The 57,671-nt window shown below is 37.8% G+C and carries 62 protein-coding genes, 1 pseudogene and 3 riboswitches (1 of these 66 running past the window's edge); of the genes and pseudogenes, 19 read left to right on the top strand and 44 right to left on the bottom strand.

Translation table 11 applies throughout. From position 1 onward, the window contains the following. The 3 genes from N7Z68_RS19980 to N7Z68_RS19970 all read left to right on the top strand — a co-directional run. Positions 1–917, top strand: the 3' portion of a protein-coding gene (locus tag N7Z68_RS19980) for a cation:proton antiporter (protein WP_275120236.1). It extends 250 nt beyond the left edge of the window; only the last 917 of its 1,167 coding nucleotides appear in the window; the start codon falls outside the window, past its left edge; it ends in the stop codon at positions 915–917. A 35-nt stretch (positions 918–952) separates the two neighbouring features. After that, positions 953–1,390 (top strand): CBS domain-containing protein, encoded by a 438-nt coding sequence (locus N7Z68_RS19975; RefSeq protein ID WP_275120235.1) that lies wholly within the window; start codon positions 953–955, stop codon positions 1,388–1,390. A gap of 955 nt (positions 1,391–2,345) precedes the next feature. Then, on the top strand, positions 2,346–3,248 hold the full coding sequence (locus N7Z68_RS19970) for a vanadium-dependent haloperoxidase (RefSeq protein ID WP_275120234.1): 903 nt from the start codon (positions 2,346–2,348) through the stop codon (positions 3,246–3,248). 49 nt (positions 3,249–3,297) lie between these two features. Here the strand turns inward: N7Z68_RS19970 and N7Z68_RS19965 are convergent, their stop codons facing one another. Then, the gene (locus tag N7Z68_RS19965; protein WP_275120233.1) at positions 3,298–4,203 is read right to left on the bottom strand and encodes an ABC transporter substrate-binding protein; all 906 of its coding nucleotides are present in this window, start codon (positions 4,201–4,203) and stop codon (positions 3,298–3,300) included. Between the two features lie 170 nt (positions 4,204–4,373). Here N7Z68_RS19965 and N7Z68_RS19960 point away from each other — a divergent pair, with 170 nt between their 5' ends. Beyond that, the gene (locus tag N7Z68_RS19960) at positions 4,374–4,511 is read left to right on the top strand and encodes a YflJ family protein (protein WP_275120232.1); all 138 of its coding nucleotides are present in this window, start codon (positions 4,374–4,376) and stop codon (positions 4,509–4,511) included. A gap of 115 nt (positions 4,512–4,626) precedes the next feature. Here the strand turns inward: N7Z68_RS19960 and N7Z68_RS19955 are convergent, their stop codons facing one another. The 11 genes from N7Z68_RS19955 to N7Z68_RS19905 all read right to left on the bottom strand — a co-directional run bounded on the left by N7Z68_RS19955 (position 4,627) and on the right by N7Z68_RS19905 (position 12,414). After that, entirely contained in the window at positions 4,627–5,256 is a 630-nt protein-coding gene (locus tag N7Z68_RS19955) for a TetR/AcrR family transcriptional regulator (protein WP_275120231.1), read from the bottom strand. Positions 5,257–5,292: 36 nt separating this feature from the next. Next, on the bottom strand, positions 5,293–5,649 hold the full coding sequence (locus N7Z68_RS19950) for a MaoC/PaaZ C-terminal domain-containing protein (RefSeq protein WP_275120230.1): 357 nt from the start codon (positions 5,647–5,649) through the stop codon (positions 5,293–5,295). After that, positions 5,646–6,098, bottom strand: coding sequence for an FAS1-like dehydratase domain-containing protein (locus N7Z68_RS19945; protein ID WP_275120229.1), 453 nt, complete (start codon positions 6,096–6,098; stop codon positions 5,646–5,648). The genes N7Z68_RS19950 and N7Z68_RS19945 overlap by 4 nt, the downstream gene beginning before the upstream one ends. A gap of 91 nt (positions 6,099–6,189) precedes the next feature. Continuing rightward, the gene (locus N7Z68_RS19940; RefSeq protein ID WP_275120228.1) at positions 6,190–7,461 is read right to left on the bottom strand and encodes an ATP-binding protein; all 1,272 of its coding nucleotides are present in this window, start codon (positions 7,459–7,461) and stop codon (positions 6,190–6,192) included. 228 nt (positions 7,462–7,689) lie between these two features. Continuing rightward, on the bottom strand, positions 7,690–8,445 hold the full coding sequence (locus N7Z68_RS19935) for an HAAS domain-containing protein (protein ID WP_275120227.1): 756 nt from the start codon (positions 8,443–8,445) through the stop codon (positions 7,690–7,692). Positions 8,446–8,449: 4 nt separating this feature from the next. Continuing rightward, positions 8,450–8,779 carry a PadR family transcriptional regulator gene (locus tag N7Z68_RS19930; protein ID WP_275120226.1) on the bottom strand — a complete coding sequence of 110 codons (330 nt, stop codon included), beginning with the start codon at positions 8,777–8,779 and terminating at the stop codon, positions 8,450–8,452. Positions 8,780–9,399: 620 nt separating this feature from the next. Further along, entirely contained in the window at positions 9,400–10,134 is a 735-nt protein-coding gene (queE, locus tag N7Z68_RS19925; protein ID WP_275120225.1) for a 7-carboxy-7-deazaguanine synthase QueE, read from the bottom strand. Continuing rightward, on the bottom strand, positions 10,124–10,570 hold the full coding sequence (queD, locus tag N7Z68_RS19920; RefSeq protein WP_275120224.1) for a 6-carboxytetrahydropterin synthase QueD: 447 nt from the start codon (positions 10,568–10,570) through the stop codon (positions 10,124–10,126). Before queD ends, queE begins: the two co-directional genes overlap by 11 nt. Continuing rightward, positions 10,571–11,233 (bottom strand): 7-cyano-7-deazaguanine synthase QueC, encoded by a 663-nt coding sequence (queC, locus tag N7Z68_RS19915; RefSeq protein ID WP_275120223.1) that lies wholly within the window; start codon positions 11,231–11,233, stop codon positions 10,571–10,573. It lies immediately after the preceding gene. Positions 11,234–11,285: 52 nt separating this feature from the next. Beyond that, positions 11,286–11,330, bottom strand: a riboswitch (PreQ1 riboswitch). A 102-nt stretch (positions 11,331–11,432) separates the two neighbouring features. After that, positions 11,433–11,657, bottom strand: a complete 225-nt coding sequence (locus N7Z68_RS19910; RefSeq protein WP_275120222.1) for a hypothetical protein — start codon at positions 11,655–11,657, stop codon at positions 11,433–11,435. 16 nt (positions 11,658–11,673) lie between these two features. Further along, positions 11,674–12,414 (bottom strand): class I SAM-dependent methyltransferase, encoded by a 741-nt coding sequence (locus N7Z68_RS19905; protein ID WP_275120221.1) that lies wholly within the window; start codon positions 12,412–12,414, stop codon positions 11,674–11,676. A 246-nt stretch (positions 12,415–12,660) separates the two neighbouring features. On the opposite strand from N7Z68_RS19905, the gene N7Z68_RS19900 reads away from it, so the two are divergent. Beyond that, positions 12,661–12,792 carry a hypothetical protein gene (locus N7Z68_RS19900; RefSeq protein ID WP_275120220.1) on the top strand — a complete coding sequence of 44 codons (132 nt, stop codon included), beginning with the start codon at positions 12,661–12,663 and terminating at the stop codon, positions 12,790–12,792. Positions 12,793–13,100: 308 nt separating this feature from the next. Here the strand turns inward: N7Z68_RS19900 and N7Z68_RS19895 are convergent, their stop codons facing one another. Next, entirely contained in the window at positions 13,101–13,982 is an 882-nt protein-coding gene (locus N7Z68_RS19895; RefSeq protein ID WP_275120219.1) for a helix-turn-helix domain-containing protein, read from the bottom strand. 178 nt (positions 13,983–14,160) lie between these two features. Between N7Z68_RS19895 and N7Z68_RS19890 the strand changes: the two genes are divergently transcribed. After that, positions 14,161–15,135: a S8 family peptidase gene (locus N7Z68_RS19890; RefSeq protein ID WP_502550506.1), complete on the top strand. Its 975-nt coding sequence runs from the start codon at positions 14,161–14,163 to the stop codon at positions 15,133–15,135. Between the two features lie 142 nt (positions 15,136–15,277). Here the strand turns inward: N7Z68_RS19890 and N7Z68_RS19885 are convergent, their stop codons facing one another. Then, on the bottom strand, positions 15,278–15,484 hold the full coding sequence (locus N7Z68_RS19885; RefSeq protein ID WP_275120218.1) for a hypothetical protein: 207 nt from the start codon (positions 15,482–15,484) through the stop codon (positions 15,278–15,280). Between the two features lie 216 nt (positions 15,485–15,700). Beyond that, the gene (locus N7Z68_RS19880) at positions 15,701–16,336 is read right to left on the bottom strand and encodes a CAP domain-containing protein (RefSeq protein WP_275120217.1); all 636 of its coding nucleotides are present in this window, start codon (positions 16,334–16,336) and stop codon (positions 15,701–15,703) included. A gap of 152 nt (positions 16,337–16,488) precedes the next feature. On the opposite strand from N7Z68_RS19880, the gene N7Z68_RS19875 reads away from it, so the two are divergent. Then, the gene (locus N7Z68_RS19875) at positions 16,489–16,959 is read left to right on the top strand and encodes a hypothetical protein (RefSeq protein WP_275120216.1); all 471 of its coding nucleotides are present in this window, start codon (positions 16,489–16,491) and stop codon (positions 16,957–16,959) included. A gap of 57 nt (positions 16,960–17,016) precedes the next feature. Here N7Z68_RS19875 and N7Z68_RS19870 read toward each other — a convergent pair whose 3' ends face one another. After that, entirely contained in the window at positions 17,017–17,214 is a 198-nt protein-coding gene (locus N7Z68_RS19870; protein ID WP_275120215.1) for a DUF2187 family protein, read from the bottom strand. Positions 17,215–17,464: 250 nt separating this feature from the next. Between N7Z68_RS19870 and kapB the strand changes: the two genes are divergently transcribed. Further along, positions 17,465–17,848 (top strand): kinase-associated lipoprotein KapB, encoded by a 384-nt coding sequence (gene kapB, locus N7Z68_RS19865; protein WP_275120214.1) that lies wholly within the window; start codon positions 17,465–17,467, stop codon positions 17,846–17,848. A 59-nt stretch (positions 17,849–17,907) separates the two neighbouring features. On the opposite strand, the gene N7Z68_RS19860 is transcribed toward kapB, so the two are convergent. Continuing rightward, on the bottom strand, positions 17,908–19,407 hold the full coding sequence (locus tag N7Z68_RS19860) for an amidase family protein (protein ID WP_275120213.1): 1,500 nt from the start codon (positions 19,405–19,407) through the stop codon (positions 17,908–17,910). A gap of 230 nt (positions 19,408–19,637) precedes the next feature. Further along, positions 19,638–21,185 carry an FAD-dependent oxidoreductase gene (locus N7Z68_RS19855; protein ID WP_275120212.1) on the bottom strand — a complete coding sequence of 516 codons (1,548 nt, stop codon included), beginning with the start codon at positions 21,183–21,185 and terminating at the stop codon, positions 19,638–19,640. 219 nt (positions 21,186–21,404) lie between these two features. Between N7Z68_RS19855 and N7Z68_RS19850 the strand changes: the two genes are divergently transcribed. Beyond that, on the top strand, positions 21,405–21,764 hold the full coding sequence (locus N7Z68_RS19850; RefSeq protein WP_275120211.1) for a hypothetical protein: 360 nt from the start codon (positions 21,405–21,407) through the stop codon (positions 21,762–21,764). A 138-nt stretch (positions 21,765–21,902) separates the two neighbouring features. Here N7Z68_RS19850 and N7Z68_RS19845 read toward each other — a convergent pair whose 3' ends face one another. From N7Z68_RS19845 to N7Z68_RS19815, 7 genes are all read right to left on the bottom strand, one after another. Next, a complete protein-coding gene (locus N7Z68_RS19845; RefSeq protein WP_275120210.1) occupies positions 21,903–22,409 on the bottom strand; it encodes a ferritin in 507 nt (168 codons plus the stop codon). Between the two features lie 208 nt (positions 22,410–22,617). Continuing rightward, entirely contained in the window at positions 22,618–23,832 is a 1,215-nt protein-coding gene (locus N7Z68_RS19840; RefSeq protein ID WP_275120209.1) for a GAF domain-containing SpoIIE family protein phosphatase, read from the bottom strand. A 320-nt stretch (positions 23,833–24,152) separates the two neighbouring features. Further along, on the bottom strand, positions 24,153–24,302 hold the full coding sequence (locus N7Z68_RS19835) for a hypothetical protein (protein ID WP_275120208.1): 150 nt from the start codon (positions 24,300–24,302) through the stop codon (positions 24,153–24,155). A 209-nt stretch (positions 24,303–24,511) separates the two neighbouring features. Next, a complete protein-coding gene (locus N7Z68_RS19830) occupies positions 24,512–24,874 on the bottom strand; it encodes a hypothetical protein (protein ID WP_275120207.1) in 363 nt (120 codons plus the stop codon). Between the two features lie 122 nt (positions 24,875–24,996). Beyond that, complete coding sequence (locus N7Z68_RS19825) at positions 24,997–26,052, bottom strand: DUF4179 domain-containing protein (protein WP_275120206.1); 1,056 nt, start codon at positions 26,050–26,052, stop codon at positions 24,997–24,999. After that, positions 26,045–26,572, bottom strand: coding sequence for an RNA polymerase sigma factor (locus tag N7Z68_RS19820; RefSeq protein WP_275120205.1), 528 nt, complete (start codon positions 26,570–26,572; stop codon positions 26,045–26,047). Before N7Z68_RS19820 ends, N7Z68_RS19825 begins: the two co-directional genes overlap by 8 nt. Positions 26,573–26,781: 209 nt before the next feature. Continuing rightward, positions 26,782–28,008, bottom strand: a complete 1,227-nt coding sequence (locus N7Z68_RS19815; RefSeq protein ID WP_275120204.1) for an MFS transporter — start codon at positions 28,006–28,008, stop codon at positions 26,782–26,784. A gap of 374 nt (positions 28,009–28,382) precedes the next feature. On the opposite strand from N7Z68_RS19815, the gene N7Z68_RS19810 reads away from it, so the two are divergent. Then, positions 28,383–28,961 carry a LysM peptidoglycan-binding domain-containing protein gene (locus N7Z68_RS19810; protein WP_275120203.1) on the top strand — a complete coding sequence of 193 codons (579 nt, stop codon included), beginning with the start codon at positions 28,383–28,385 and terminating at the stop codon, positions 28,959–28,961. Between the two features lie 214 nt (positions 28,962–29,175). Here N7Z68_RS19810 and N7Z68_RS19805 read toward each other — a convergent pair whose 3' ends face one another. From N7Z68_RS19805 to N7Z68_RS19770, 8 genes and pseudogenes are all read right to left on the bottom strand, one after another. Then, positions 29,176–29,481, bottom strand: coding sequence for a hypothetical protein (locus N7Z68_RS19805; protein WP_275120202.1), 306 nt, complete (start codon positions 29,479–29,481; stop codon positions 29,176–29,178). Between the two features lie 15 nt (positions 29,482–29,496). Beyond that, complete coding sequence (locus N7Z68_RS19800; protein WP_275120201.1) at positions 29,497–30,108, bottom strand: alpha/beta hydrolase; 612 nt, start codon at positions 30,106–30,108, stop codon at positions 29,497–29,499. Positions 30,109–30,122: 14 nt separating this feature from the next. Continuing rightward, positions 30,123–31,103: a ring-cleaving dioxygenase gene (locus tag N7Z68_RS19795; protein WP_275120200.1), complete on the bottom strand. Its 981-nt coding sequence runs from the start codon at positions 31,101–31,103 to the stop codon at positions 30,123–30,125. 86 nt (positions 31,104–31,189) lie between these two features. Further along, positions 31,190–31,795, bottom strand: a complete 606-nt coding sequence (locus N7Z68_RS19790; protein WP_275120261.1) for a pentapeptide repeat-containing protein — start codon at positions 31,793–31,795, stop codon at positions 31,190–31,192. Between the two features lie 14 nt (positions 31,796–31,809). After that, positions 31,810–32,712 carry a PhzF family phenazine biosynthesis protein gene (locus tag N7Z68_RS19785; protein ID WP_275120199.1) on the bottom strand — a complete coding sequence of 301 codons (903 nt, stop codon included), beginning with the start codon at positions 32,710–32,712 and terminating at the stop codon, positions 31,810–31,812. Between the two features lie 80 nt (positions 32,713–32,792). Further along, the gene (locus N7Z68_RS19780) at positions 32,793–33,317 is read right to left on the bottom strand and encodes a type 1 glutamine amidotransferase domain-containing protein (RefSeq protein WP_275120198.1); all 525 of its coding nucleotides are present in this window, start codon (positions 33,315–33,317) and stop codon (positions 32,793–32,795) included. A 75-nt stretch (positions 33,318–33,392) separates the two neighbouring features. Next, the gene (locus N7Z68_RS19775; protein WP_275120197.1) at positions 33,393–35,201 is read right to left on the bottom strand and encodes a beta/alpha barrel domain-containing protein; all 1,809 of its coding nucleotides are present in this window, start codon (positions 35,199–35,201) and stop codon (positions 33,393–33,395) included. Positions 35,202–35,258: 57 nt separating this feature from the next. After that, positions 35,259–35,357, bottom strand: a pseudogene (locus N7Z68_RS19770) (GNAT family N-acetyltransferase); the annotation flags it as partial. A gap of 147 nt (positions 35,358–35,504) precedes the next feature. Then, a riboswitch (cobalamin riboswitch) is annotated at positions 35,505–35,690 on the top strand. 153 nt (positions 35,691–35,843) lie between these two features. On the opposite strand from N7Z68_RS19770, the gene N7Z68_RS19765 reads away from it, so the two are divergent. Both N7Z68_RS19765 and N7Z68_RS19760 read left to right on the top strand, forming a co-directional pair. Further along, positions 35,844–37,124, top strand: a complete 1,281-nt coding sequence (locus N7Z68_RS19765) for an acetyl-CoA hydrolase/transferase family protein (RefSeq protein WP_275120196.1) — start codon at positions 35,844–35,846, stop codon at positions 37,122–37,124. A gap of 17 nt (positions 37,125–37,141) precedes the next feature. Then, positions 37,142–37,333 (top strand): hypothetical protein, encoded by a 192-nt coding sequence (locus N7Z68_RS19760; protein ID WP_275120195.1) that lies wholly within the window; start codon positions 37,142–37,144, stop codon positions 37,331–37,333. 111 nt (positions 37,334–37,444) lie between these two features. Here the strand turns inward: N7Z68_RS19760 and N7Z68_RS19755 are convergent, their stop codons facing one another. Continuing rightward, positions 37,445–39,160, bottom strand: a complete 1,716-nt coding sequence (locus N7Z68_RS19755) for a DUF6612 family protein (RefSeq protein WP_275120194.1) — start codon at positions 39,158–39,160, stop codon at positions 37,445–37,447. A 173-nt stretch (positions 39,161–39,333) separates the two neighbouring features. Between N7Z68_RS19755 and N7Z68_RS19750 the strand changes: the two genes are divergently transcribed. The 5 genes from N7Z68_RS19750 to N7Z68_RS19730 all read left to right on the top strand — a co-directional run bounded on the left by N7Z68_RS19750 (position 39,334) and on the right by N7Z68_RS19730 (position 43,328). Further along, positions 39,334–39,531 carry a hypothetical protein gene (locus tag N7Z68_RS19750; protein ID WP_275120193.1) on the top strand — a complete coding sequence of 66 codons (198 nt, stop codon included), beginning with the start codon at positions 39,334–39,336 and terminating at the stop codon, positions 39,529–39,531. Between the two features lie 153 nt (positions 39,532–39,684). After that, a complete protein-coding gene (locus tag N7Z68_RS19745) occupies positions 39,685–40,386 on the top strand; it encodes a YwaF family protein (protein ID WP_275120192.1) in 702 nt (233 codons plus the stop codon). 76 nt (positions 40,387–40,462) lie between these two features. After that, positions 40,463–40,585: a hypothetical protein gene (locus tag N7Z68_RS19740; RefSeq protein ID WP_275120191.1), complete on the top strand. Its 123-nt coding sequence runs from the start codon at positions 40,463–40,465 to the stop codon at positions 40,583–40,585. 396 nt (positions 40,586–40,981) lie between these two features. After that, complete coding sequence (locus N7Z68_RS19735; protein WP_275120190.1) at positions 40,982–42,256, top strand: zinc-dependent alcohol dehydrogenase; 1,275 nt, start codon at positions 40,982–40,984, stop codon at positions 42,254–42,256. Continuing rightward, a complete protein-coding gene (locus tag N7Z68_RS19730; protein WP_275120189.1) occupies positions 42,237–43,328 on the top strand; it encodes a class II aldolase/adducin family protein in 1,092 nt (363 codons plus the stop codon). Before N7Z68_RS19735 ends, N7Z68_RS19730 begins: the two co-directional genes overlap by 20 nt. A 583-nt stretch (positions 43,329–43,911) precedes the next feature. Here N7Z68_RS19730 and N7Z68_RS19725 read toward each other — a convergent pair. The 6 genes from N7Z68_RS19725 to N7Z68_RS19700 all read right to left on the bottom strand — a co-directional run bounded on the left by N7Z68_RS19725 (position 43,912) and on the right by N7Z68_RS19700 (position 51,524). Further along, on the bottom strand, positions 43,912–44,673 hold the full coding sequence (locus tag N7Z68_RS19725; RefSeq protein WP_275120188.1) for a hypothetical protein: 762 nt from the start codon (positions 44,671–44,673) through the stop codon (positions 43,912–43,914). A gap of 169 nt (positions 44,674–44,842) precedes the next feature. Beyond that, positions 44,843–45,001 carry a hypothetical protein gene (locus N7Z68_RS19720; protein WP_275120187.1) on the bottom strand — a complete coding sequence of 53 codons (159 nt, stop codon included), beginning with the start codon at positions 44,999–45,001 and terminating at the stop codon, positions 44,843–44,845. Between the two features lie 277 nt (positions 45,002–45,278). Beyond that, on the bottom strand, positions 45,279–45,662 hold the full coding sequence (locus tag N7Z68_RS19715; RefSeq protein WP_275120186.1) for a hypothetical protein: 384 nt from the start codon (positions 45,660–45,662) through the stop codon (positions 45,279–45,281). Between the two features lie 44 nt (positions 45,663–45,706). Further along, a riboswitch (cyclic di-GMP riboswitch) is annotated at positions 45,707–45,797 on the bottom strand. A gap of 58 nt (positions 45,798–45,855) precedes the next feature. Then, complete coding sequence (gene helD, locus N7Z68_RS19710) at positions 45,856–48,189, bottom strand: RNA polymerase recycling motor HelD (protein ID WP_275120185.1); 2,334 nt, start codon at positions 48,187–48,189, stop codon at positions 45,856–45,858. A 157-nt stretch (positions 48,190–48,346) separates the two neighbouring features. Then, positions 48,347–49,315: a Gfo/Idh/MocA family protein gene (locus tag N7Z68_RS19705; RefSeq protein ID WP_275120260.1), complete on the bottom strand. Its 969-nt coding sequence runs from the start codon at positions 49,313–49,315 to the stop codon at positions 48,347–48,349. A gap of 7 nt (positions 49,316–49,322) precedes the next feature. Beyond that, on the bottom strand, positions 49,323–51,524 hold the full coding sequence (locus N7Z68_RS19700) for a DNA topoisomerase III (RefSeq protein WP_275120184.1): 2,202 nt from the start codon (positions 51,522–51,524) through the stop codon (positions 49,323–49,325). A gap of 362 nt (positions 51,525–51,886) precedes the next feature. Here N7Z68_RS19700 and N7Z68_RS19695 point away from each other — a divergent pair, with 362 nt between their 5' ends. Then, positions 51,887–52,300: a hypothetical protein gene (locus tag N7Z68_RS19695; protein ID WP_275120183.1), complete on the top strand. Its 414-nt coding sequence runs from the start codon at positions 51,887–51,889 to the stop codon at positions 52,298–52,300. A gap of 202 nt (positions 52,301–52,502) precedes the next feature. Here the strand turns inward: N7Z68_RS19695 and N7Z68_RS19690 are convergent, their stop codons facing one another. The 4 genes from N7Z68_RS19690 to N7Z68_RS19675 are packed head-to-tail and all read right to left on the bottom strand — an operon-like array spanning position 52,503 to position 56,320. Then, complete coding sequence (locus tag N7Z68_RS19690) at positions 52,503–53,471, bottom strand: sugar phosphate isomerase/epimerase family protein (RefSeq protein WP_275120182.1); 969 nt, start codon at positions 53,469–53,471, stop codon at positions 52,503–52,505. Positions 53,472–53,480: 9 nt separating this feature from the next. After that, entirely contained in the window at positions 53,481–54,533 is a 1,053-nt protein-coding gene (locus N7Z68_RS19685; protein WP_275120181.1) for a Gfo/Idh/MocA family protein, read from the bottom strand. A gap of 18 nt (positions 54,534–54,551) precedes the next feature. Continuing rightward, the gene (locus N7Z68_RS19680) at positions 54,552–55,577 is read right to left on the bottom strand and encodes a Gfo/Idh/MocA family protein (RefSeq protein ID WP_275120180.1); all 1,026 of its coding nucleotides are present in this window, start codon (positions 55,575–55,577) and stop codon (positions 54,552–54,554) included. A gap of 17 nt (positions 55,578–55,594) precedes the next feature. Beyond that, positions 55,595–56,320: a ThuA domain-containing protein gene (locus tag N7Z68_RS19675; protein ID WP_275120179.1), complete on the bottom strand. Its 726-nt coding sequence runs from the start codon at positions 56,318–56,320 to the stop codon at positions 55,595–55,597. A 122-nt stretch (positions 56,321–56,442) separates the two neighbouring features. Here N7Z68_RS19675 and N7Z68_RS19670 point away from each other — a divergent pair, with 122 nt between their 5' ends. Then, positions 56,443–57,216, top strand: a complete 774-nt coding sequence (locus tag N7Z68_RS19670; RefSeq protein ID WP_275120178.1) for an AraC family transcriptional regulator — start codon at positions 56,443–56,445, stop codon at positions 57,214–57,216. The last annotated feature ends 455 nt before the right edge of the window (positions 57,217–57,671 follow it).

The following is a 57,671-nucleotide window of genomic DNA, read 5'->3' as shown; positions in this document are numbered from 1 at the left end:
CTGCTGGAACTTTAGATGTTGTCTTAAATTTAGGAATAACTACAGGGATTTGTTTATTAATGGGTGTTGATCCACTGATGTCGTTTTTAATAGGAGGAGTTGTTTATGCAACGAGTTCTTCGATTACGGCAAAGCTTCTTGAAAGTTCTAAACGTATGGCCAATCCTGAGTCTGAATTCATGCTTGGTCTGTTAATTTTTGAGGACTTAGTAGCTCCAATATTAGTAGCTATTTTAGTAGGTTTAACAGCTGGTGGAGCAATTACCTTTGGTTCGATGTCGATCCTACTACTTAAAGTTGTTGCCTTAACAGTCGGTGCTATTTTGATTGGACACTTTGTGTTTAGTAAGCTTGGCGGATTTTTTGATCGGTATATGAATAGTGACATTTTTATTTTATTTATTATCGGAATTGCCTTAGCATATGGTGGATTGGCATTGTACTTGGAGTTATCTGAAGTACTTGGTGCATTTTTAGCTGGCATTATTATTGCTGAAGTGAGAAGAACACACGAACTTGAACACCTAATAGTACCAATTCGTGATTTAACATTACCACTATTTTTCTTATATTTCGGAACAACAATCACTTTTGGTGAAGGTGTCCCTATGATTGGATTACTCATTATTTTAATTGTTTGGTCTATCATCGCAAAGGTCGTTGTCGGGATTTATGGTGGAAGATGGTATGGTTTATCTAAGAGAGTTGCACTTCGAGCCGGGTTCTCTTTAACTCAAAGAGGAGAATTCTCAATTATCATTGCGAGTTTAGCAACAAGCTCCGTTAAAGTGTTTAGTAGTGTATTTATATTAGCTTCTTCAATTATTGGAATTATTTTATTTCAATTAGCACCAAAAATATCTAAAAAAATTTATGGGCAACCTAAGAAGAAAGAAAAAGTTAAATTACCTGGTTAAGAGTTCAATTTGCCGTTTTGAAAGGTTGGAAATCTATGCCGCAAATATCAGAGTTCTATCAAAGTATAACTAAAACAGCCAGTACCGTTCTCTTAGATGATTCCATTGATGCGATTATTAAGAAAATTGTCAATCGAGATCCAGTTAACCGCTCCGTATATGTTGTCAACGAACAAGCCAAGTTATTCGGTATCATTACATTAAAGGAACTATTTCAAATTCTCGCTGTTCGCGGTGGGGTTGATCGGTGTAAATCGTACTCTCCTGGTAGATTATTAGAATGGGTATCACCCACCTCGACCGCAAACGATTTAATGCGTTCTCCCGTTAGTGTAAAATTAACTGATAGCCTAGAATATGCACTCGAACTTTTTGTTAAACACGATCTTGAAGAAATTCCAGTAGTTAATGAGAATGGTATCGTAATCGGTGATCTAGATGCATTTGAGATCATTAGAGCTATGAACGATTAGCAAAAATAAACAAGTTGCCTTTCTGTTGTAATCATGATATATTAATTAAGCGATGAGCTCATTGTGTAAGCCGATAAACACGCCTTTTGGTAATGCACTATGTGGAGTGCAGTTTATCGCCTCAATACGCGAAGACGACGTCCTTTGGGCGTCGTCTTCTTTTTATATGTGTTATTAAAACGTATTAATTAATCTTTTTTTATACTTGTCCTTGTTTATTAAGTTTAACTTTCTAACCCCTAATACGACCGGCCCCATCAAAAACTCATTCCGAAATGGCACCTTAAAGTAACGAACTAAGAAAACAAAAGAACAAACAGAAAATCCCCCTACTAGAATTGGGTTTATTAAAATTAAATAGCTTAAACTATACATAAGTACGTACAGCAAAGCTGACCAGCCAAGGTTCCAGCTGTGCAGGAAATATATCGCATTAAACTTTTTTAAACCCAACCACTCTACCACTATTGAAGTTAGGACCCACTTTGTAATGTGTAAAAATTTTTTCACTATTGAATTTGGCATATTGGATAAAAATAAAAGCGTAAGTAACGGCATGATGACAAATAGATGTAAAGCCCTTACACACCTTACACTCATGTAACTGGACTTATAATCCCACAAAATAAAGTGCTTACATGTGTAATAATAAAGCAAATTAAAAAATCCAACATATAGAGCGCTAATATAATGCTTCTTTATGTTCTTCCACGTCTTTCGCTTTATATTTAACACAATTAGAAAAACAGCTAAAAATATATGCATTTTCTCCTCTACCTTTTCGAATGTAATTATTTGTAAATCACTTATAACTTCTCCTTAAATAACCTAAACATACCTAAAAAATGGTGCCTGGCACCGCATAAGGATAGACACCCATTTTTCTTAGATTTATACCCGATTGATTGTTTGTACATATCATAGCTATATATGATTAAGAGGTGAGTTTGTGGAAATGAGGAAACCCAATTATCCCCTATGGACTGACATTCCTTATGCAGGTGAGACACATGCGCCAAACGATCCTGTTGAACGTTATGCGGGATCATGGAATACGCACTTTATCAAGAGATGTAAAGGTGGAGGTTTTGAAACTTTAGATGGTAGAAAAATAAGATTTGCCATCAGACATCCAAATACGATTAATTGGGACGAACAATTAAAAATCGTACAACGTGAAATGGAAAACATTTCAGATGACCGAATAGCCATCGTGAAGTATTGGGGGTCTGGGCCTCCACCGAAACAATGGTTACCCATCGCCGATCGATTGATCGATACGTATAACGTCTCAGCCCCTCGAGCTGCACGAATATTATCAACACTTTTTACTGCACTTAATGATGCCTTTATTGTGACATGGGATATTAAATACAAATTAAATGTAGCTCGTCCAAATCAACTGGACCAAAAGTTAGCGACTGTTATTTGTACGCCAAAACATCCGGCCTACCCGTCAGGACACGCCACTGTTTCAGGTGCAGCTGCAGTCATTTTAAGTTACTTCTTTCCAGCCGAAAGTAGAAAAATTCATGCCTTAGCTGAAGAAGCTGCTTTATCAAGGTTATACGGTGGTATTCACTTCCCTGTCGACAATGAACAAGGACTGCGTCTAGGAAGACAGATCGGTGAAATTATTGTTCAGCAACTAAGAAAAGATTATGACTCCAATAGTCATCCGATTGATACTCCTTACCGTCAATATAAAAACGCAAAACTAATGCCGCCTCCATATCAACAAGTAATTCCTTATAACCATGATACATCTTGCAGCTCTTTAGTTATCGAAACTGAAACGGCTGTTCCAAAGAACATTACAAATACTAGTAATCTAACAAAACCAATCCTATTTTTTTAGAGACAAAAAACCATCAGCGCTCATACGTTCTGATGGTTTTATCCTTTAATTATATATAATAAGAAACAACTTTATCTCTTACGCCGGCTGGAATATCAAAATGCTTCGGATGTAAAAGGGCAGCAAGCAATTCGATGCCTTCTACTAACGTTGTACTCGGGCGGGTGAATAAATCTCCATCCACTATAAAAATCTGTTGATCTCGTACAGCACTTAATTCGCTCCATCCTTGTTTTTGTTCTAATCGGCTTACTTCTTGTATCGCGCGCTCCGGTGTAAAACCGCATGGTGCAATTACAATCACTTCCGGGTTCGAAGCCACGACAGCTTCCCACTCGGTAGGGCGTGAATGTCCTCCTGGATTACCGAGTGGATCATAACCTCCTGCCCTTTCAATTTGATCTGGGATCCAATGACCACAATTAAAGATAGGCTCAATCCATTCGATCAGCATTACTTTTTTAGGGAGAAGATTATTATCTCGAAGCTTCTCCGCAATGTGCATTTCCCGTTTCTTTAACTCTGTTAGCCTGACTTGTCCTTTTGCTTCTTCATTTAGTTCACTAGCAATCAGGAGTAAATTCTCATAAATATCATCTAACCGATGCGGAACGAGAGGAATGATTTTCGGTTTTTTAGGTAACGACTTTACGACCTCTTCTACGTAACTTGTACCAATTTGACAGACATTACAAACGTGCTGAGTAAAAATAATATCAGGTTGTATTTCGTGTAAAAGCTCCAGATCAACATAATACAGATTTTTATCTGCATCCATATATTCTTTTACGGTATCATTGATCTCGACACTTGTTAGTTTTTTTCCTTCTAAATGGTAGCGAACGACCTTAGGCTTATCACTAGGGCATTCGAAAGTGACACCGTATAAATACTCTTCTAAGCCCAACTCATAAATCATACTTGTTGCTGCTGGTAAAAACGAACAAACCTTCATTAAAAAGACACCACCAATTTTATAAATTTATAGTTTGTCTACCTATTTCCCTACAGATTGTTCGAATGTTACAATGGCCTCCAAGTTCATCGTAAAGGGAGAGACTGACTCACTTGAGCAGTTTTTCTCTTTTTTTGTTGATAATTTCCGGACTGAAAGGATGATCGCTCATGCATGTAGGAAGCAAAGGTTGGTATGTACAAAAGTTAAAAGAACAAGGAATCCGTTCTATTGATGGAAGGAAATTGGAGTTGTATAAAACTCACATACTTGCAAACTTATATCATGGTAAGACGAATTTCAAATAATCCTTTTGAGTCATGGCTTTGTCCATGGCTCTCTATTCTTGTTCAATAAAATAATAACAGAGTGTATTCTTGTTGTAAAAACAAAAAGAGCTCAACAGCTGAGCTCCCATCCCATTTATTCAGTTAATGCCAAAATACTGCCGATAATCGTTTTTGATTGGATATCGATATATTTTTCTAATGTATACCTCTTTCTTAATGCCCAGCCTCTAAATGCCCACATATGACCTTGAACAATAATGTTATGAGTTAATAAGTAAATATCATCTTCACTTAGTGAAATCTTTTCTTCTTTCAGCGCCTTTGAGAAAATACTCATGACATATTGAACAAAGTCATTTTCTTTAGACAGGACATATTCTAGATAGGGTTTCGGCAAAGACCGTGACTCACTATACATAATGCTCGTTTCATCCCATATTTCGTTAATGACGTGAAAATATTCTTTCACAAACGACCTAATGCGATCGTGACCTTTAAACTGATCACTTACTCTACTTTTTAGAATCGTATTTAATTGGTCATAAAGGGACTCAAAGAATAAGTATAAAATGTCCTCTTTACTCTCTACATACTCATAAATGGCACCAAAACTCATTCCTGCATTTTCAGCAATTTCCCTCGTGGTCGTACGATGAAATCCTTTTTGTTTAAATGGTTGAATGGAAGCTTCTAATATTTGGTTTCTCCTTTTTTGGATTTTCTGATTGTTTTTTACCATTGATGGAATATGTAACTTCTTCAAACTAATTCCCCCTTTCCTTTGTTAGGAGTGCCCATTTTAATTTAGTTCGACCAAACCTCTAAGCTTCACTTCTTCATTTCGGTTTCTTACAATTACCTCACCTGACGTTTCATCATGAAGAGTACAAATCACTTGAACTTCCTCTCCTGGCAGTGTCATTGCTGTAAACTTCACATCAAACTGTTTCACTTTGTGGATCCCAAACCATTTGCTAAGCTGTGTGCCAGTGAGTCCCATAATGAACATACCTTGGGCAATGACATCAGGAAGACCACTGTCTTTTGCTAAGACCATGTTTGTATGGATAGGATTAAAATCACCAGACGCACCGGCATACCTGACAAGCTGTTCTCGAGTAATTGTAATAAATTCGCTCGTTTTGACTTGACTCATCGCCCCTCACCTCTTTCAATGACTACCGATTTGCACTCTAACAATAACTCTTCTTTGTCATTAAAGAAAACGGTTTCAAATGAGTAGATAGAAAGACCCTTTCGTTGTTTCGTACCAACGAGATAGGTTTTTCCAAATAAATGGTCTCCTGCAAAAATCGATTTATGATACGTGTATGACTGGCTGCCATGTAAAACACGAGTTAACGTGAGGTCTAAATCAGCAATGATATCTTCAAAATCGAGACCCTTCCACATTTCAGGTACTGTTCCAAATGTTAATGGAACAGGTACATCTGGATATCCTGCTTTAATAGCAGCTTCCTTGCTCATATATACATCGATATCTTGAGCACCTGTTGCCATGGCAAATTCAGCAATCTTTCCTCGTTCCACTTCAAAGTCAAATTCTTTTAATAACCTTGGTAAGTTTAATTCTTCTTTGTCCATAAGGGCCCCCTTACTAAAGTATGTGACTTTCCCTTTTTATTTCCTTTTGTTTGTTAAAAAAAAATTCAGATATTTGATCAAACACAGAGTCTCATTCATTACTTACAATAGGAAACACCAATGTGAAACATGTTCCTTCCCCGACCTTACTGTTTACTGATATTTCACCCTGCATTACTTTTATAATACTAAAAACAACCATCGTTCCAAGACCGGTCCCTTTTTCTTTCGTGGTGTAATAAGGTGTTCCTAATCGACTGAGCTGCTCCTCAGTCATACCTACTCCTGAGTCTTGAATTCGAATTATCGCTTTATCTTCTTCCTGTTCAATGTTAACCGTTAAATCTCCACCTTGTGGCATTGCTTCAATTGCATTTTTAGCTAAATTAATTAAGCATTGATGAAACTTTTGCTTTTCCCCTGCAATAAATAGATTTGGAGCAGACTTAAAATGGATGTTGACACTATTCATTGTCGCATAGGGAGAAACGACTTTTAATACGTATTGGAGTTCATCATGGAGTTCTAGCATTTGGACATTTTCTAACGAAGGCTTGGCAAACGTTAAATAATCAGTAATTATTTCTTCGGCCCGATCCAACTCTTCCAGTGATAATCGAATATACATCTCCTTTTTATCGTCTGGAATGTTTGACTCCCTTAATAATTGAATAAATCCTCTTGTGACAGTTAATGGATTACGAACTTCGTGAGAAATACTTGCAGCAATTTCGCTTACAATTTTTAATTTCTCTAGTTTTTTTAGTTCTTCAAATATCATACGTTCCATTCGGGCCCGTTCAATTAAAGTAACAAAAAAGAGAATTAAGAAAAATTGCGTTCCATACAAAACAACTGTAGAAACTAATTTAATTGGACTTGCATTCGGACTAATAAGAAAGATCAAAATGAGAATTAAAACTATTCCAAAACTAGCAGCTATTGCAGCAAGCTTAACCTTGTGTTTGATCTTGATGGCTTTTGTAAATCGAGGAATAAGGTAACATAGAATAATAGTTAAAATGGAATAAATGATGACTGAAGCATAGTACCCTTCATCCATTCCTATGAAGTAACGATAGCTTAACAATGTAATAAATAGAAAGATTAAAACTCTTCGTCCACCATACAAAGCCCCAATAATTAAAGGCAGCTGACGCATGTCAAAAATAAAAGAGGATACAGGTGAAAGCGTAAAGGTCATACATAAAATAATAGACAGACCAGAAATCAAACCTACAAAAATTTCATTTGAAATACGTTGTGTATTTCTCTCAATGAATTTATGGTATAGAAAGTAGAGTAAAAAGACAAAAGATAGGTTAAGTAGAAAAATTTGGATATCTTCTAGTAGTATATTCACCCTAATCCTCCATTCAAGGCAAAACTAGTACTTAATATTTCTCTTTCAACACTTCATATTCCTTTCGTCTTTTTCATATTTTAGAAACAAATTACGATGCAACTGCTCTATTTATTAAGTAAACGGGGTGGACAAGCCTTTACCTGTGAAGCAGTCCGGCTAAGCATTTCTTAGTGGACTGCCCAATAAAAAGCAACAATTCTTGAGAAAAGATCTTTTTCATACTTATTACCTATGTACAACAGACTTCTCTTTTGTTAACAAGATAAAAAAGTAAATTCCTAGTCCGACAAATACGACAATTGATGTAACAATTAACCGCACTTCTTCAGATAGCGGAGCAAACTTTAAAACAACTTCTGGTACATACAAAAAGGTTGGAACGATTATTGGGAGCCAGGTCTTACTCCAAAAAGCGACTATAACTAATGTAAGGATTGCCATACTAGCAACGACAAGTGTTCCCATTGTGTTGACATGAAATAACGGAGTTCCGTAGTGTCTATTTAAAAAGATGATCCCGACAAAAAGGATAACGGATACCATTCCTAATGTTGTTAAAAGCAAATATTGTTTCAACGTCGATCTTTTTCTCTGCGCAATTAACTTATACGTAAAAAGCGTCGCACCAAGTAAAACTAAACTGACGACGGGAAAACCTACTAATTGAATAATAGAATAGTTAAGGTCATTTCTTACTGCATCACCTAATAGAATAAAAGCGAATACACCAACCATAAACATCGGTATTAATTTGAACCATCCTCTATAATCGACGTTCATTTCACTAGCGATTTTTTCCATATACGATTTAGGAGATTGTCCGATAATGTGCTCAATATCTTTCCCGTCTTGTTCAGCTTCTCGCAGATGATCCTCTAATTCTTCAACGACTTCATTAATTTCATCCATGTTCTTTCCCGTTGAAAACAAGTACAACCGTAAATTTTCTAAAAACTGTTGACTGTTCTTTGAAAGTTCCATATTTTCACTCACCTTTGTTTTCATTTAATAAATTGGTAACACTTGATGATAGATCTTTCCATCGAATTTTAAATTTTTCTAGCTCTTGATGACCTTCGGGTGTTAACGTATAGTACTTTCTTTTCGGTCCCGAAGGTGAAGCTTTTAAGCTCGTTGCTACAAGGTTATCTTTTTTCATTCGTAATAATAAAGGATAAATACTTCCTTCGCTTACCATCGTGAACCCATAGGATTCCAGTTTCTCAATCATCTCGTAACCATATGTTTCACCTTTTGAAATGACTTGAAGCAAGCAGCCTTCTAATATGCCTTTTAACATCTGACTCGTCGACAAACGTTCACCCCCAGTGATTTTAGTACCTTGTAATACAAGATACTAAACCAAAAAAATAATTTACATCTTGCATTCTAAAATGAAAAAAAGAACTTCTATGTTGTTTTACAAGGTAGTCAGTAAAAACAAATGTATTGCTACACACTATTTTGCAATACAATATAGTTAAACTTTAACAAATGTTTCCATACTTTTCAAGGGGCATTTTAAAAATCGTCGAGATTAGATCTGGTAGATAACCTACTATTTTTATTTTTTATATGTAATACGATTGTTTTATAAAAATAGCTAAGTTCCACTACTAAAATGGTTTTACTTAAGAGAAAAAGTTTTTATACAGGGATTTTCTACATGTTTGTTTAAATCAGTTTAGATTTAATTTCGAATTCCCCTATCTTATTGTCGGATTTCACTAATTTATTATCCGGTTTTTAAATTTATTGTCCGTTTTCTAATTATATTGTCCGATTTACAATTATATTGTCCGTTTTGCTCCATTTATTTGCGAAAGTGTGAACTCCTGGAAAAGAATTTCGTACAAATAGAAATAAGTTGCAGGTCTCCTTTTTACACTCAAAAATAAAACGCACAAGAGTAAAACAATACTCTCATGCGTTAGATTAAACCCCGCGTTTATTCCCCCATAATAAGGTATGGAGCTGCGGTAACACTTTTACTTCGTTTAACTCTCTCGAAGCAATTACTTTTTCAATTAAATGCTCGTAACTTCCAATAAGCTTTTTCATTAGTTCGGTTGGTTCGATATCTTGTAAGTCTTCATTCCCGACTTGTAAAAAGAATGGAATTTCTTTATATCGTAAATGAACGTCCTTTGCGTAGTTAAAATCATCATCGTTAAATACGACTACTTTCAAGCTTACATGATCTTCCAGTCTATGATCTTTCTTTAACTGATCAATAATCTCATCAAGAACTTCAAAGTTCGTTTCCATTTCTGAACTTGGCGGTTTCGGGGATATCGTTAAGTCGTCTACTTTCGTAAACCAATCTTGCCATTTACTTCCTTGTGTTTCTAACCCAATTTGAATGTGATTACTTTGAAGAATATCTATTAATTCATCGATAGAAGCATATAAAGCGGGATTTCCACCTGATATCGTAACATGATCAAAACGGTCACCACCGATATTTTTCAGTTCAGCGTATATTTGATCCGCACTCATTTTTTGAATTTGGTCTTTTGCCGACCCATCCCAAGTAAAAGCAGAATCACACCATGAACAGCGGTAATCACACCCTGCTGTTCGAACAAACATCGTTTTACGTCCGACAATCATACCTTCACCTTGGATTGTAGGTCCAAAGATTTCAATTACAGGAATTTTATTGCTCATCGAAATCACCTTTTTTCGGTCGATACACAACATAGCTTGTCGGAGTTTCTCGAACAACGACTTGGATACATTTCGGTTTATTCGACAATTGATCTAGGTAGTTTTGAATGTTCTCCCAAATCGTCCGTGCTACAACTTCAGTTGTCGGAAAATGCTCCGACTGTTGATCGTTAAAGTCTTCTGTGAAGTCATTAAGAACCGTGTGGTCATAACGACCGTGGACTAATTTTTTGATCAATTGAAAGTTCACGAGAAAGCCACTGTCATTTAACGTGTCTCCAGCTACTGTAACATTCACAAAATACGTATGGCCGTGAACGTTTTTACACTTACCAGCTTCATCATGAGGAATAAAATGGGCTGCCGAGAAATTGAAATCTTTATTTAATTCATAGCGGTAATCGTGTGGGACTTGCGGATAAAACTGCTGTATCATCTAAGCTCGCTCCTCTCTCATCTGCAAAAACTCCTCATAACCTTTCAAACGTAATTCACAAGCAGGACATTCACCGCAACCATCACCAATGATCCCGTTATAACACGTTAACGTTTTCGTTCGAACAAACTCAAGTGCACCTAAATCATCAGCAAGCTTCCATGTTTCAGCTTTATTCAACCACATCAGCGGGGTATGAATAACAAATTGTTGGTCCATTGATAGGTTAAGCGAAACATTCAAAGATTTAACGAATGCGTCTCGACAATCTGGGTATCCACTAAAATCGGTTTCGCAAACGCCCGTTATAATATGTTTTGCGTTGACTTGACTAGCTAAAATACCAGCAAATGATAAAAAGATTAAGTTTCTGCCTGGAACAAAAGTAGATGGAAGATCACCATTTTCTCCTGCTTTTACTTCTATATCATCCCGAGTTAATGCACTCGGTGCTAATTGATTTAATAATGACATATCAAGGACATGATGTTTTACGCCTAATTCTTCTGAAATCGCCTTAGCGCATTCTATTTCATCATCATGACGCTGATTATAATCAAAAGTTACAGTTTCTACTTCTTTGAATTGTTTTAATGCCCAAAATAAACAAGTGGTACTATCTTGACCACCACTAAACACAACGATTGCTTTTTCATTTTTCATCAATGTTAAAACTCCTTTACAAACGAAAAAACAGCACCTCTAAGAAGTCCTGTTCTTCTTAGTTTTTTATAGAGGGTTGAGCTAGAACCTCTACCGACCATCAAAGACGTCCGGAATTTCTATTGAACTATTTTTATTATATTATCATAGAAATTACAACATTACTATTATACTCTTTATCCAACAGAAAACAACCTTTTTAATGAGTCATTTTCTTGTGATAAAAATTGCCAACGAAAAAACTGCATATAAGGCCAAGGATAAACGACAATACCGAACCTCCTGCGGTAAAACCAGTGGGTGTCTCCTCGTAAAAGCTGAACATCAATGATTGAATTTCAAACATATATCCTATTCCAATAAAAAAACCACACACAAGAAAAAAAGTTAAGAGAGCTACAAGCACCGTTTTAGCGACCATCATTACACCCCCTTCTAAATTACTTTGTACACACCCACATTACTTTTTGCAGATGAACTTGTTGCCTGTTTATCCAAGTTAAGTTCTCATTGTCGATCAGTTCATAAATTTTCTCCCGATTATCTTCTGATGGTTTGGCACGGTCAATCCACTCATTGACGTCCATTGATGAAGTCCACGTCTTATGACACACTATATCTTTGAACCCAACAGTGTGAAAAAGCTCTTCCCACTTCGTTAAAGAAATACATTCATGATGAGAAGGGTCTCGTAACTTTTCAATTGTATTGATCCTGTTTTCCTTCCCGCTGTTATCTGGAATAAAATTATCTACGATGATAAGTGAACCGTCATTGGCTAGAACTCGGTGCATTTCTTTTATTGCTTGGTTTAAATTCGGAAAATGATGAGCGGCAATGCGACACGTTACAATATCAAAGTCATCATTATCAAAAGGCAGCTTTTCAACATCGCCTATTGCAAACGAAATATTATCGCACCCGTTTTTCTTTGCTTGACTTTCGGCTAATTTAAGCATATTTGGCGTCAAATCAACAGCTACAACTTCCCGAACTAATTTACTTAGTAAAAGTGCCGTATGCCCTGCCCCTGTTGCAACATCTAACGCTTTTTCACGTTTCCTTCTGCTCACAACTTCTCCGATCCACCCTAAATCTTTTCCTTTTGCATGAACATTACTTGTTAAATACCCATCTGATGTTTCATTAAATTGACGAATGACACGGTCTTTTTCCTTCATAAATGCCCTCCCTCAATTATAAATATCCCATTACTTAATAAATGTTCATATAACAAATAGAAGAATGTAGGATTCCGTCTAAAAAAATCAATATATTTATATCTCATTTCATTTCAAAGAGCAAACTCTCGTAAAAGATACATAACTACGGGATAAGCCTAGGAGAATTAAAATGCAGAAAATTCTGAAATACGATATATTGAACATAGAATAGAATACAGCTATCTAAAAAGGAGGGAATGGAAAGTGAAAAAGTTCTTACTTCATTGCATGGCGGGTTTAGCAATTCTAGTCGGATTAACTGGCTTTAGTTACACAGGTGCCGAACTAGATTCTACAGCAATTAAAGTTCAAGAGGATTTACCTCATCGTCACTAAGGCAACTAAGGTCAATGGTTGACTTCAACGCCAAAACAAATTAACGAGTTATCTCAAATCAAAGATTAGCACGTATAGCAGCTAGGAGAAGTCAACCTATACTATAAAAAGGGAGTTATAAAAGGTATGAAAGATGTCGTCTTCAATCCAATGATGAACAGCCAATAATCCCCCGTGGAAAGGGGTGATAACAGTGGATGCAATGACGGTATTTTTAGCAACTGGTGTATTTTTATTAACCCTTGTAAACCTAGTCATTCTTCTAATTGAAAAAATAAAAAAATAATTGTTGCGGGGTGGTTTGCTGTTCATCCAACATTCGTATAAGTGATTATTTCATTGCTCACAATCGTTGCAAATGGTTCGTTTCCTTCTAACTCAAATATCAACATGGCTTTCTCTAAATACTGTATTCCTTTTTGTATAAAGTCTAAGCCAATCAAATTCTTTCCTTTTTGAAAATGTAACTCACCAAATAAACACATGATTTCATGTTCGATGCACAACTTAATTCCTCGGTTGACTTGATCTAAAGAACCCTGGTAGTCACGGGTAGTTGTTAGCGTCTTTGCATAATTGTATAGAATTCTTATTTTTATACTTTTATCTTGGACAACCGGTCGCTTTTTTAGATGAAACAGTGCCATTTCATAATACGAGATGGAATTTTTAAAATCTCCGATTTCACTGTAAATAATTGCAGTACTCGTTAAAATCTCAATTTGCCTCTCCGAAAAGTTCTTAGATGTTGTATCAGTAAGTTCAATCGCTTGTTTTAACAGATCAAGAGACTTACGAGCCTCACCATGAATATAGAACAAACAAATAGCTCGATGCCATAGCATAAACTGTTGATTTACCTTTGTTTGAAATAAGGGGTTTGACATCTCACTCTCAATCATCTTTGAAACCGACCTGTAATTTCGCTTTCTTACTTCTTGGCGGATTTGGAAGAAAACTTCTTGCACATAATCTAATCGTGGACAATCCGTTATATCAAAAAAATAATTAATATCGACTCCAAATCGATTAGCTATCTTATAAAGCACATCTGCAGACGGCGAAACATCGCCACCTTCAATTTGACTGATCAGAGATTGAGTGCAAATTCCTTCAGCTAACTCTTTTTGAGACAGTCGCAAATAATTCCTTAAATCTCTAATGGCTTTTCCAACTTGTATCGTTTCCATATTCACCACCATCAGCTTTATTTTCATTTTACTAACGATACGATGAATAGACAATGAGCCAATGGTAATTTCATTTCATAAAAGTTTAAATATGTAATCTAGACAAAAAAATTCCATGTACTATAAATTGCTTCGTATAAGTATTCGTTTACAAATTTGTATGAAGAGGAGGAGTTCCATGAGCTCTGAAGTCCGATTAATTCCATTTCAAGTAGAAGCGGTATTTAATTATGCGGAAGAAAAAGTTCCAAAAGGAGTCGTTATGGTTGAGGCCCCGCAAATATGGGACAAGGCTCAAGGAGAACACATTGTAATTGCTGTTTTAGATACTGGGTGTCAAATGGACCATCCAGATTTACAAGAGCGTATTATTGATGGCTTTAATTTCACAACCGATTACAGCGGGGATCCGGAAAACTATAGCGATAACAATGGACACGGAACACATGTGGCAGGAACAATAGCTGCCTCTCTAAATGATGGGGGCGTAGTTGGGGTTGCTCCCAAAGCTGACCTCTTAATATTAAAAGTTCTTTCAGGCACTGGTGGTGGAAAATATGATTGGATCATTAACGCTATTCACTATGCCATTCATTGGGAGGGGCTTAACGGTGAAAAAGTAAGAGTCATCTCAATGTCACTAGGCGGTCCTCATGATATTCCATTGCTCCACGAAGCTATCAAGGAAGCGATCCGCCACGAAATTATTGTCGTATGTGCTGCTGGAAATGACGGTGATGGAAAAGAAGATACATTCCAACGAGCTTATCCAGGTTACTATCCAGAGGTAGTACAAGTAGGTGCCGTCGATTTCAGCCGTAATTTAGCTTCCTTTACGAATACAAACGATGAAATTGACTTAGTTGCTCCAGGTGTTAATATCCTTTCAACATACCTTGATAATAACTATGCTCGTTTATCAGGTACTTCCATGGCTACTCCCCATGTGACTGGGGCAATTGCACTGTTAATTAAGATTAGCGAAGAAGATTTTGGGAGAAAACTATCAGAGCCTGAGATCTATGCACAATTAATTCGGCGTACAGTTCCACTCGGATATAATAAATGCGCAGAAGGAAACGGCCTACTTTTACTTTATTCAGCGATCCAATCATTAGATAACGTACTAACATCTGATCCTCAAACCGCCTAATTCAAAAGACAACCACAGGAGTGGTTGTCTTTGTATATTATTTCAATATGAGCTGTTTATAATAGCCTCGCAAACTTTATGAGACACCTTATAACCTAAGTTATATGTCTCTCTTAATACATTAGCTTCATATTCAGATCAATCAAAATTTATAATTACCAGTTTTGTTTTTCTTAAGTTGACCTCGTTCCACTAGCATCTCTAAAACCTTTTTGGTAACGAGTGTATTATTACTTGTATCTTTGAGTTGCGGGTTACTCGCTTTTAACTTCTTAGCAGCTCCTTCGTAAGAAATTGCCCTCTTCGATCCCTTGACCATTTCAAGCAATTGAATAGTATAACTTTTCATTACACATCACCCTTTCAAAGTAAACCTAATTGTAACACAGATTTGGAAGAATAGGAAATTTCGAACTTTTTTTAAAAAAATAAGCCTACCCCCAAAGATTGTTGCTCCTTGTTTGGACAGAAAGCTAACTGAATACTTGTCTCATTTAACATAGTATACGAATGCTCAAATAAATAGAGACTAATCCAAGTTAGGATTAGCCTCTCATCCATTATATTATCTTGCTTGAATAAACATTTGTACCCATGCACCGTGATAGAAGCCTACTCCAATCGTGTCAAAGTTAGGGTTTAAGATATTTTGACGGTGCCCCGGTGAATTCATCCATGCATTCATTACTTCTTGTGGTGTTCTTTGACCTTTTGCGATATTTTCTCCAGCTGAACGATAGCTGACTCCAAATGTTCTTAACATATCAAACGGTGTACCATAGTTCGGACTGTTATGTGCAAAGTAATTCGAGTTGATTAAGTCTTCCGCTTTTTTATGAGCAACATGTTTCACATCCGCGCGGTGCTGAAGCGGTCTTAAACCATTTTTTTGTCTTTCCTGATTAACGAGTGCTGCCACTTGATCTTCAAATGCACTATGATGAGCCGCATCAGGTTTTAAACGAATAACTTCACCAACGTGCATATTTCTTGGCTCTACATCAGGATTGAGTCTCATTAATTCTTGGTAATCTAACCCATAACGTTGGGCGATAAACCAGAATGTATCACCACGTGATACTTTGTAGTGAGAGAAAGGGGGTTCTTTAAACATTTTAATTTGTGCGTCCGCGGAAGGTTGTACAGAAAAAAGTGAAGCCATAAGTACAACTGCAACGAGAACAAACTGTAATCGTTTCATAAATAGTAGTACCTCCAAATAAGTATTTTTCAAAATTAAGTTTCTCTTTTTTGTTGGAAACCATACACCATTTATGGCTTCTTCCTGTTTTTTTATAATAAGGAAATGGATATGCTATAATGGACAAACTACATATAAAACTTGGAGGCACTATGTTAACCTTTGAAGAAAAATTAGCTATTATTGAGTCATTTGATCAATTAAAAAGAAAAGATGTTTCGCTTGGACGAGTGAACTTTCAATACGAGGAAAGCCAGAGCGATAAGAAGAATGTCGTTTATCATCTCCACCCTAATGGAAATGGCTTTGTATATATCGGAAAAGTGAAAGGGTATTCTACTGACCAAAAAGGAATGGTCAATATTCGTGATTTCACATCTGATGAATTGAAGGATATTATTAAGCAATCGATCACTATCCTTAGTAGTGAACCAAATACGGAAGAGGAATTACTTGTTGAAGCTAATGAAGAAACATGGATCAATCGTGATAAGCAAACATTGACCCTTATGTACGAAGATGAGATGTGGAATGTGTATGCCGGTTTAAACTTAGATGGGACATTCAATTCTTATGGTGAGGCAACCGCGTATTTAGATGAAGAAGGATTTAAGCCACTATAGAATACACAATGCAGAAAGCAGCAACGCTATTGTACGTTGCTGCTTTCAGTCGTTGAATTATGATTTCACTTCATATTTACTATGATTAATTACAGTTCGGGCCAAGTTTCCATTCTTTTCTTTTCTGTTTAATTCAACGGCTACAGAATTCGTATAAACAGCAATTACTTTTGCTTGCTCGCCCTTTTCTGTTCCCTTATTAATTTGAATGATATCACCGATATTAACATGTGGTTCTTGTTGTTCCTCTGTCATTTCAATTTCCCCCTTTTTATTAAAGTATTTCCCCTTTACTTGTAAACATTCTGCCCACACGATGAATAAAAAAGCGATAGACTAAAGTACATCCACTATCACTTTTTGTTGTTAAAATATAACATTATCCTTAAGTAACAGCTCGTTCATACTAAGGGTATTATGAGATGATTTAGGTCTGTTATGTATTCTTCGAACAAAGCCCTTAGATATGATATCATTAGTAAAAAAGAAAGAAAAGGTGTTTGTCATGGAAAATCAATTAGAAATGGGTCAAAAGGTCACAGGTATTTATAAAACAGGCAAATACATCGGGGAAATTACGAACATCAGACCCTCACAGTACGTTGTAAGAGTCTTAGCCGTTCTTAAGCATCCTGATCAAGGTGACTTACATAACCCAAAAGAAACAGATGTTGCCTTGTTTCACGAACGCAGAGCATTAGCCCACCGAGAGCAAACAAACATCCCTGCGGTATATGTCAAACCTTATGACGGAGAAGTTCCTGCTTACGAAGAGTCCCTAAAGGAAGCTTTACAAAAGCAATATACAAAGCTTGAAGAAGATGGCAGTGACTGGGCCAAGAAATCGATGGAATTGCTCCATTCATTAGAAAAAGATTATTTTAAATAGGATCTATATCTACACAAAGCTAATTGGATCAACTGACAAACCACGGTCAGTCTGTCCAATTAGCTTTTTTCTTTCATCAACTGTCTTGCATCGATCCATATATCGGTTTGCTCCAATTCTCCTGCTAGTTGATATAGGAGGTCTTCTTTTCCTCTTGCTGCTATAAATTGAACACCACATGGTAACCCGTCCTTCGTCATATGCAATGGTACAGTCATCGCAGGTTGGCCCGTTAAATTGGCAAGTTGAGTAAAAGGCGTTCGCATTAAACTTTGCTCAGCAATCTGATCGACCATGCCTGTCTTCTTAAGCAAACCACCTAAGCCAATTGAACCAATCGCATTAATTAATAACTTTTCCATCGGTTTCGGTTCTAGTTCACCAATTTTTGCAGGAGGAAATGCAGTAGTTGGGGTTATATATAAATCATACGTTTCATGGAACGCTTCCATTGCAAAAGCTGCCTTATCCCATTCTCTTAAGCTTAACACGAACTCTTCTGCAGTCGTTGCTCGACCCAGTAAACCTAATAACCAAGTCTGGGGTTCTACGTCACTACTTTTAGCTTTGCGTCCTAAAACGTCTTCTAATGACGAAAGGGTTGCAGCAACTTCTCCAAAATACATCGTTAAATAACCAGTTGCAATTTTCCTGCCGTCTACTGGCGCACCCTGTTCTTCAACAAAATGCCCCATCTCTTCAAGAAGTTTTACTGCCTTTAAAACAGCCTCTACACACTCTGGGTGAACCTCAGTCCCTAGAGGTGATTCTGTGGTGAACGCAATTTTAAGTTTTTTAGCAACCGGTTGATTGACACAGTCCAGGTAGCTTCCGTCAAAAGGCGGTGCATAAAAGGCAGCTCCTTTTTCCAATCCGTGTACCTCATCTAGCATCGCAGCACTGTCACGGACTGATTTAGTTAATACATGATCAGAAGATGCTCCTTGCCAGTGTCTGCCGAATATCGGCCCAGCCGGTGTACGTCCTCTCGTCGGTTTCAAACCAAAAAGACCACAATAAGCTCCCGGAATGCGAATGGATCCGCCACCATCATTGGCGCCTGCCATAGGGACCATACCTGCAGCAACAGCTGCCCCTGAACCGCCGCTTGAGCCACCTGGAGTATAGTTTAAGTTCCATGGGTTTCTTGTTGGTCCATGATAGGCAGGTTCTGTAATTCCCATTAATGCAAATTCTGGTGTATTTGTTACGCCTAAAAAAACAGCACCTGTATTTCGAACTCTTCTCACAAATTCATTATCTTTTTTCGCACGGTATGAACGAAATGCTTTTGAACCAGAAGTAATCGGTTCCCCTTCAATTTCTTGCGTTATATCTTTTAAAAGCATTGGCACTCCAGCAAATCGACCAGTCCATTCATTATTTTCTATCGCTGCCTCTGCTTGTTCATACATTTTATGGATTACTGCGTTTAATGCAGGGTTTTGCTCTTCGATTACTTGTATCGCTTCTTCTAATAGCTCTTTTGGTTGAACTTGCTTTGTTCTTACTAGCTCAGCCATCCCTAGAGCATCGTTATTTTTATAGATGTCAGACATTCAATCACCCCTGTATATTTGTCATGTTCCATCAGCCTTTACTTTGCCTTGACTCTGTTTATGCCAAAAACGATCCAAAACTACAGTGTATGCGTCTGTATGACTTTTTTACCTTTTTGTTAGATAAGTGATTTCGACGTCTATATCTAAATTCCCTTTTTCACACGCCAAAACAAAAAACACAATCGCTAGACTGTGTTTTTTTGCTTCTTTCGTTATTTACTTTATTCTTATTCATCAACTGCTAGTTTCTTTAATGGTTGATCGGCCGGTCCTTCAATCACATCACCTTCAATAGAAAACCTTGAACCATGACACGGACAATCCCACGTGCGGTCTCCATCATTCCATTCCACTTCACAGCCCATATGCGTACATGTTGTATCGACACAGTGAAGCTTTCCATCTTCATCACGATAAGCACCGGCTTTCTTTCCATCGACCTTCACATGCGTACCTTCTCCCTTTTTTACGTCTTCAGGGAACTTGTCGACACGTTCGAGCTTACCTTTCACTAACTCAACAGCGACATCGGCATTCTTTTTCACGAGTTCCTTAATGCTCGGGTCTGCATTGAAACGTGATGGTGTAAAAATGTCTTCGTACAGATGTCTTCCTTCTAAAATTAAATCTTTTAACATCATGGCTGCAGCTGTACTGTTTGTCATTCCCCATTTACGATACCCTGTTGCGACGAGAATGTTTTCTTTCGTTGATGTAATTGGCCCGACATACGGAACTTTATCCAACGTGTATAAATCTTGAGCAGACCAACGATAACGAATGTCCGTTACCCCTAATACGTCCTTTCCAAACTGTGCAAGTGCTTCATAATGTTTGATCGTATTGACACCTTTACCTGTTTTATGTCCATCTCCACTTAATAGCAGAAGCTCTTCATTACCGATCGGCGTTGAGCGAACAGATCGAGTCGGTGATTCAGAGGTGATGTACATTCCTCCAGGGTACGGCTGTTCCGATTTTACAGCAACGATATATGACCGTTCAGGGTGCATTCTTGCAAAGTAAAAACCCATTCCATCATAAAAAGGAAAATGTGAGCAAGATACAGCATATTTGCATGCAATGTATTGCCCATTTCTTGTAATGATTTTCGGTTGATCTTCCTCCTCAATATTTACAGCAGTTGTATTTTCGTAGATCTGTCCCCCAGCCTTTTGAATTTCTTCAACAAGTGGCAGCAAGTATTTAATCGGATGAAACTGAGCTTGGTTTCTCATCACTAGTGCTTTTTTCATTGGGAGCTGTAAAGGCATCGAATCTAAGAGCGCCCCTGGAATTCCAAGTTGTTCGTAGGCTTTTGCTTCTTTCTCCAGTTTGTTTAATTCTTGCTCGGAATTTGTGTATATGTATGCATCTTGTTCCTTAAAGTCACAATCGATCTTTAAAGAGTCAACCGTATTTTTAATAAATGCAAGGGCTTGCTCATTGGCATGGTAGTATAATTTCGTTTTTTCTTCACCCAAGTTCCCGATGAATTCATCATAAATGACGCCATGTTGTGCTGTAACCTTCGCCGTCGTATGTCCAGTTGTTCCATTAAGTATCACGCCAGCATCAATTAATGCTATTTTTAACCCGGCTTGACTTAATAAATAAGCTAGAGTAATCCCTGTAATTCCAGCTCCTACTATTCCTACGTCTGCAGATATATTTTCTCTTAACGGTGAAAAAGAAGGGAAATTGATTTCGTCACGCCAATACGGTTCTGGAAATCTCGGTAATTGGTGATTGTTATTTTCAAAATTCATTGTCATGTTCTTCCTCCACATTCTGTTTTTTCTAGTTTCCCTCGTTATATGGAAAATATGTGAAGGTTATCTTAGTTACTGTTCAATGCTTACAATATATAAGGAATAGCCTCAATCATTGAGGAAAAAGAAAACACATAAGTTCTTAATGGGGAAATTACCATTCAGATGTATTAATATAAGAACTATAAAATAAAATGAAAGACATCTCGATAGGGGGAAAGGATGAAAGAATTAATTTTTGTTTACCATGCAAAGAGCGGGTTATGGAATGGCGTATTGGACTCGATTCATAAATGGACTTCTCCTGATACTTACCCATGTCACCTATGTGCGATTACGTACGGTACGGTTAGTATGAAGGGAAGGTGGAAAAAGTATATTCAGTCACTTCCATTTCCTGTTATATTTTATCATTTAGATGATCTCCCCAAAGAGTTGCCAACTGTTGAATATCCGTGTGCTTATTTGCGAAATCAGAATGATGCTGAACTTTTCATCCACAAAAGAGAGTTAGTAAGTTGCCAGGATGTTGAAGATTTAATTTCACTGGTTAATAAAAAATTGAAGCATCCAATCGAATAAGGACAAAAAAGCTGCCTTATCGTTATAAACTAGCACCCAATGGCAATGATAACTACTTTAAAAAATAAGTAGGACCACCTTTGTAGTTGGGTTGGGCTAATCACTCATAAGACAGCTTTTTCAAATTATATATGACTCTTAGTTTTCTTCCGGAGTAAACGTTCGTCTCGAAAATTCATCATCTAACATAAATAAGGCATTATTATCATTTTGAATTCGTTTCAATTTTTCAATAATGTTATCAAACATCGCTTCTTCTTCTACTTGCTCATCTAAGAAGAATTTTAAAAATTGTATCGTTGCATGCTCACGCTCGTCCATTGCAATATCTGAAAGTTTATAAATGTTTTTTGTCACTAATTGTTCATGAGCATAGCCTGCTTGATACACATCTAATATGGTATCAAAATCATTTTTCGGTGTCTCATATCCAGTAATAATTGCACGTTTTCCGCGATCGTTAATGTAGTTGTAAAATTTCATTGCGTGAAAACGTTCTTCTTCTGCTTGAACTAGAAAGAAATTCGCAAAGCCATCTAAGCTTTGTGCTGAACACCAAGCTGCCATTGCCATATATGTATGTGCTGATTCAAACTCAAAATTCATTTGTTCATTTAATGCATTTAACAGTTTATCACTTAACATCCCATCGCCTCCTATATATACCAATGTTACATGATGTTTCTAGTGTTTACAAGAAATCAACAAAATCTAAAAAATCAGATGGAAAATGATATTCTCCATCTGATTTTTATGACGTTTTTTGATTAGGTACATATAGCTTATGATCCGTCAGCATGCGGATACTTTGACTCAATCACACAGCGTGAAGATATTAAAATGTGAACAGCAGTTATATTCTGGCACCGACCTCTTGTTTCGGTGAAATCATAACCACACAAATATCGTCACTATACTCTTCTTCACCAGAAATAAATTGACGCATTAGCTGTAGAAACGACTCGTTATTTTCTTTTGAGCGAGTGTAGTAATTCATAATCGTGTCGATTCCTTTTTCTCCATCCACACGAAATTCGTCAGTCAAACCATCTGTATATAAAAGTAAATCCCAACTTCCACGCAGTTCAATTACCCCACAATGATTAGGAAGATCTTTAAAGATCCCAAGTGGCATCGAGCCCCGATCTAATGCTTGAATTCCATTTCGATCAACTAAAAGACCTGGCGGGTGACCGGCATTCATATATTCAATTCGTTGCTTATTCGTATCAATCAATGTGTAGATACCGGTAACAAAGGTGAACAATTCCTCATCACCATCAAATAGGTCAATTAACATTCGATTGAGTTCGCTTAGTACTTGATAGGGCTTCACCTGATCCATCATAATTTTCTTGAGTGTTGGTATGATCCCCATTCCAATTAAAGCGGAAGATACCCCGTGACCCATCACATCTAATACGATAGAACCATACACCCCATCTTCAATCTCATACCACGCACAAAGGTCTCCAGATAGATAATGAGACGGTACATAAATGCTGTCAATCGAGAGCTTCTCGTCCTCTAAACGTTTCATTAACGTAGAACTCTGGATCTTTCTTGAAAGTTGAAGTTCTCTTTTCGTTTGTATTTCATATTTTTTTAATTGTTGGAAGTATTCTTCAAGTTGCAACGTACTTGCTATTAAACTAGCAAATGTCTCGAGTTTCGAAATATGGCTCTCATTTAAGACATTGGGTTCGGGGTCCATCGCGCACAAAGTTCCAAACGTTTCCCCGTTCTCGAGAATGATAGGTACTCCTAAATAAGAACCAATCGTAAATAAGGATGTAACTGGCATATGTTTTACTAGTTCTGATTGAGAGCTATCCTCAATTAAAAGCGGTTTATGATGAGTAACGACCATATTACAATAAGACTCATTTAATGGTGCATTGAAGGTAGACGGTACCGTACAGCCGCCTTCTTTATTAAACACTTTTAATATAATAAACCGTTCATTTTTTGTACTTGCTATAAAAAATGTTTTTGCTGGAATAGTTTCACTCATTAGTTGAAAGACATTTTGTCCTGTTTTTTCAAAGTTTGCTAATTCCGACGCCATGAACTCCTCCATATATTATCTTGAATTTGTATATTAACTATAGTATAAATTGTAGAATTTTTATAGGCGTTTCGGTGTTTTTTTATTGGTAAGGAACTTTTTTACTTATTTACTAGATAAAAATTCCGTAAATTTCATTGAGAAAAGTAGAGAAACGATGACTAGAATAAATAAAATAAATAAAGATAACAGATTGGCAAGACCATCAATTGGGACATACGCATTGGAAATGGAACGATATAACTGAAAGGAAAAAAAGCATGTCACTAAAAAAACCAAGTAAAAAATAATTGAACTCTTTCTCACAAGTACACCTTCCTTTAAAAAATATAGACGATAAGGAGTATTACCCCTGCCGTCAATGCAGGAGGAATACATCCACATCCAGTGCAACCAAACGAGCCAATGTTCATTGCTTTCATCTTTTCTTCTTTTGTAAACGTCACATGTTCCTGTTTCTCTTTTGCCATCGTAATCACTGCCTGGTTATATTTGTTTGAATATTATAAAAATACCCATTAAAATTATATTACTACAAATGGAAAATTATTTGTATTTTATTTATGTAAACTTTAGATTAACGTTTGATAGAGGTGATGGTACCTGGCACCGATTAAAGGTGCCAGGTACCTGTAGTGCTTTAAAGTACCATGGAATTGTCCGTTGCAAAACGGGACGCTTATTTCGCTGCTACATTTGACATTTTGTTCGATAAAGGCCAGGGGATCTTGTCATCATTTTTCACGGTTATGCCACACGATTGATAGGCATCTATGTACTTCCTAAACTTTCGGATATCAATCGGGTCAGGTGAGAGTACACCACACTTGTTCACCTCTCGCATTATTCGAAACTCTGCACTTTTTCTCTCATAATCTTCTAAACTAGCGGTTCGCAGTAACAACATCTGACCATCCTCGAGCGTTACCTTATACTTCTTATCTTGGGAAAAACCCTTTGTAATTTCCTCAATTCTAACCATGTCTTTAAGTGAAATTACAGCACTTCTAAGAGAATTGATTTCTTCTACCATCTGTTCCACCAACCTCCTCATAAAAAGGGTAATTCATCATACCATTTAATGTAAACTAGTACTTGATATGAAGCTGCATAAAAAATGCACGGGGCTCCATCCGTGCATTTTTAAAAATAATTTCTAAACTTTTATTCATCATCCAATTCTATAATTACATCTAAAACAGCTTCTTCATTTAACTTCTGAATTTGCACAGTATCTACATCGTTTTCATTCGCAATTAAAAATTTATTATATTGCAAGCGAATTCCTTTATCTTGCCCGTTTGTTAAGACTCTATACAACCTGTTCTGGTCAATATCACCGATGTAAATCCCCTCATAAGGCTCCCCTTCTAAATCTCGTACCGTCATTTCATAGTAGTCGTGTGTTTCTTTTGTTGAAGAGTTCAATGCATAGTCAAAAGAATAATACACTTCAATAGTAACAGGGGTTTGGATCACTTTTTCGATATAAAATTCATACTGTTCGTCAACTAGATACATTTCGTCCACACTAAACGAGCTTACTCCTTCTATCACCGGTATTTCATCTATTAAAAATTCCCATTCTCCTGCGTATTCCCCCCCTCGATAAACCGTAATATTTATATTCTCCAGCTGATTGACATCACCCACAAATGAAGAGCCAAACACCCCTGCAACCTTCGTTTCGGAAAGCTGCCTCGTCGGCTTTCCACCAAGCATATGATAATAGTCGCCACGGTCACCTACAAAAAAACGGGACTCTTTAAACGCTAGATCTTCTTCAGAAACAGCAACAAGATCAATAGGCTCAGAGTGTGTCTCAATAAAGCCGAAATATAGCCTCGTACCGTCGAACATTGCTTCTGTAATTTCTATCGTGATGTCGTTACTCGTTGCTGATAAATTCATAGGAAACGTTAATCCTTCTTTACTCAGCTGCTCTAGCCCGGCCTCGCCTACTAACTGAAAAATACGTTCCTGCAGCGAATCTTCTTGAACTCCTTGTGGAACAACAGACTGGAACATCGGCATTGAAATAATCACCATTAAAAAGAAAGCAGCAACGACACCGAACATTACCTTGTAATTCTTTGGCGCTCTTTCTTTCCGTTCTGGCAGTGAATTAAGGGTTTTATTCATACGCTCAACGACTGAAGCCGGTGGCTCTTTCACGTTTTGTCGTAACCGTTCTGACAGTTGTTTATCCAAATCATTCATTTGTCGAACACCTCTTTTCGTTAGTTTCTAGTAAAGGCAGTAATTTCTTTCTTGCCCGATGTAACCTGCTTTTCACTGTTCCTTCAGCTATATTTAATACCTCACTTATCTCGTTAATCGTACATTGTTCGATATAAAAAAGAACGATGACTACTCGTAAATCTTCCGGAAGTTGTTGAATGACTTCTTCTAATTCAAAATCAGTAGTCATCGTTTCAGTAACCGCTTCTCGGTTCCACTCCGTTAACTCGACGACACGTTTTCGCTCACGAACAATAGAATAACTTTCATTCATAACAATTCTCATCAACCATGTTTTAAAATATTTCGGTTCTCTTAACGTTGTTATTTTTTCGTACGCTTTCGTGATGGCTTCTGATAGGGCGTCCTCGCAAGCCTCTTTTGAATGGACAATCGTTAATGCCATACGATACATGCTGTTACGATGTTGTTCAATTAATTGTACGAATGCTTCTTTATCTCCTTGTTGAGCTCTTTTGACGACTTTTATCTCATTCATTGTGTCCCTCCTTTCTTTCTATACGTTAGATGAGAAACCCCACTATCTGGTTCACAAAAAAAATTTAAATTAATAAAAAAAGAGCCGCCCCAAACAAAAATGCATTCTACTCATCCCAGTAACAACATCAATTGCTCATGTTACCTAAGATGATAGGACATTTTTATGAGACAGCCCACAACTTTTATTTATAAAACAAATGTACTTTATTAAGATGCTTTTTTCGTCTCTAGAACCTTCTTTCCTCGTATAACAAAACTAATAGCAAATGCCATGACCACTAAAGTAACAGTTATTAAGGAGCCGTGCATGAGCCATACCATTTGTGGCATTGTCATGTTGGAAAGGATAAATGGTGCAATAAGGAAACCACCTGCAAAACCGAGTGATTTTAACAACATTCCAACTCCAAAGATCCGCCCTCGTATATGATTTTCAGTTCGTTGTAAAATCGTTGCATGCAATGTATTAAATGAAGCATCAAAAATCCCAGTGAAAAAGGCAAAGATCATGATCACCCATAGATTTAAACCTGATAAAAAGATAATAAATCCCGTAGACATCAAAATAGCTGATATAAAGCATGTAAAATAGATTTTTTGGTCTTTGATCCACGGCAATTTAGGAAGTGTAAACGTAGCTAAAATAGAACCTAACCCCCATACCGCCCAAATCATACCGTAATAAAAACTTTGCCTCAATGGGTCTAGTGTTTCAGCTAACAATGGAATCCCCATATTATGAGAACTCCCTGCAAAGGCACTAACAAGAAACACAATATTAACAAACATTAACATCGGTGCGACTAATAGATAAGAATACACTTCTTTAAGATCGACCCAAACCGATTTTAATTTTTCTTTAACTCCGCTGGCCACCTCTAACGTTCGAGTCGATGGGGACTCCCATTTAATTCGTAAAAGAACCAGTCCCGCAATTAAGTATAAGGATGCGTCAATAAATAACGTTAATTTATAACCAAGAAAATCTGTAATGAGTGCGGCAGCTAAGAAACCTGCGACTAGAGCAAATGACGTTAACCTTGCAACTAACGCATTGGTTGGAAGGGTGTTCTTTTCACCAAAAATCTGCGGTATCTCCGCACTAAAACTAACCATATAACTACTATTCACAAACCCTATTAAAAACGATGCAATAATGATCATCGTAGGATCAGGAAAAGGAATGAGCGCAAATATAATACCTGCTCGTAAAAAGTTACTAATGATCATAATCTTTCTACGGTTAAAACGATCCGCTAAAATACCTGAAAAAAGACTCGACAACACTCCGCCAATCGTCCGAGCGGCCATCGTTGCTGCGAGCCAAGCCGTACTTCCAGTTGCTGTATAAATAATAACGTTTAACACGATTAAATCCATAAACATACCAAAATCCGATAAAGCTTTCGTATATAAGATCATTTTTCGATTCATGTTGTTTCCTCTTATTTTTTTTTCTTTTTTATCACATTTATTTATTTTAATCTCAAGGCTGATATTTCGCAATGCGAAATTTTTGTGTTTTTATTACTGACCTTCTATCGTTCCCTCTCTCCCTATATTTCTACCAAATCGTGGCACGAAGCAACCTGTCCTGTTTCTCATATCCCCTAGTTTCTTCTAGATTATGGCACATAGCACTCTCACCAACTCATCGAAACCTACTCTCCTCCATAAAATAATACGACTCTCCATACAAGATCATGAGACTATCTTTCTACAAATTTCTTCTTTTTTTGATAAATTCCATGTTTAAAAGTCGGAAATACAAGGTACATAGTAACTAAGTCACTTATAAGGAGGAGATAATGATGAAAAAGAAAACAACAATGGTGCTAGCACCAGTTCTAGCAGTAGGTGTAGCCTTTGGAGTCAATGATCTATCACCTAAAGCGGCAACTGTAACTGAAATTGAAAGAGGCGATTCGTTATGGGGTGTTTCGCAGGAATATGGGGTAACAGTGGATCATTTACTAGAAGTAAACCCGAATGTCGATCCATATGCATTACCTATTGGATCTGAAATTTACGTAGAGCGCTCTAGTGAGGAATCAAGTGAAGGAAACGGTGAAGCTACGACCTATACGATTCAACCTGGTGACACTTTATGGAATATTGCCCAACAGTATGGTGTAACTGTCGATCAAATTATTGATCTAAATGAAGGATTAAACGTTAGAAGTCTGCAAATCGGGTCAGATATTTCTTTAGCAACTGAAGACAATGAAGCCAACCATGTTTATCATACGATCCAGCCAGGAAATACGTTGAGTGAGATTGCTAGTGTTTATGACGGTGTAACTGTCCGAGACATTATTGTAGCCAACCCAGATGTCGAACCGTATGCACTACAAATAGGTTCCCAACTACTCATACCTGTCCAGTAATCAGAAAAGCGAGAGCGTCCGGTCAGCAACGTACGTCCAGGCCTCGACCGGCAGGAGATAAAAAACACGAAGGTGGCAGGGACATAATTAGCCAAAGCAAATGGAAAAAGGTTCCCGAACATCAGAAATAAGGTGTTCGGAACCTTTTTGTTTAATTTTTCTATTAGTGCATTCTCTCTTTGATTTACTGGGTTTTGTCCCAGGCTCTTTATCATTAATCAAATCGTGAAGTCTTATAGCCGTCGATGATCCGCTCAAGTTCGATTGTAAAATTTAACTGAAGTGGACCTGGCAAGTGCTGTTCAAGTTCCATCACTTCTGGCAGTGCTTCCGCTTCTTCTAATTCTGTTGGTTCAGGATCTAATGTCCGGAACCATGTTTCAAATTCATCGATAAAATCGTAAAAGTGACGTTCAAAGCGCTCAGCGTGCTCAGCACCTTCATCCCCAGATGTTTTTTGCATCAAACTCCAGTCATAGAGAGCCGTATCTAAAGCTTCTTTTACCTTTTGGAACTTCATAAAGACGACCACCCTTTAGCTAGAAAATTGCTCTTTATACCAAGCACTCGCAGCATCAACCTCTGCTCTTGAAAGCTCATGACCACCTTCAGTCCAATACTCCTCGACAGTAGCATTCACCTTCTTTAATTCCACAATCAGTTCCTTCGTCTCATCGGCTGGGATTAATGGATCCCGTTTACCTGCTCCAATAAATACCTTGGTCTCACTTAAATTAGGTAGCTCAATTCCTCTTAGCGGAACCATCGCATGAAATAAAATTGCCCCTTCAAATGCATCAGCATAATGATACATTAAGCTTGCCGCAATATTGGCCCCATTTGAGTAACCAATCGCAATTACTCGCTTGCGATCAAACTTGTATTGAGCAGCCATGTCATCGATAAACTGATAAAGCTCTTTTGTACGAAAAATCAAATCTTCTTCATCGAAAACACCTTCTCGTAAACGTTTAAAAAAGCGCGGCATTCCGTTTTCTAACACGTTCCCCCGCACGCCTAGCACCGAACATTGTGGCGCAATCATTTGTGCTAGGGGTAGTAAATCACGTTCATTTCCTCCAGTTCCATGAAGAAGCAATAATGTCGGAGCTTGTTTGTCTGTTCCTTCTATAAAAATATGTTCCATATAAAACCCTCCTCTTATTCTTTCGTATCTAAAGGCTTTAATTTAGCCTCAATCTCTTCACGTTTCTCTTCAAAATAAGGTGGTAAAGCTAGTCTTTCACCTAACGTTTCAAACGGTTCATCTTCTTCGAAACCAGGACCATCTGTAGCCAGTTCATATAAAATCCCATTCGCTTCACGGAAATACAGTGACTTGAAATAATATCTTTCTACGAAGCCAGAACTAGGAATTCGCAATTGTTTTAAGTGACTAACCCAACCTCTTAATTCCTCTTCATTTTCAACACGAAAAGCGACATGATGAACACTACCTCTTCCTGGTCTTTCCACAGGTAAGTCGGACCGCTCTTCTAGGTGAACCTCTGCCCCCGTTCCACCTTCTCCTGTTTCAAATACTCTTACATCTGGTTGTCCTTCTACGAGCGAACGATAAGATCTTACTTCTCGATATCCTAATAACTGTGTTAATACTTGTGCTGATGTCTCGGCCTTTGCGACGGTTAACATGACTGGTCCTAATCCGTAAACCGCATGCTCAGTTGGAACTGTACTTTTTTCCCACGGTACACCCCCAGAAACACCCTCATTATTCTCATCAGATACAAGCATCAACCTTTGTCCCTCAAAATCTCGGAAAGCTAATGTTTTTCTTCCTGTATGTCCTGAGATTGCATCATGATCGACTTGATATTCCTCAAAACGCTTCGTCCAATAATCTAAGGAATCATCTGTTGGCACCCGGAGTGACGTTGTACTAATACTATTCGTTCCTGGATAAGTGTTGCCTGCATAGGGTAGTTCAAAAAAAGTAAGGTCGGTTCCTGGGTTTCCTCGTTCATCTGCATAAAACAAATGATAAACCGATGTATCATCTTGGTTAATCGACTTTTTAACGAGGCGCATTCCTAAAGTTTTCGTATAAAACTCATAGTTTCTTTTCGCATCGGCTGTAATGGCTGAAACGTGATGTTGCCCTTTTAACGGTTTTAATTGCATCGCATGTCACGCCTTTCCTTGATTTACCTTATATTTAGTTTAGTACTTCACATTTTAACTGTAAAGAATACTGCCTTTGACCTTTATTACTCGACTTTTGCGCCGTAAGATCTCAAAAAGGAAACCGCTTGACTCATATCCATTCGAGCTCCTTTTACAACCATGGATTTAAAATCAACACCCTCTAAATTGGCTCCACGCAAATCAGCTCCATTTAACTTAGCTTTACTTAATCTGCATCTCGTTAAATCGGCATTTCTTAAGTCAGTTTTTTCTAAATTCGCTTCTGTCAGGTCAGCTTCAGCTAACTTTATTCCTTGTAACTTCTGCTTCGCTAAATTGGCATAGCGTAAATTTGTATATGACCAATCCCCGCCATCGATCGTCACGCCGTCTAAGCTAGCTTCTGCAAAATCAGTTCCTGTCATTTTACATTCCCTAAAAACAGCTACGAATAAATTCGCGGCACTAAATAAACAATTCGTAAAAGACGAACCATTATGAGAAGATGCATTTAAGTGTGCCCCTGTAAAATCACAGTCTATAAATTGGCAGCGAACGGTAGATATCTCTTCTAAGTGACAGCCTCGAAATCGACACCTGAAAAAAACACAATTTGTAAATTCAGCTTCACGAAATTCTACCGTTGTAAAATCCTTCTCAACAAATTCTTCCTCGATAAATGTATCTATCATTCAAAGGGCTCCTATCTCAACCTTAATGTGCCTCTTATGGTACAAACCGCATTTCCGCCTACTTGGATAACCGGTCCAAGTTCATTCGATGTTGTTTTTATATGTAATTGACCTGGACGACCACAAGCATCCCCTTGTCCAATTAAAAAGTCATGGTCAGTATGTTTGTCTAGTATGTTTTCTAACAAAAGGTAACCCGCTAATGCACCGTTTGCCGAACCTGTAACAGGGTCCTCCGTAATTCCAACAGCTGGCGCAAAATCACGGGTATATAACTTCCAGTCTGCTTCCCTACTGTCGAATGTAAAAAGGTGCGTCGTACATATTCCTCTTGTTATATTATGTTCTTTTAAAAGGTCCATGTTAGGCATGGCTTTATCCATAGCCTTTCGTGTTTTTATAGGAACGAGTAAATGCCAATTGCCTGTATACGCGAGTTTGATTGGATAGCTTGGATCGATTTCACTTGCTGACATCCCAATCAACTTGGATATGGTCTCGATGTCCATTTCAATATCTTTGACTTCAGGTGTGGCCTGCGTCATGATGACGGATTGAAGTTCCTCACCTTTTTTAACAAAATCAATCGGGACAACCCCAATATTTGTTTTAAAAAGAATAGAATGAGCACGTTCTAACCAACCATGCTCTGTTGCCATCGTCCAAGCCGTGGCAAGTGTCGCATGTCCACAAAAATCAATCTCTTGCGTTGGCGTAAAAAAGCGCACGCAATAGTCCACTTCTTCATCTTCTGTCGGAAGTAGAAATGCTGTTTCGGATAAATTAAGCTCACGCGCGATTTTCTGCATTTCATCTTCTGTTAATTGAGTTGCATCAGGGACAACACCGGCTGGGTTTCCTCCAAAAGGCTCGTTCGTAAATGCATCGACATGGTAAACTTGAATTTCTTTCATAATCAGCACCTCTTTTTCAAATAAAAAGCAGCTCCAGTAACTCCAACTAGAACTGCATCGTATCTTATGTTAACGTTATATTATTTTTCAGATGTTACTTTAATAAATTCTCGCATGTAATCTGGTAAATCCGGTGGACGGCGGCTTGAAACGAGGTTCCCATCAACTACGACTGGCTCGTTTACCCATGTAGCCCCGGCATTTTCCATATCATCTTTTATTCCAGGTGTACTCGTAACCGTCTTCCCATCTAAAATTTTCGCTGAGATTAATACCCAGCCTGCATGACAAATTTGTCCAATGGGCTTGTTTTGCTCATTTAATATTCGTACCATCTGTAAAACATCTTCATAACGCCTTAATTTATCCGGTGACCAGCCACCCGGTACAAGAATTGCATCATATTTCTCAGCATCTACTTCATCAAAAGCCATATCACTTACGATCGGGACACCATACTTCCCGATGTATTCTTCATTCGCTTTTTCACCGACAATATGTACGGTTGCCCCTTCTTCCCGGCAGCGTAAAACCGGATACCATAACTCTAAATCCTCAAAGTCATCGCTAACGAGTTGAATAATCTTTTTTCCTTCTAGTTTCAAAACATTTCCTCCTTTGACAAGTAGTAGACTGGTTTTATTTTCTATTATTGCGATAGAGATTGCAAATGACACGCTCTAAGAATATTCATTTTTTAAATGGAAAAACGAATACGAAAAAAGCAATCCAATAACATATAATCCAAGTGCAAAATAAGCTGGGACGAGATGAATAAAATCGGTATATCCGATCGCAAAGTGAACCCCAATACCTGCTGCAAAAGCTGGTATGCCACCAATGAAAAGCATCCACCAAACCCACTTGTTTCCTTGTTGAAAACCCCATAACGCAACCATCAGAATTAACAACCCGACACTAAGCAATGCGCCGCCGAATCCTGCTCGGTCATGAGCTATTACAGGAATAAGCCTCTCATTGAACTGGTTCAGCAATTCAGGCGGCATGCAAATGTAAGTTAGATCGGTGGCAACAAATACGTTTGTTATTCCAATATAGGCAATAATGAAACCACCTAGTACAAATGAGAAGCCAAGAATAACCAATGCTAGCTGACCGAACAAACTTTGCTTCCAAATTCTATAATTTGTGCGATTTGTTGATTTTGCTGTACCTTTCATTCCTTTTGTTTTCACAAAACCTGAGATATAGAAGGGCAATAAAACAAGCCAGAACACTAGATGGAGCCAATCAAAATAACCATATCCGATAAAAAGGAAAATACCTAAAAACCCAATGATGGCCGCAGCATCCGTCGCTTGCTTTGCCCATTTCAACCCAAAACGTATACCATACTTTGCTAATCCCATGTAAACGATCCCACCTGAGATCATCGTCCCGGCGAGCGTCATTCGATCGTGTGCCATAAAATAAAGGAGCCGCTCATTAAACACATAGATCGTTTCCCGGTCCATTTGTAAAAAATATTCATCATATGGAAGAATGATTGCCGACATGCTAATAAACAGTGTAATGAGTCCACCTACCATAATCGATAATCCAAATAAAAAATACCACAGCCACCCTTGATGCGATGTTTCAATGTTTCCCATTTCCGAAAGTTGCGCTTCTTTAATGCGTTTCGGCAGACCCGGGCCTGATAAAATATACCCGCCAGAGAGCATGATTAAATCTACATTTTCATGAAGTAAAGTCAAAGCATCCCCAGGCTCACTCACCCCGCCAACGGTAATGATGGTTTTATTAAAATGATGTTTTTTTAGAAACTGTATTGCTTTTAAATGCTCCGTTAAATTAAAACGATCGTCTTTGTTCGGCTGTTCATCTAATACAATCCCGTTGAACTGTTCGTTGATTAAGTGAAACATTTCTTCGTTTAGTTGATCCGATTTCATTGCTAGGTAAACCGGTTTTTTCGTTGTATAAGACGTAATTGGAACACTTGAGTTAAACTCTAGAATAAAGGCATCCGCCTTATCTTCTAACGCATTCATGATCGCAGATTGGTCATCTTCACTGCCAGCTATCCGAATAAAGACAGGTTGTTTTCGCTGCAAGTTTTTTAACTTAAGCAACGTCTTTTCTAGACCAATAGATTCGTAGAGTTGTGGAAATTCGATATAGTTTTCTTTTTCATGAATAATTGGAACTTCACCTTTTGGGTAGGGCTCTTTTGTTACCGGTCCGATTTCTATAAATCCAAATCCTAAATTTTGAAACGCCTTCGTTCCAGATAGTAAAGGGTCCACTTTCCCAGCCAACCCGATCGAGTTATTCAGTAGATTTCCATTCACTTCTTTCATCAGTAGCGGCGAAGACTCTTCTCTCCCGAGGAAATTGATCAAATGATGTCCACCGGGAACTGACGAGATACGGTTCATTCCCCTATGGATAAACTCTCTTGAATGGAAAGAAGACAACCTAGACAATAACGGCTTAAAAAGCACATGGTAAGACCAATCAGGCATAACATTCCCTCCTTTCTTAAAGGTGATCTTTATATAAAGCAGCAAACTCAATCATTTCTATGTAAACGGAAATTCGAAAACGGTATATTGATACTGCAGCTCGAAACCGACACTTTCTGCTACTGCTATTGAAGGTGCATTTATATCCATACAATCCCAATATGGACCTTTACCAAATTATACACGATTTAACTAGTATTCTTATATATTATCTAATACAGGTCTACTGCTTTTTTTTTATACCATCTTAAAAATTACTGATTGTTTTTTCTGAAAACGTAGTGTTATAATGAAACCCAACAACAGAATATTGTGCTTTATGGTACTTGTTGAACAAGTTTAAAAGGGAAGTCGGTGCAAATCCGATGCGGTCCCGCCACTGTAACGATGAGCATGCGTACAAATTAGTCCACTGTCATATTTAGATGGGAAGGATGTAAGCATGTGTTGAATCGAAGCCAGGAGACCTGCCATTAAAGAGCAACACTGTTATTTACCCACGAGGATGGGGAGGTGTTTTGGATGGAAGCTTTAATTGTGATAGCAATGGATTCGACCTAAAACATACACATTCTCATTGACAGATGGGAGTGTGTTTTTTATTTACGTACATAAAAATGACAATTAAGGAGCGTAAATCGAATGTTAATGCTATCAACCTATCAAGAAAAAGTAATGAGTGCAAACAAAGCCGTTCAATTAATTCAACCAGGTGATGAGATCATAGCGCCGATCGCTGTCGGTGAACCGCCAGCTTTAATGAAAGCATTAATGGAATATGAAGGTCTCGAGAACAACACCCTTTATCAAATGCTCTCTCTACGAAAAGTCGTACCTTTGGCAAAAGAGAAACTTAGGATTGTTTCGATGTTTTTAAATTCACATGAACGGGAAGCTTATGCTAAGCAGATGATTGATCTGTTACCTAACCATTTTTCGAACTTGCCCAAGATGTTAAAAACACGAGTCAAAAATCCAATCATCATCGCTCAAGTGTCACCGATTGATAACGAAGGTTATTTTTCCTTAGGTACAAATTGTGATTACACAGCAACTATGGTCAATCATGCGAAAGCGATTATCGTTGAAGTGAATGATCATATGCCGAGAACATATGGTAAAAATCAAATTCACATATCGCAAGTTAAGGCTATTGTAGAACATACTTCACCGTTAACTGAAACTGGGAAACCGATTATTTCTGAAAAAGATAAAGCGATCGGCCGGAATATTGCTAACTTAATTAAAGATGGAGACACAATTCAAATTGGCTTTGGGTCCATACCAAATGCCGTAATGGAGCACTTGAAAGATTTTAGAAACTTGGGTGTTTATACCGAAATGTTCCCTGACAGTTTAGTAGATTTATACGAAAGTGGCGCAATTACAAATCAAAATAAACCTTTTTACAAAGGAATTTCAACTGCAACTTTTGCTTTTGGCAGCAAGAGACTCTACCAGTTCATGAATGAAAACCCAGCCCTTTGTATGATCCCGGTTAACGAGTCGAACAGTATTAAGCAAATTGCTCAATTTGATCAGTTTGTAACGATTAACGGTACTGTTGAAGTCGATTTTTTAGGTCAATGCAATTCAGAAGTGATCAAAGGAAATTATTATTCTTCATCTGGCGGGCAATCTGATTTTGGAAAAGGTGTGACATTATGCAAGGATGGCCGTGGAATTATTTGTTTACATTCAACAACTAAAGACGAAAAGATCTCAAAGATTGTTCCTTATCTCCATGATAAATCTGTCGTGACAACCTCTAAAAACGATGTAGACTTTATCGTGACTGAATATGGTGTGGCCCACTTAAGAAATAAAACCATTTCAGAACGTACAAGGGCATTGATTGACATCTCCCACCCTAAATTTCGTGAGGAACTTACTTTTATGGCTCAGCGTATGGGATATCTTTAAACAAGGAGTGTTATATCGTGGAAAATACAGAATATTATTTAAATCATTTATTAGGCGTTCTCGTAACAAAGCCCAATTTTAATACATTACTAGAATGCTATGAAGGCTTAAAAAGCGAACTTAGAGATAATGAGGTGCTTGATCATCAGATTAACTCACTAGACGCAGCATTTAAACAAGCCGTTGAACATTGGAAGTTCGCTAATTAAGTATACTAATTTTTATAAAGGTGTAAAAAAAGCGACCAAAGGAGCTAGCTCCTTTGGTCGCTTTTTTTGAGTGTTTGTTCATTTATTAAATAAATCGCTACTTTAAAAAAATTAAAACGGGGCACGCTCCATATTCTTTCCATCGAGATCCATTTGGAACCAGCCAAGCTGCAATGCACTTATAGGTTTAGAGTAATAAATACGGTCGTTAATAATATGGATATGTGATCCACGTTCGTCAAGCATTTCAGCTTCTAATGTACTTAAGTCAATTTTATATAAACTATGATCTTCTGTAACATTTGTAAAATATAAGGCATCTCCAACCACATTAAACCCTTGGCTCTCATCTGTTGATAGTTGTTTAGTATTGGTTCCATCCAGTTGAACACGGTATAGTTTGGCACCATTTAATGCGCTCTCAAAATAAATCCAACCGTCATCCACTATGAACGTCCTGACCGGGTACTCAATCACTCTTGGAGGATGTGTTTGACCCAGTTCATTAATCCCAACGACATAAAGAATACCTTTTGGTTCTGTTTGATATATGACTTGATCCTCGTAAATGGTATATCGAAAAAGATCATCGATCAGTTGGATCTTTACACCTTCCTCAGAAACCATAAAGAGAGATTGTTTATTGTTTAATGGATTATTTGCTTTATAAAAGATCCAGCCATCCATTACACGTAAATCTATCGCATAGTCATCTGATACTTTTTCTACTTCTGTTCCGTCTATTTTCATCCGATACACGTTGAAGCGGTCTCTTTCATCTGAATAATACAGCCAATCTCCCATTACATTTAAATCTTTAGCCAAGACATCAGAAATAAGTTCCTTTTCTTCTTGTCCATCTGTCCATTTATAAATTCCGCTTTCTTGCATCCAGTTGGAGTAATAAACTGCTTCCCCATCCGTTGCAAAATACGATCCATTTAAGTGATTTCCGTCGCTATTTCCTTTTTCTCCCGTATAAAATCCAGCTTTCTCTTTTAAAGGATCACGATTACCTATAAGAATATCCCCGTATGTTTTTGCATTTTCAATCACCGTTTGAGGTACCGTTACCTCATTTGTTTCCTTTAATGCATCATAAGAAATATATAATGTTTCTGTCATCTTATTTTCAACTTCATCATTTTCAGCATCCACATCAAGTAAACTCATATTAAAGGTATATTCCAGCATTGCCGACGTCCGATGAAACGTTTCTTTATCGATAATCATTTCATAAGTAAATGAAGCAGGGCCATTTTCTGTTCGAATCGTAGAGATCATCGTATGAAAGAGCGGGTCATCCATCACATAGTAAAACGGAAACAGTCCCTTCCATAAGGTTAACATTTCCTCTTCATTTGTAAAAATGGAAAAACGATAGCCATTATTATCTTCCGTAAAATGGAATAAATCGATATTTTTTAAAATAAGTTCAATTTCTTCTGCTGGCTCAAGCGCATGGATTTTTGGTGATACATTAATCCACAGGTCACTTTCCTCATCCATTAAAAAGTACGTTTCTCCACCTGTGATATAGACTTCTGACTTCATTGTCGTTCCTGAAATTTTCGATGACCGTTCGATATAAGCTTCAAGTGGCTGGACTTTTGCTGTTCCACTCAAGTAAGAGATTAACGTTCCCATATCCGCTTCATTCGTAATGGCATCCATTTCAAAAGAATAGGTTTCAATTTTCTTCATTACTTCAATCGAATGTTGTAAAATTTCTTCTCGTGTTAACTGCTCGCTGTCTTCCTCACAGGCAACGAAGAATGCTAAGACACTCAGTAGCAAAGCAGCCATAAATAATGGTCTAAAACGCATGTATTCCCCTTTCAAAGCACTTGTACTTTTCACTCTTATTTTTATGGTTAATCCTTATCATTCAATTTAGATAAAGCTCTATAAAATTCCTCTTTTAGATTTCAATAATACCACAAAATCCAATGTTTACTACAAATTTTTCACGGGTACAGATGAATAAGGAGGGATAAGTGATGAAAAATAAACAAAAAGAACTAGAACTCCAAAAACGAAACAAAAAATCTCATGCATTTAAGGAAGATTGGGACAAGCAGTTAGAGAGAGACCAAATGATTATGCCAATTGACGAACCACCACTAGAAGACGTAAAACTCGAAGAACAAGAAGAACGCCAAAAGAAGAAAACCAAACAACACTCATCCAGCCAATAACCCCAAACGGTGCCAGGTACCTTCAGTAAGGTACCTGGCACCGTTTATACATTAAATCATTAAATCATTAACTTATTAAAATATTAGCGCATTATTTCATAAAAGGTACGTGGTACCCTCTGATGAATATTCTTTAACTAGGTGGTATGCTTCATGATCGTGGAATTTTTTGATCCTTCAGCCTATATGAAGGGAACCGTATTTTTATCTCCTGCCCACGCAGTCTCATTACTATTATTTGCACTGTCTATCGTTTGGATGTTTGTTCATCGGCAGAAGAGTTACATGTCTCATGTGCGGTGGGGGTTACTCGCTGTTCTTGTCCTTTCCGAACTTAGCATTATTATTTGGAGTATTGCTGTTGGCTTGTGGGATATCCGTTTCAATTTACCGTTGCAACTTTGTACTATTAGCATCTATTTAAGTTCCATCATGCTTATTACATGTTCTTACCGTATTTTTGAAGTTCTTTATTTTTTCGGTATTGGTGGTGCCCTGCAAGCATTAATTACACCCGACTTATTTTATACATTCCCACACTACCGATTTTTACACTTTTTTATAGCTCATATCGCCATTATTCTTGCTATTCTCTATATGATTTGGGTACAGAATTTTACTGTCACATGGAAATCTGCCGTTAAATCTTTCATTTTTCTAAACATCCTTGCCTTTATCGCATTTTGGATAAATTATTGGACAGGTGCTAATTATATGTTCTTAGCAAGAAAACCTGATAACCCTAGCATCCTTGATTGGCTCGGGCCGTACCCTTGGTATATCCTTTCTCTCGAAGTGATCGTCATTCTCATGTTTACTCTTCTTTACTTACCTTTTCTCTTGAAAAGAAAATAACAATAATCATCTCCTCATGTATAAACTTAGATATTTTGCACAAATTAATAAGAATATTTTGGAGGAGGGTTTCAACTTGAATAAGATTATTGATCAAATATCTGCCTTTTTAATCGCACTATTTGAGTTAGAGTACGAACACCTTCTTAATGATGAATGGTGCTACGATGAGCACGGTGACCCAACTGCCAAGTTGTAATACAATTCAATTTTCTTCTTTCCGATTTATCTTTCTTACAGGTGGAGTTCAACAGACAATCCCTTCATTTTTTTGATCCGAACTCCCCTCTCCTATATCAAACCTTGCAATCCTCACTCTACCGTGACCACATATAACAAAATTCGTTTACCACAACACACACTCCACATTATATAAACCTTGTGAAAAGTCATTATCCTCCCTCTTAAAATGAATGCCCACTGACCTTATATACTTTGAATTCCATATATCAATAATTTTTAATGAATCTCACGATATAAAATATGAAAGCTACTATTGGTAAAATTTCTCTCTCCCACTGCATAAAATTGGGAGGAGTGTCAAAAATATTAGATACTACGGAAATTATATCCATGCTTCTCAGGAGGTGGGTTTGTGAAGTCATTACAGTTTGATTATAGTATTCCTCGCTATGTCTTTAGCAAGGTCGTTGGAAGGTGGAGGCCTTCTCTCTATTGGCATCCACGCCTTTCGTGTTTAAGGTTACGTGAAGTTCAAGAACCAAATCTTCCAAATGAAGACTGGGTAAAAGTCGAAGTAACCTATGGCGGCATTTGTGGAAGCGATTTAAATTTAATTTTCCTCAATGACAGTCCAGCTACTTCACCTTTTGCTTCGTTTCCTTTTACGGTCGGACATGAAGTAGTTGGAAAAGTATCAGTGACAGGCCAAAATGTCAAAGGTCTAAAAAAAGGGGATCGCGTCGTAATTGATCCAATTTTATCGTGTATGAGCCGGGGTTTTAAAACACCTTGTACAGCTTGCGAACGTGGAGAATATAGTTTGTGCAGTCATATGACAGAAGGAGATATTTCACCTGGATTACTAATTGGAGCTTGCAAAGATACTGGTGGGAGCTGGGGGCCTGTCCTCGTTGCTCACAATACCCAAGTTTTGCCTTTACCTGACGAAGTCGATGATCTAAATGGAGTCTTGATCGAACCATTCAGCTGTGCACTTCATGCGGTATTAAAAAATAAGCCAAAACCTCAAGATCGTGTACTCGTAATCGGTGCAGGAGTCATTGGCATTTCAGTCATCGCTGCTATACGTGCGCTCGGTATTAGCTGTCATATTACGGCACTTGTTAAGCACCGTTTCCAGGGAGAGCTCGCGACAACATTTGGGGCTGATGAAGTCATCTATCTTTCACGAAATGGAACATACATCGATGAGACCGCCAAAACTTTAGATGCAAAAGTTTTAAAGCCGATTTATGGAGCGCCTGTCATTGAAGGTGGTGCAGACATCGTATATGAATGTGTCGGTAAAAAGCAAAGTATTAATGACGCCCTCCGCTTTGCTCAAAGCGGTGGAAAAGTTGTTCTCCTAGGATTAGCTAGTATTATCGATGGAATCGATTGGACTGCGGTTTGGCTGAACGAGCTTGAAGTGAAAGGAAGTTTTGCCTACAGCACCGGAGAATACGAAGGTAAAACGATGCGAACTCTTGAGATTGCTATTGATTTAATTCGGCAGAAAAAAGTCGACTTATCACCAATGATTTCTCACCGCTTCCCCCTCGAAAATTATAAGGAAGCGATTTATACAGCAACGAATAAAGGTAGTAGTTCAGTGATGAAAGTTATCTTTGAACATGGGAACACAATCAACAGAGGAGGCAATCAGCATGAAAACATTTCTAGTTAACGGAACGACTGAAACTTCATTTATGGCATGGTTAGAAAAAGGGATGAAAGAGGTTTTCAGTCGAAATGGATTTACACTATTAGAAGATGTCGATGAAGACTTGCGACTCGTCCTGAATTTTACCGACCCTGAATCGTGTCGTCCTTTCAGAAGAAAAGCACAAGCCACATTTGTCGTATCGATTTTAGAAAATGAAGGAGTTATGGAAAATGTGTTTAAAGAGGCATATCCTTATTTAATTCGATCTCTTTCCAACCATCTAATGTTTGTAAACCATGATGCAGGAGTGACAACCTTCTACTTTTTAACTCCTGAACAAGGCTGCTATCAAATTGAGTACAAACAAGGCGATGATGAAGCAAGACTCTTCCAGAAAATATATGAACGCTTAGAGCCACTTGCTTCATCACAACTTGTCATCGACAATGACTTTCACTTTGACTTACCAGAACCGTTATGGAATGGAGATGAAGTCAGTGTACAATTAAAAAAATCTGGGAAGAAGCTCGATAAAATGGATCTTCTTCCTGCTCCATTCCCGATTGATGAATATTTAACGCCACGGGATATGCGCCATTTACATAAGCTATATGGAATTGGTGGTTTGAGTTACGGAAACCTAAGTGCTAGACAAGATGAGAACCATTTCTGGATGAGTGCTAGTGGCATTGATAAATCGAACATGACTACAATTGGACAAGATATTTTATTTATAAAAGGATATAACTCAAAAGATAATAAAATTGAAGTAAGTGTGCCACCTGAAGTGACACCAAAACGAGCTTCGGTGGATGCCATTGAACATTGGATGATTTATAAAGAGCACCCTGAAGTTGGAGCGATTGTCCATATCCACGCATGGATGGACGGGATCAAAGCAACGGAGATTAATTACCCATGTGGTACAGTTGAATTAGCCAAAACAGTCGCAGAGCTTGTTCGTGAGTCAGAAAACCCTTCCCAAGCAGTCATCGGACTCAAAAATCATGGTCTTACGATTACTGGGACAAGCTTAGAGGATATATTTGAACGAATAGACGGTAAAATTAATCGCCAAGTCCCAATGAATTAAATGTAATACCCTATTGGTAACATCTCAGCCCCGACAATCCTATTGTTGTCGGGGTTCCACTACGTGATTATATGCAACCAACCACATCTTAACTGTATAGAGGTGTGTTTAGTTTATTGTTTTTGGGAACGGTAATTACAAAAAATTCAATGAATTACACTTTCTGAGCCTCTTCTTCCTGTTACTGGAAATTATAGGCTCATATCTTCGCTTTCTGATCCAATTCTCCCTGTTACTGGAAATACCAGGCTCATATCTTCGCTTTCTGATCCAATTCTCCCTGTTACTGGAAATACCAGGCTCATATCTTCGCTTTCTGACCCAATTCCCCCTGTTACTGGAAATTACAAGGTCATATTTTTGCTTTCTGACCCAATTCCCCCTGTTACTGGGAATTATAGGGTCATATTTTCTTCTTTTCTCGCCCACACACCCAACATCCGTGAGTTTAGGTTTACCTATCGTAATGAGTTAATGGAAACCTCGTTCATCGCTGGCACTTGGCATCTACAATATACATTCTTTCCATAAACAGATAGAGAGGCTACCATAAAAGACGGGTAGCCTCTCTTCTTTCTACGATCTATTTTATTTCCTCAAGCTCTTCTTCATTTTTCCCAACTTCTTTGATTAACGCTTTATAGCCATTTCTCGTTAATTTAAACTCATTATCAACGTATCCTGACTTTTCTAAAGCTTGAATGATGTCGTCTGATAATGAGGAGCGAATTTCATCTAGCGCCCAATTCAAGTCATAAATCGATCCATTAAGCACAGATTCCTTATCCAGTGAAGCGGCGATTTCTTTGATCGGATCGACCTTTATGAAATACTTCTTTGTTTCAAGTACAGCTTGGTGGATTTTATTTTTCGCATTATTAATTTCCTGCATAATCGTTGATATTTCGTTATCTTTTTGTTTGATTTGTTGACGATACGTTTGCTTTTCTAAATCGCTTAATTCAGCTTTTGTAAAAAGCTCTTCAAGTAACATCGTTCGATCTAAATCTACTTTTTCTAAATCACTTTGTTTCTTTGCAACTTCTGACTTCGTTAACTCCACATCTTCAGGTTTTTCGTCTTCAACCTGCTTAGATTTTACTGTGTTCATTTCTTCATTTTGGTTAACAACTAGAGGGGTTCTTTTTCGATTAATAGAAACCGCAACAGTCATTAACAACACCATCACAAATAATCGAAAAATAATATCATTAAACAAAGCTCCTATGAAAAGTGCAGTTCCAATACACCCAATAACAATGATAAAAGCCCAATCTTTTGAAGAGTTTGGTTTTTTTAATGATTGAAGTAACGACGAAGATTGCTGTTTTGATCTATATTCCATCTTCTTTCTCCTTTATTTACTTTATAATTGCAGCATCCATTAAAAGATTACCTATTTTGAGTATATCAATAAAATTTAAGTATGCCAGACTTCAAATGTGTCAACTTATTATAGAGTAAAGAAATTTTACTGTAATGAGCAGTCTTTACTATTCTCTTCTACAAATATCCTATATTAAAAAAGATAGAGCAATAACAAAAATGGATAAATGGTATAAAAGATCTAATATATTTGTTCTCCTATAGGATTTTAGCATATTCAGAGCAACATAACCTGAACGAATGACGATAATAACGAGAGCAATCGTAATTAAAATGGACGGAATCATCTCGTAACACCTCCAAGTTGTTAAGTCATTCATGTATATGTTAAAAAATTTCGTCATACGACTCTTTTTTTATTAATAATTTCTACAAACAATTTCGATATTATAGGAACTTAACTTCAAGAACAGATGAATAAAAACAACTCCAGTCTATAAAGAAAAAGCCGTAACATGTAAACAGCCTTCACATGTTACGACCTTCAAGATTAAATATGCCATATACTTCAAACATCTCTCTAAACCTACCTATTATATAGACAGGACCTTCATGTCTGCACAACTATAAAAAATCAAGAACGTACGTACCGTCGCGACCATTAAGATAAGGATTAATATGACCGCCAAATTTGTACTTGTATCCACGGTATTGCAGAAGCGACGGGGAGATTTCATTCGATCTTTCCGTAAACTCGATTCCTTGAAACCCCTTTTTATTGGCGACCTCTTCTAGAATAACTACTAATCTGTCTAATTGATATTTAGAAAGAGATTTTTTACATTCCAATAAAACGACCAAACGTTTACTACGTCCTGGTCCAGGTCTAATCGTCAACTTACATTCGACATAATTTAAATACAGACAAACAGAATCCTCGGTATACCCAGCATAATTTAAAATCTTGCTCAATTCACTGAAATCTTCCAATTTAATTCGAACAAACAAAATATTACTTCCTCCTTATTTACTAAACCGCACGGAGGTCCATATTCGGCAACTGGCTAGCATAGTTAATTAACATTAACTGAAGCCCCTATAGTTTTGCGTCATCACTTTTCAATGATTTTGCCCTTTCGTACGATTGTTTTATATCATTACTATCTTAACAGCATTTACAGAATACTGAAACCAAAAAGGTCTAATTTTCATTTCTATATGTTTCTTTTGGAACATATTCGAGAAATCGACTCAGCTCCCCTTTATAAAAAAGGTCTAGTGAATGCATCGCTCTTGTACACGCTGTGTAAAACAAATTACGTTCACTTTCCTCGTGATATTTACGATTTGATGCATCATAAATAATGACAGCATCAAACTCGACTCCTTTTGATAAGTAAGAAGGGATGACAAGCACTCCAGATTCATAACCTGTCGATTGTTTAGTTATCATTCGAAGAGGCAGTGACTCTTCAAGATGTTCGTATACATTCTCTGTTTCCTCAGCCGTTTTACAAATAATTGCAATTGTTTCATGTCCATTGGCTTGAAGTGTTTTAATTCTCTTGCCTATTTTTGAATGAAGGTCATTTTCATCTTCTGCTGATTGAATCGTCGGTTTTTCACCTTGTCGATTAAAAGGATCAATATTTGCACCGATAATATCTTTCGTAAACTCGACGATTTGGTAAGTCGAACGGTAACTACGTGTTAGCTGATATTGCTCCATTTCGTCTTCTTGAAATAAATAACGTAACGCTTCAAAACTGTTGACGGAAGAATGGGCATATATGGACTGATTTAAGTCGCCAAGCACCGTCATCTTTGCCCGTGGAAATAAGCTTTTTATGAAAGCAAATTGAAACGGTGAATAATCTTGTGCTTCGTCAATAAACACGTGACGAATCGACGTATTCACCTGAAGACCTTCGAGCCGACCTTTTAAATAAAGAAGAGGTGTCGCATCCTCATAGCGAAGATGGTTTTGTTCAATATTTTCAGCTGTTGAAAGACAAATATCAACCCACTCATTCGGTAGATGATCTGAATACCGTTTAACATACTCAGCTTTTCTAAACAATTGGATATACGTTGCTTTTACATCAACAAACTGTAGATTTTCAATATACCTTCTAATCTTCTTCAAGCGCTTTTTTACGATGATCGCTGCAAGTATTTGTTGTTCTCGGTCAAAATCATAAAATTCATCGTTGTTTTGATTGTTTTTTTGGAGCTTATGGTAGGCTTTTAAATAGGCCTCCTTATCTAACAGCTCCATTTCACGTTCAACCCACTCTTCTTTTCGTTGCTGAAGCTCAAACGTTCGTAACCCCTTTAATAACCAATCTGAAGTCAAGCTCATTCGATTAGGTATCGGTAAATTCTGATCTAGAGAGTAAAAATACTCTTTGATCCTTGCGCTTGAAAATAAGACTTGCCCTTTAAATTTCAGACCTCTAAAAATGATCCCGTCTTGTTTTAGAAGACTTAAATACTCATCAATCACCTGCATAAATAATAGCGATGATTTCAATTGGATGCCTGCGATACCGACCTTGTAAGATTTATCTTTTGATTTCGTCAACACAAATTCCATTTGAGAAAATGGATCTTCTATTGTAAACGCATCTCCTAAGCGATGTTCTAGGTATTCTTGAAATGTCGTCTGTTGCATATTTTCTTCACCTAGCTCTGGCAAAACACTAGAAACGTAACTATTAAACATTGAGTTTGGTGAAAATAAGACGATATTTTCTGCTAATAATGTATCGCGGTATCGATACAACAAATACGCCACTCGTTGCAGCGCTGCTGAAGTTTTTCCACTTCCAGCCACTCCTTGCACGATTAACAGTTTTCCTTTTTCATTTCGAATAATTTGGTTCTGTTCTTTTTGGATCGTTGCAACGATGTTTTTCATTTGAGAATCAGCTTGAGCCCCGAGAACCGTTTGAAGCATTTCATCTCCAATCGTAATTCCTGTATTAAACATATGTAAAAGCTCACCGTTACGGATAATATATTGCTTTTTTCCCTTCATCGTACCATCAATCAAACCAGAAGGTGTCTCATACTGGGCAGCTCCTGGACCGTAGTCATAATATAAGCTTGAGATCGGCGCACGCCAGTCGTACACATAAAAGTCCACGCCATTCTTATCGACGAATGAAGATGTGCCAATATACACCCGTTCAGTCTCTTCTTCGCCGTTTTCAAGAAAATCCACTCTACCGAAGTACGGTGATTTCTCTAATTTATGTAAGTTACGTAACTCGTTCATCGAATGGCGATGCCGTCGCTCTCTTTCTGATAATAGCTCAGCTTGTTGTTTAATGCTTGCAAACGTTTCAGCTGCTTCTTCTGCATTATCAAAATTTACGGTCACATCGTCCCAAAACTTCTTTCTGATGTCCACAACGTCTACTTTTACATCACCTAGTTGATCCTTTAATTCGTGCATTCGTTCATTCATTTTATGGATAACGAGCTCAACTCGTTCTTGCTCTGCTTTCCAATCCTTGTTTTGTTCAGTCATTACTTCACTCCTAGCAGGTCACATCCTCTAATCTTTCCTTGAATAACCTTATTCTTATTTTAGACAAAGAAGGACGTTCCCTTACATTTGGATACGTCCTTTCGTGATGTTTATAATTAAATGTATGAGTAAAGGCTTTAATTTATCTATCCCACGCTCATTTTTCTGCCGTTTTATTTGAAGTCAACAAAGACTCTAGTACCTCTTGTACGAGTAGACCTTCTTTGAAATCAATTAAAAATGCTTCTTCACCTTCTGCCGCTTTTACAAATTCATCAATTAAATCCACAGGAGATGGTGTCAAATCACTTGGTTCAACGATTGTTAATTCTTCTCCACGCTGCGCTTGCTTTACTATTCTCCAGTCTTCTAACGCAATCGTTTGATTCGTACCATGGATTGTGAAAGCAATCTTCTCTTTTTCAGCTTGTCCAACAAGACCATCCACTAACACTTGTAACCCATTTTCCAACGTTAGTCTCGCTATTAAGCCAATTTCACTTTTCTCCTGATCTTCTGGAAATTCAATTTGTGCGTCGACCTTAGTTACTTTGCCAAACATGTGAACGATCATTTGTAAGTAGTGTGGCAAAATTTCACGGATAAATCCCCCTTGTTCTCGAGTGCCGATCCAAGGAGTTTGTTGCCATACACGAGGCCAAACGTCAAAATGCAGTTTTAATGAAATTCGTCTTACGTCTCCTAACTCCTCTTTTTCTACCCGTTCTTTTATCGTAGTAAACGGTGCATTATAAGGAAGTGGAAAATGGATCGCATGGACAACGTTTGCTTGCTCCGCCTTAGCTAACATCTCTTCTGCTTCTTGTAGTGAGTTAGCTAACGGTTTTTCACAAAGAACATGTTTGCCATTTGCGATCGCAGCCAGTACAACCGCATGATGATAAGCTGGCGGAACAGCGACATAGACAATATCAATGGACTCACGCTGAACCAATTCCTCAAAGTCAGTCAGAGCCGTTACTCCTCCGCACGCATCTGCCGTTTCGGCAGCTAGTGTTTTATTGACATCACAAACCGCATCTATTTCTGTATGAGGATTGGCCCTAAACTCTTTAATTAATCGTTGTCCAACCACTCCCAAACCAATAATTCCGACTTTTTTCATCTTCAAGTCATTCACCCTCTCCCGAATATACGAATTTCAGTTTACCATCAACGAACGATAATTTAGCGTCAAATGTATTATCACCTTTTTTAAATCCTTTAATAAGGTTCGTTTCTTCTCCTTTAAGCAACTTCTTGATATTTGGTTGTGATACCGTTTTTCCTAACAGTTTTTTTGAAATCGTAAAATCACATTTCGTCGCCGTGTAATTTGAACAACCATAAAATGTTCCTTTATCGACAACATCGCCGTTACATTTTTTACAAGGCCCCATTTTTGTCCCTGTTGAACTTGATCCTCTTGCTTTTGTTCCCCCTGTTTTCTTCCCTTTTCTCCGTTTTTTAAACTCTTCTAGATTGTACGAAGAAAAGTTCCAGGACTCACTTTGCTTCATCGCATCTTCGATTAATTTGAGAGAAAGCTTTTTTACTTGATTCATAAAATCGCTCGGTGAGGAAGCCCCTTCTCCAATCTCGTGAAGACGTTGTTCCCACTTTGCAGTCATTTCTGGTGAAGATAACAGGCTGTCACCTATGGAATCTATTAATAATATGCCTTTATTCGTAGCACTTACTTGATTTCGTTTCACTTCAATATATTTGCGATCTTTTAAACCTTTGATAATGCCGGCACGTGTTGCTTCTGTCCCAAGACCTTCCGTTTGTTTTAAGACTTTCACTAAGTCACTGTCTTCTAAGTGTTTACCTGCAGTCTTCATTAACGTAATCAGTTGGCCTTCTGTATACCTTTTAGGTGGTTCAGTTTTCCCTTCTCGAACTTCAACCTTTTTGACTGTTCCTGTTTCTTTTTCTTGCACAAGTGGCAAGTCTTGTTCATCCTCGTCACGTTTTTGTTTTTTCTTCTCACTGTATATTACTTTTCTCCAACCCGCTTGAACTTCTTGTTTTCCTTTTGAAATAAATGTCGCTCGCTCATCGATTACGGTATGTATCGTCGTGTAATCAAAAATCGCCTGTTCATAATGAGCTGCTATCAGTCGTTTTGCAATGAGCAAATAGATTTGTTGTTCATCAGGGCTTAGCTTCGCAAGTTTCGGAACTTGTTCGGTTGGTATTATCGCATAGTGGTCGGTTACTTTCTTTTCATCCACGTATCGTTTATTATGGAGGATGGAAGGCTTTGGTACAGGAAAGAACGAACCGAGCTCGTCAAACTGCTTCAGCTTTTGCAGTATATCAGGAAACATTTGTGCTTCTTCTTTTGTAACATGACTTGAGTCAGAACGTGGATAGGAAATCATTCCCTTTACATATAGCTTTTGGGCAAGCTCAAGCGTTTTTTGCGGTGAAAATTTATATAAACTATTTGCCGTTGCTTGTAAGGATGATAAATTAAAAAGGTAGGGTGGCTGAAATTCTTTCCGTTCTTTTTCAACCGATTGAATAGATGCTTGTTTTCCTTCACAAAACTGACGGATCTTATTTGCCACAGCTTCGTCTTCTAAACGTGTTTCCCCGTCTTTATGCCACTTCCCCTTATAAACTCTTCCTTGAAAATCAAAAGTAGCATTAACTTCCCAAAATGGTTTCGATTGAAAGTTAGCAATCTCTTTTTCACGTTTCACAATGAGTGCAAGTGTCGGGGTTTGAACTCGTCCAAGTGAAAACACATCCGAGATTCCTTTTTGTTGCAATAATAAGGTGTACGCACGGGAAGCATTCATTCCAACAAGCCAATCGGCACAAGCTCTCGAATAGGCTTCATAGTAAGTCGCTCTCGTATCCGTCTCATCTAGTAACTTAGTAAACCCGTCGATAATCGCCTTATTGGTGAGCGATGAGATCCAAAGCCGCTTCATCGGTTTTCTCACGCCGCTTAACTGAATGATGTTACGGACAATCAATTCCCCTTCTCTCCCTGCATCTCCTGCGTGAATAACTCGAGTCACTTCTTGTTTATTTAAAAGTTGTTTGACGATAGAAAACTGTTTATATTTTGATCTCGTCACTTTATATTGAAATTTTTCAGGAATGATCGGTAACGTTTGCAGCTTCCACGTCTTCCATTCTTGCTTGTAATGTTCTGGTGGACATAGCTCGGTTAAATGACCAACCGCCCACGTACAATAAGCACCGTTTTTAAACACTTCATTCGGCAGGATTTCGATAAAACCATCCCTTCGCTTAAATGGAAAGGGCGATGCTAGCTTTAACCCTTGGTCCGGCTTTTCCGCAATAATAATTTCCATCGATTTAACCTCACACTAATCGCTGTTTTATTTTAATAGATAAGGCTTGGTACGCGCTAAGATTTCACACGATACGATCCAAAACTACCTTAGCCTTGTTTTATGAATTTACCTTTTCCATCATTAAGTATATATGAAAGAAGTCATTACAGCACGCGGAAAGTTCCTTTGCGAAAAATAACGATCTATGTCTCATTCTACAATAAAGGTGACGGTCAATTAGTAAAGATTTTCAGGAGAACTGACTATAACTTTCAGGTCATTCCCTGATCTTTTTTATTCCCTCTTTTGCTAAGATGAAGATAGGATTGTTCAGAATTCATAATTCATTAAAACAAAGCTTAATAAAGGATGATAATAGAATGAAGATAGTAAAAATAACAGCACTGCTGCAACTTTTTATTGGGGTAGGAGCTATACCTGCAGGAATTGGATTCATAGTAGACCCAAGCGGTAAAAACTTATGGATGACAACTAATTTATTAATAAACTCACCTTTTGAAACGTTCTTAGTTCCAGGAATAGTACTGTTTTCTGTAATTGGTGTAGGAAGTATCACCGGAGCGTTCCTATCGATCAAACAATCGAAGAACTTTCACCTTTTTACTATCGGGTTAGGTTGTGCATTGATTATATGGATCGTATTACAGGTTTATTGGATTGGCTTTGTGAGTTGGTTACAGCCTTTATACTTAGGGCTCGGACTAGTCGAAGCCTTGTTAGGGCTGGCTCTTTGGAGGAAGAAACAAGAGATCATAACAGATGCAAAAATGTAATGATGTGAAATCTCGTTCATTAGTTGGCGTTGTGCACAGTTTCTTAAAGTCGTCGATATACCTTAATTTTATAATTAAAGTTAAGCCGATATATACAAGGTTCACAAAAAACAGAATTACACAACAATAAAATCAAAATGAAAAAAACCACAGGAGCCTATTATACTAGTCCCATGGTTTTTTCGTCGTTTCATCTAATTGCTTACACCCACCACATATCTGAAGGCTTTTCTTCAATAATGATCGAGTTTAAGTTTTTCACTGCTCTAGCAAAACCTTCTTCAATCGACATGATTGGATCTTCATGTTCAATGCTGACAACGTAATCATAGCCGTAAACTCGCAATGCACTAATCATATCTGACCATTCTTGGATGCTATGACCGCAGCCGACCGAACGGAACGTCCATGCTCTCGTTTGAACTTCACCATAAGGTTGCATGTCTGTTAATCCGTACATATTGACATTATCTTGGTCAACGTATGTATCTTTCGCGTGAAAATGATGAATGGCATTGGCCTTCCCTAAAATTTTTATCGCTGCCACTGGATCAATTCCTTGCCACCATAAGTGACTTGGGTCTAAGTTAGCCCCAATCGCATCGCATGTTTCCTCTCGTAATTTAAGAAGTGTATACGGAGTGTGAACTAAAAAGCCACCATGGAGCTCTAAGCCAATTTTGACATTATGATCTTTAGCGAATTGACCCATCTTTTTCCAGTATGGAATTAACTTTTCTTCCCATTGCCACTTCAATACATCCCCGTATTCATTGGGCCATGGTGTAACAGGCCAATTCGGGTATTTTGCTTCTTCATGATCACCTGCTGTTCCCGAGAAGCAATTGACTACAGGAACTCCCATTAAGCTCGCTAGTTTAATCGTTTTTTCTAAAACGGTATCCGATTCTTCAGCAAATGCTTTGTCAGGCGAAATCGGATTGCCGTGACAACTGAAAGCACTAATTTCTAAGCCTCTAGATGCTACTTTCTCTTTATATGCATTACGCTTTTCTTCACTTTCTAGAAGCGCATCAAGATCGCAATGGGCATTTCCAGGATAGCCACCCGTTCCAATCTCAACGGCTTTTACACCAGCATCTCTAACGTAATCTAACATTTCGTCAAGGTTTTTCTGTGAAAATAATACGGTAAATACACCTAATTTCATACTATGCCCTCACTTTCCACTAACTTCAAACTTTATACTTTGACCCGTCTCACTGCTTTTATAAATTCCATCGATAATCCTTGAAACTTCAAGAGCTTCTTCAGGTTTAACGATCAATTCATCCCGTCCTAAGCAAGCATCGATAAAGTTTTGTGCTTGAGGCAGACCTGGATTATCTTCTCCACCAATGTATGTTGCTTGACTGTTGAAAAGCATCCCATGCTTGGCTTGATTGAGTTCAAACGGAAATAAATCTATCCCACCCGTTTCACCAGAAATACTTAGTCGTTCCACATCTTCTTTAATGTTAGCTGACCATGACGTTTCAAATAACATCGTTGCCCCGTTGTCAAACCGAACAAACGCAGTTACATGATCATCGACATCAAAGGTTTCATGATTAAAAGAACCCCATTCATTGACTTGGTTAGGCATTTTACTTAGTTTGTTATATGTTTTCCCGACGACTTCAACAGGTTTTGGACTGCCCAGAAGCCATAAAGATAAATCTAAAAAGTGACAACCGTAGTCAATTAAACTACCGCCACCTTGCAGTTCTTTATTAGTAAAAACACCCCAGCCAGGTACTTTTCGTCTTCTAAGTGCTTGCACACGTGCGACAATCGGTGTGCCGATTTCATTTTCAAAAATGACGTTTTTTGCAGCCTGAGAGTCTTTCATAAAACGGTAATGGTAGGCAATTGAAAGTACTTTACCTGACATGTCCCTCGCCTCAATCATCGCTTTACATTCGTCTGTATTCATCGCCATCGGCTTTTCACATAATACATGAACTCCCGCACTTAGAGCAGCGATCGTAATCTCCGCATGAAATTTATTCGGTGTACAAATCGTTACCGCATCAACGTCATGAAAAAGATCGCGATAATTCGTATATATCTTTTCGATATTAAACTTTTCAGCAGCTGCTTTAGCTGTCGTTTCGTTCACATCACAGACAGCAACGACCGTTACATCGTTGGCTAATTTTAGGAAGGCTGGGATATGACGATCTTGCGCAATCCCGCCTGCCCCGATAATACCCATACGTAATTTGCCCATGCTAGACTCACCTTTCACTTACATGCTCATAATTCGTTTGGTTTCATTTGACTCAAGAGCGGAAAGAACAACTTGTAATGATTTTAAGCCCTCTTCACCAGTAACAAGTGGTTCTTGATCTTCAATAATTGCTGTAATAAATTGGTCGATCACTTGAGTATTCGTTTGACCACCTGACTCATTCGTTTGAATGCCGCCCAGCTCGTATTTAACAACTTCACCATTTTTATATTGAACAACAAGAGAATGAACAGGGTCATCTTCAAGACGAAGGATTGCATTCTCACCGTAAATAATCGTTGAGTTATCTTCCTTGGATACGTACGACCAGCTCGCAGCAAGGGTGCCGATAATACCGCTTTCTGTTTTTAATACACATACCGCTGTATCGTCTACGTCTGTATTCTGTTTTGCACTTGTTTCTACGAATGCCCCAACTTCAACAAACTCTTCTCCAAGAATATAACGCAATAAATCTGTTTTATGAACACCTAGATCACCCATTGCCCCGATGAAGGCTTGTTCTTTTTTAAAGAACCAACTGTCTGTCCCATCAGCACTCCAGCCTTCTGGACCACCGTGACCAAATGCAGTACGGAAGCTATAAATTTTTCCTGCCTCACCATTTTCAATTAACTGCCTTGCTTTTTGATGCGACGGTACAAAGCGTTGGTTATGAGCAATCATCAGCTTTTTGTTGCTTTGCTTGGCAGCTTCAATCATCGCAAGTGCATCTTCACGTGAAGTCGCCATCGGCTTTTCACAAAGAACATGTTTTCCTGCTTGCAGTGCCGCAATCGATACAGGCGCATGTAAATAGTTTGGCGTACAAACGCTAACTGCATCAACATCTGCATTTTGTAATAATTCTTCATAATTTGTATAAGCTTTAGCTTCATATTTTTCAGCGAATTCTTGCGCACGATCTTCCACAATGTCACAAACTGCTGTAATTTCAGTATGCTCATTATTTGCATATTCAGGCATATGGCGATGTTTTGCAATACTGCCACAACCGATAATTCCTACTCTAATTTTGCTCATCAATGACACTCCTCAACTTAGTTTTTAGCTTTAATTTCTTCTAATGGCTTCGCGTTCCCGTATACCGGTCTATTGCGTTTCGTAGGCGCTGTCCACTTCACTGCATTTTTAATTACTCTTTGAATTTCCTTGTTGTAATACGTAGGGTATGTTTCATGACCCGGACGGAAGTAAAAAATCTTTCCGTTTCCACGTTGGTATGTACATCCACTCCTAAATACTTCTCCACCTTCAAACCAACTCATAAAGATTAATTGGTCAGGTGCTGGAATATCAAAATGCTCCCCATACATTTCCTCTTTTTCGAGTTCAATGTATTCACCGATTCCTTCAACAATCGGATGGCTCGGATCGATGACCCATAGTCTTTCTTTTTCGTCAGCTTCACGCCATTTTAAATCACATGTTGTGCCCATTAATGTTTTAAAGATTTTTGAAAAATGACCGGAATGAAGGACAATTAATCCCATCCCATCAAGGACTCGTGTTTTTACTTTTTCAACAATCTCATCAGCGACTTCATCATGGGCAAGATGTCCCCACCATACAAGTACATCTGTTGTATTTAAAACATCATCTGATAATCCGTGTTCTGGAGAATCTAACGTAGCTGTTTTCACAACGATGTCTTCTTCTCCTAAAAAGTTGGCAATGGCTCCGTGAATTCCTTCTGGGTAAATGTCTCTAACTACTGGATTTTTTTGTTCGTGCCGGTTTTCATTCCATACGGTTACATTAATCATTAAATCTCGCTCCTTTTACATTTCTTATTTGACTCCATCATATTTGATATAGCGATAACTATAAATAGATTATATAATTGAAACATGTACTATTTTGCTATTTGTTCAGAAAGGAATTCGTTATGAAATTACATATTGGCTTTTGTGGTTATTCACACCATACAAAAGGTTATTATTCCAACGATAATTCAAAATTAACCGGATATCTTTTACGTCTCCAAACGGAAGGATATTGTGAAGCGTATATTAACCAACGAAAATTTGAGATAAAAAAAGGAGACCTTCTCCTTGTAAAACCTGGGGAGTATTACGATCTGTACATCGAAGGAAATCAAATGAGCGGGGATTATCATTTATTTTGTGAAGGAGAATGGGTGGATGAATGGTGGCAACGCTCATTCAAAGATACAGTTTCTCGAATTGACCTCGACGAAAAAATTCTTTCACTTTGGCGCAATCTAATCATTGAACTACGACGGCCAGCCTCAGTGGAAGACAATGAACTTTCCCAATACTTGTTAAAAGCCTTATTAGTAACATTAGAGCGAGCCGTTAAAGATATCTCGCCTGCTGTTAGAAGGCCTTTTGCTGTAACTAGGATGCTGCGATACATCGAAGAACATGCAACGAGCGGGTTAAAAGTTGAAGACGTTGCACAGTTTGCTGGACTAAGCGTGTCACGTGCTGTTCATCTTTTTAAAAGCAGTGTTGGAAAAACAATGATTGAATACGTACAAGAAATTCGTTTATCTACGGCCATAAATCAAATGAAATATACGACAATGACACTCGAGCACATAGCACATAACAGCGGTTTCGGGACGTATCCATATTTTCATAGAGTGTTTAAAAAGAAATACGGAATGTCACCAGGGGAGTACCGCAAAAAGGAATAGAGGAAGTAAAAATGGTAAATATAAAAGGACGCAATACACCCAGACTTTGATCGGGGCGTTTACGTCCTTTTAAATACTTGTTTCATAGAAAATTTTAAGTTGCTTATTTATTTTGTGGACTTCACAGGCCCTTATTTCCTCAAAATAGACTACATTTGGACTGTTATGGAACTGAGAGACCCTTATTTGCAAGAGTTCCAGTGAAATCATCCACTTTTTCATAAAATAAGAGCTTCTGAGTGCCCTAACGGTTCAACCCCCTAAGTTTGGACACATACTCACGATCCCTTCGTTTTATTTAGTTTTTCATTTTCTTCTAGCGCGCTTTCGCTTACTGGCCTATTGATCGAGACGAACAGAAATCTGTCCATCTCGATCAATAGGAATTATTCCTACATGGCTTGTTCTACTTGTTTTGTTTCTCCAGCTTGCCATTTCAAATAATATTCCAACGG

The sequence above is a fragment of the Alkalihalobacterium chitinilyticum genome (assembly GCF_029028005.1).
Classification (GTDB): domain Bacteria; phylum Bacillota; class Bacilli; order Bacillales; family Bacillaceae_F; genus Alkalihalobacterium; species Alkalihalobacterium chitinilyticum.
This window is presented reverse-complemented; position numbering and strand designations above follow the sequence as displayed.

Coding starts and splice junctions, on each gene's coding strand:
- N7Z68_RS19975 (WP_275120235.1), top strand. CDS start 953: ATGCCGCAAATATCAGAGTTCTATCAAAGTATAACTAAAACAGCCAGT.
- N7Z68_RS19970 (WP_275120234.1), top strand. CDS start 2,346: ATGAGGAAACCCAATTATCCCCTATGGACTGACATTCCTTATGCAGGT.
- N7Z68_RS19965 (WP_275120233.1), bottom strand. CDS start 4,203: ATGAAGGTTTGTTCGTTTTTACCAGCAGCAACAAGTATGATTTATGAG.
- N7Z68_RS19960 (WP_275120232.1), top strand. CDS start 4,374: ATGCATGTAGGAAGCAAAGGTTGGTATGTACAAAAGTTAAAAGAACAA.
- N7Z68_RS19950 (WP_275120230.1), bottom strand. CDS start 5,649: ATGAGTCAAGTCAAAACGAGCGAATTTATTACAATTACTCGAGAACAG.
- N7Z68_RS19945 (WP_275120229.1), bottom strand. CDS start 6,098: ATGGACAAAGAAGAATTAAACTTACCAAGGTTATTAAAAGAATTTGAC.
- N7Z68_RS19935 (WP_275120227.1), bottom strand. CDS start 8,445: ATGGAACTTTCAAAGAACAGTCAACAGTTTTTAGAAAATTTACGGTTG.
- queE (WP_275120225.1), bottom strand. CDS start 10,134: ATGAGCAATAAAATTCCTGTAATTGAAATCTTTGGACCTACAATCCAA.
- queD (WP_275120224.1), bottom strand. CDS start 10,570: ATGATACAGCAGTTTTATCCGCAAGTCCCACACGATTACCGCTATGAA.
- queC (WP_275120223.1), bottom strand. CDS start 11,233: ATGAAAAATGAAAAAGCAATCGTTGTGTTTAGTGGTGGTCAAGATAGT.
- N7Z68_RS19910 (WP_275120222.1), bottom strand. CDS start 11,657: ATGATGGTCGCTAAAACGGTGCTTGTAGCTCTCTTAACTTTTTTTCTT.
- N7Z68_RS19905 (WP_275120221.1), bottom strand. CDS start 12,414: ATGAAGGAAAAAGACCGTGTCATTCGTCAATTTAATGAAACATCAGAT.
- N7Z68_RS19895 (WP_275120219.1), bottom strand. CDS start 13,982: ATGGAAACGATACAAGTTGGAAAAGCCATTAGAGATTTAAGGAATTAT.
- N7Z68_RS19890 (WP_502550506.1), top strand. CDS start 14,161: ATGAGCTCTGAAGTCCGATTAATTCCATTTCAAGTAGAAGCGGTATTT.
- N7Z68_RS19885 (WP_275120218.1), bottom strand. CDS start 15,484: ATGAAAAGTTATACTATTCAATTGCTTGAAATGGTCAAGGGATCGAAG.
- N7Z68_RS19880 (WP_275120217.1), bottom strand. CDS start 16,336: ATGAAACGATTACAGTTTGTTCTCGTTGCAGTTGTACTTATGGCTTCA.
- N7Z68_RS19875 (WP_275120216.1), top strand. CDS start 16,489: ATGTTAACCTTTGAAGAAAAATTAGCTATTATTGAGTCATTTGATCAA.
- N7Z68_RS19870 (WP_275120215.1), bottom strand. CDS start 17,214: ATGACAGAGGAACAACAAGAACCACATGTTAATATCGGTGATATCATT.
- kapB (WP_275120214.1), top strand. CDS start 17,465: ATGGAAAATCAATTAGAAATGGGTCAAAAGGTCACAGGTATTTATAAA.
- N7Z68_RS19860 (WP_275120213.1), bottom strand. CDS start 19,407: ATGTCTGACATCTATAAAAATAACGATGCTCTAGGGATGGCTGAGCTA.
- N7Z68_RS19855 (WP_275120212.1), bottom strand. CDS start 21,185: ATGACAATGAATTTTGAAAATAACAATCACCAATTACCGAGATTTCCA.
- N7Z68_RS19850 (WP_275120211.1), top strand. CDS start 21,405: ATGAAAGAATTAATTTTTGTTTACCATGCAAAGAGCGGGTTATGGAAT.
- N7Z68_RS19845 (WP_275120210.1), bottom strand. CDS start 22,409: ATGTTAAGTGATAAACTGTTAAATGCATTAAATGAACAAATGAATTTT.
- N7Z68_RS19840 (WP_275120209.1), bottom strand. CDS start 23,832: ATGGCGTCGGAATTAGCAAACTTTGAAAAAACAGGACAAAATGTCTTT.
- N7Z68_RS19835 (WP_275120208.1), bottom strand. CDS start 24,302: ATGGCAAAAGAGAAACAGGAACATGTGACGTTTACAAAAGAAGAAAAG.
- N7Z68_RS19825 (WP_275120206.1), bottom strand. CDS start 26,052: ATGAATGATTTGGATAAACAACTGTCAGAACGGTTACGACAAAACGTG.
- N7Z68_RS19820 (WP_275120205.1), bottom strand. CDS start 26,572: ATGAATGAGATAAAAGTCGTCAAAAGAGCTCAACAAGGAGATAAAGAA.
- N7Z68_RS19815 (WP_275120204.1), bottom strand. CDS start 28,008: ATGAATCGAAAAATGATCTTATATACGAAAGCTTTATCGGATTTTGGT.
- N7Z68_RS19810 (WP_275120203.1), top strand. CDS start 28,383: ATGATGAAAAAGAAAACAACAATGGTGCTAGCACCAGTTCTAGCAGTA.
- N7Z68_RS19805 (WP_275120202.1), bottom strand. CDS start 29,481: ATGAAGTTCCAAAAGGTAAAAGAAGCTTTAGATACGGCTCTCTATGAC.
- N7Z68_RS19800 (WP_275120201.1), bottom strand. CDS start 30,108: ATGGAACATATTTTTATAGAAGGAACAGACAAACAAGCTCCGACATTA.
- N7Z68_RS19795 (WP_275120200.1), bottom strand. CDS start 31,103: ATGCAATTAAAACCGTTAAAAGGGCAACATCACGTTTCAGCCATTACA.
- N7Z68_RS19785 (WP_275120199.1), bottom strand. CDS start 32,712: ATGAAAGAAATTCAAGTTTACCATGTCGATGCATTTACGAACGAGCCT.
- N7Z68_RS19775 (WP_275120197.1), bottom strand. CDS start 35,201: ATGCCTGATTGGTCTTACCATGTGCTTTTTAAGCCGTTATTGTCTAGG.
- N7Z68_RS19765 (WP_275120196.1), top strand. CDS start 35,844: ATGTTAATGCTATCAACCTATCAAGAAAAAGTAATGAGTGCAAACAAA.
- N7Z68_RS19755 (WP_275120194.1), bottom strand. CDS start 39,160: ATGCGTTTTAGACCATTATTTATGGCTGCTTTGCTACTGAGTGTCTTA.
- N7Z68_RS19750 (WP_275120193.1), top strand. CDS start 39,334: ATGAAAAATAAACAAAAAGAACTAGAACTCCAAAAACGAAACAAAAAA.
- N7Z68_RS19745 (WP_275120192.1), top strand. CDS start 39,685: ATGATCGTGGAATTTTTTGATCCTTCAGCCTATATGAAGGGAACCGTA.
- N7Z68_RS19730 (WP_275120189.1), top strand. CDS start 42,237: ATGAAAACATTTCTAGTTAACGGAACGACTGAAACTTCATTTATGGCA.
- N7Z68_RS19725 (WP_275120188.1), bottom strand. CDS start 44,673: ATGGAATATAGATCAAAACAGCAATCTTCGTCGTTACTTCAATCATTA.
- N7Z68_RS19720 (WP_275120187.1), bottom strand. CDS start 45,001: ATGATTCCGTCCATTTTAATTACGATTGCTCTCGTTATTATCGTCATT.
- helD (WP_275120185.1), bottom strand. CDS start 48,189: ATGACTGAACAAAACAAGGATTGGAAAGCAGAGCAAGAACGAGTTGAG.
- N7Z68_RS19705 (WP_275120260.1), bottom strand. CDS start 49,315: ATGAAAAAAGTCGGAATTATTGGTTTGGGAGTGGTTGGACAACGATTA.
- N7Z68_RS19700 (WP_275120184.1), bottom strand. CDS start 51,524: ATGGAAATTATTATTGCGGAAAAGCCGGACCAAGGGTTAAAGCTAGCA.
- N7Z68_RS19695 (WP_275120183.1), top strand. CDS start 51,887: ATGAAGATAGTAAAAATAACAGCACTGCTGCAACTTTTTATTGGGGTA.
- N7Z68_RS19690 (WP_275120182.1), bottom strand. CDS start 53,471: ATGAAATTAGGTGTATTTACCGTATTATTTTCACAGAAAAACCTTGAC.
- N7Z68_RS19685 (WP_275120181.1), bottom strand. CDS start 54,533: ATGGGCAAATTACGTATGGGTATTATCGGGGCAGGCGGGATTGCGCAA.
- N7Z68_RS19680 (WP_275120180.1), bottom strand. CDS start 55,577: ATGAGCAAAATTAGAGTAGGAATTATCGGTTGTGGCAGTATTGCAAAA.
- N7Z68_RS19675 (WP_275120179.1), bottom strand. CDS start 56,320: ATGATTAATGTAACCGTATGGAATGAAAACCGGCACGAACAAAAAAAT.
- N7Z68_RS19670 (WP_275120178.1), top strand. CDS start 56,443: ATGAAATTACATATTGGCTTTTGTGGTTATTCACACCATACAAAAGGT.